General features: G+C 62.6%; 53 protein-coding genes and 1 tRNA gene (1 of these 54 running past the window's edge). 17 read left to right on the top strand and 37 right to left on the bottom strand.

What is annotated here, in order from left to right:
* The 4 genes in view from ACH6CV_RS05280 to ACH6CV_RS05265 are tightly spaced (at most 16 nt apart) and all read left to right on the top strand, a layout consistent with a single transcriptional unit that may run on beyond the window.
* Positions 1–568 carry the 3' portion of an IMP cyclohydrolase gene (locus tag ACH6CV_RS05280; RefSeq protein WP_456357125.1) on the top strand. It extends 149 nt beyond the left edge of the window, so only the last 568 of its 717 coding nucleotides appear in the window; its start codon lies beyond the left edge, outside the window; it ends in the stop codon at positions 566–568.
* Positions 550–1,713 (top strand): phosphoribosylaminoimidazolecarboxamide formyltransferase, encoded by a 1,164-nt coding sequence (locus tag ACH6CV_RS05275; RefSeq protein ID WP_456357124.1) that lies wholly within the window; start codon positions 550–552, stop codon positions 1,711–1,713. Before ACH6CV_RS05280 ends, ACH6CV_RS05275 begins: the two co-directional genes overlap by 19 nt.
* 16 nt (positions 1,714–1,729) lie before the next feature.
* Complete coding sequence (gene purD, locus ACH6CV_RS05270) at positions 1,730–2,998, top strand: phosphoribosylamine--glycine ligase (RefSeq protein WP_456357123.1); 1,269 nt, start codon at positions 1,730–1,732, stop codon at positions 2,996–2,998.
* Position 2,999: 1 nt separating this feature from the next.
* Positions 3,000–6,680: a phosphoribosylformylglycinamidine synthase gene (locus ACH6CV_RS05265; protein ID WP_456357122.1), complete on the top strand. Its 3,681-nt coding sequence runs from the start codon at positions 3,000–3,002 to the stop codon at positions 6,678–6,680.
* On the opposite strand, the gene ACH6CV_RS05260 is transcribed toward ACH6CV_RS05265, so the two are convergent.
* From ACH6CV_RS05260 to ACH6CV_RS05200, 13 genes are all read right to left on the bottom strand, one after another.
* Complete coding sequence (locus ACH6CV_RS05260) at positions 6,668–8,440, bottom strand: M3 family oligoendopeptidase (RefSeq protein ID WP_456357121.1); 1,773 nt, start codon at positions 8,438–8,440, stop codon at positions 6,668–6,670. The two genes, ACH6CV_RS05265 and ACH6CV_RS05260, sit on opposite strands and share 13 nt — an antisense overlap.
* Entirely contained in the window at positions 8,437–9,597 is a 1,161-nt protein-coding gene (locus ACH6CV_RS05255; RefSeq protein ID WP_456357120.1) for a CDP-glycerol glycerophosphotransferase family protein, read from the bottom strand. The genes ACH6CV_RS05260 and ACH6CV_RS05255 overlap by 4 nt, the downstream gene beginning before the upstream one ends.
* A complete protein-coding gene (locus tag ACH6CV_RS05250; protein ID WP_456357119.1) occupies positions 9,594–10,595 on the bottom strand; it encodes a ribose-phosphate diphosphokinase in 1,002 nt (333 codons plus the stop codon). Before ACH6CV_RS05250 ends, ACH6CV_RS05255 begins: the two co-directional genes overlap by 4 nt.
* 254 nt (positions 10,596–10,849) lie before the next feature.
* Positions 10,850–12,286, bottom strand: a complete 1,437-nt coding sequence (locus ACH6CV_RS05245; RefSeq protein WP_456357118.1) for a VanW family protein — start codon at positions 12,284–12,286, stop codon at positions 10,850–10,852.
* 175 nt (positions 12,287–12,461) lie between these two features.
* Positions 12,462–14,363 carry an ATP-dependent zinc metalloprotease FtsH gene (ftsH, locus tag ACH6CV_RS05240; protein WP_456357117.1) on the bottom strand — a complete coding sequence of 634 codons (1,902 nt, stop codon included), beginning with the start codon at positions 14,361–14,363 and terminating at the stop codon, positions 12,462–12,464.
* 64 nt (positions 14,364–14,427) lie between these two features.
* On the bottom strand, positions 14,428–14,964 hold the full coding sequence (gene hpt, locus ACH6CV_RS05235; RefSeq protein WP_456357137.1) for a hypoxanthine phosphoribosyltransferase: 537 nt from the start codon (positions 14,962–14,964) through the stop codon (positions 14,428–14,430).
* Positions 14,954–16,264: a tRNA lysidine(34) synthetase TilS gene (gene tilS, locus ACH6CV_RS05230; protein ID WP_456357116.1), complete on the bottom strand. Its 1,311-nt coding sequence runs from the start codon at positions 16,262–16,264 to the stop codon at positions 14,954–14,956. The genes hpt and tilS overlap by 11 nt, the downstream gene beginning before the upstream one ends.
* A gap of 402 nt (positions 16,265–16,666) precedes the next feature.
* The gene (locus ACH6CV_RS05225) at positions 16,667–17,158 is read right to left on the bottom strand and encodes a hypothetical protein (protein WP_456357115.1); all 492 of its coding nucleotides are present in this window, start codon (positions 17,156–17,158) and stop codon (positions 16,667–16,669) included.
* Positions 17,155–18,009, bottom strand: a complete 855-nt coding sequence (locus ACH6CV_RS05220; protein WP_456357114.1) for a metal ABC transporter permease — start codon at positions 18,007–18,009, stop codon at positions 17,155–17,157. The genes ACH6CV_RS05225 and ACH6CV_RS05220 overlap by 4 nt, the downstream gene beginning before the upstream one ends.
* A complete protein-coding gene (locus ACH6CV_RS05215) occupies positions 18,006–18,719 on the bottom strand; it encodes a metal ABC transporter ATP-binding protein (protein WP_456357113.1) in 714 nt (237 codons plus the stop codon). The genes ACH6CV_RS05220 and ACH6CV_RS05215 overlap by 4 nt, the downstream gene beginning before the upstream one ends.
* A 66-nt stretch (positions 18,720–18,785) precedes the next feature.
* Positions 18,786–19,769 carry a metal ABC transporter substrate-binding protein gene (locus ACH6CV_RS05210; RefSeq protein WP_456357112.1) on the bottom strand — a complete coding sequence of 328 codons (984 nt, stop codon included), beginning with the start codon at positions 19,767–19,769 and terminating at the stop codon, positions 18,786–18,788.
* A gap of 88 nt (positions 19,770–19,857) precedes the next feature.
* On the bottom strand, positions 19,858–20,151 hold the full coding sequence (locus ACH6CV_RS05205) for an AraC family transcriptional regulator (protein WP_456357111.1): 294 nt from the start codon (positions 20,149–20,151) through the stop codon (positions 19,858–19,860).
* 18 nt (positions 20,152–20,169) lie between these two features.
* The gene (locus ACH6CV_RS05200) at positions 20,170–20,577 is read right to left on the bottom strand and encodes a Fur family transcriptional regulator (protein ID WP_456357110.1); all 408 of its coding nucleotides are present in this window, start codon (positions 20,575–20,577) and stop codon (positions 20,170–20,172) included.
* Positions 20,578–20,831: 254 nt separating this feature from the next.
* On the opposite strand from ACH6CV_RS05200, the gene ACH6CV_RS05195 reads away from it, so the two are divergent.
* Positions 20,832–21,263, top strand: coding sequence for a DUF3842 family protein (locus ACH6CV_RS05195; RefSeq protein ID WP_456357109.1), 432 nt, complete (start codon positions 20,832–20,834; stop codon positions 21,261–21,263).
* Between the two features lie 549 nt (positions 21,264–21,812).
* On the top strand, positions 21,813–22,625 hold the full coding sequence (locus ACH6CV_RS05190; RefSeq protein ID WP_456357108.1) for a hypothetical protein: 813 nt from the start codon (positions 21,813–21,815) through the stop codon (positions 22,623–22,625).
* A gap of 25 nt (positions 22,626–22,650) precedes the next feature.
* On the opposite strand, the gene ACH6CV_RS05185 is transcribed toward ACH6CV_RS05190, so the two are convergent.
* A complete protein-coding gene (locus tag ACH6CV_RS05185; protein WP_456357107.1) occupies positions 22,651–23,799 on the bottom strand; it encodes a GGDEF domain-containing protein in 1,149 nt (382 codons plus the stop codon).
* A gap of 212 nt (positions 23,800–24,011) precedes the next feature.
* Positions 24,012–24,329, bottom strand: coding sequence for a hypothetical protein (locus ACH6CV_RS05180; RefSeq protein ID WP_456357106.1), 318 nt, complete (start codon positions 24,327–24,329; stop codon positions 24,012–24,014).
* Positions 24,330–24,433: 104 nt separating this feature from the next.
* Between ACH6CV_RS05180 and ACH6CV_RS05175 the strand changes: the two genes are divergently transcribed.
* A complete protein-coding gene (locus tag ACH6CV_RS05175; RefSeq protein WP_456357105.1) occupies positions 24,434–25,033 on the top strand; it encodes a hypothetical protein in 600 nt (199 codons plus the stop codon).
* Between the two features lie 65 nt (positions 25,034–25,098).
* Here the strand turns inward: ACH6CV_RS05175 and ACH6CV_RS05170 are convergent, their stop codons facing one another.
* The 8 genes from ACH6CV_RS05170 to ACH6CV_RS05135 form a co-directional block, all read right to left on the bottom strand.
* Positions 25,099–25,320 (bottom strand): hypothetical protein, encoded by a 222-nt coding sequence (locus tag ACH6CV_RS05170; RefSeq protein WP_456357104.1) that lies wholly within the window; start codon positions 25,318–25,320, stop codon positions 25,099–25,101.
* Positions 25,317–25,445, bottom strand: a complete 129-nt coding sequence (locus tag ACH6CV_RS05165; protein ID WP_456357103.1) for a hypothetical protein — start codon at positions 25,443–25,445, stop codon at positions 25,317–25,319. Before ACH6CV_RS05165 ends, ACH6CV_RS05170 begins: the two co-directional genes overlap by 4 nt.
* Positions 25,442–26,647, bottom strand: a complete 1,206-nt coding sequence (locus ACH6CV_RS05160; protein ID WP_456357102.1) for an AGE family epimerase/isomerase — start codon at positions 26,645–26,647, stop codon at positions 25,442–25,444. The genes ACH6CV_RS05165 and ACH6CV_RS05160 overlap by 4 nt, the downstream gene beginning before the upstream one ends.
* A gap of 44 nt (positions 26,648–26,691) precedes the next feature.
* The gene (locus ACH6CV_RS05155) at positions 26,692–27,750 is read right to left on the bottom strand and encodes a carbohydrate ABC transporter permease (protein ID WP_456357101.1); all 1,059 of its coding nucleotides are present in this window, start codon (positions 27,748–27,750) and stop codon (positions 26,692–26,694) included.
* Between the two features lie 74 nt (positions 27,751–27,824).
* Positions 27,825–27,989 (bottom strand): hypothetical protein, encoded by a 165-nt coding sequence (locus tag ACH6CV_RS05150; protein WP_456357100.1) that lies wholly within the window; start codon positions 27,987–27,989, stop codon positions 27,825–27,827.
* Between the two features lie 126 nt (positions 27,990–28,115).
* Positions 28,116–29,102: an ABC transporter substrate-binding protein gene (locus tag ACH6CV_RS05145; RefSeq protein WP_456357099.1), complete on the bottom strand. Its 987-nt coding sequence runs from the start codon at positions 29,100–29,102 to the stop codon at positions 28,116–28,118.
* A gap of 195 nt (positions 29,103–29,297) precedes the next feature.
* The gene (locus ACH6CV_RS05140; RefSeq protein ID WP_456357098.1) at positions 29,298–30,524 is read right to left on the bottom strand and encodes an ROK family protein; all 1,227 of its coding nucleotides are present in this window, start codon (positions 30,522–30,524) and stop codon (positions 29,298–29,300) included.
* A 14-nt stretch (positions 30,525–30,538) separates the two neighbouring features.
* Complete coding sequence (locus tag ACH6CV_RS05135) at positions 30,539–30,928, bottom strand: hypothetical protein (protein ID WP_456357097.1); 390 nt, start codon at positions 30,926–30,928, stop codon at positions 30,539–30,541.
* A gap of 207 nt (positions 30,929–31,135) precedes the next feature.
* Here ACH6CV_RS05135 and ACH6CV_RS05130 point away from each other — a divergent pair, with 207 nt between their 5' ends.
* The 6 genes from ACH6CV_RS05130 to ACH6CV_RS05105 all read left to right on the top strand — a co-directional run bounded on the left by ACH6CV_RS05130 (position 31,136) and on the right by ACH6CV_RS05105 (position 39,783).
* Positions 31,136–32,863: a histidine kinase gene (locus ACH6CV_RS05130; RefSeq protein WP_456357096.1), complete on the top strand. Its 1,728-nt coding sequence runs from the start codon at positions 31,136–31,138 to the stop codon at positions 32,861–32,863.
* Between the two features lie 5 nt (positions 32,864–32,868).
* Positions 32,869–33,762 carry a response regulator transcription factor gene (locus tag ACH6CV_RS05125; protein ID WP_456357136.1) on the top strand — a complete coding sequence of 298 codons (894 nt, stop codon included), beginning with the start codon at positions 32,869–32,871 and terminating at the stop codon, positions 33,760–33,762.
* 94 nt (positions 33,763–33,856) lie between these two features.
* Positions 33,857–35,131: an ABC transporter substrate-binding protein gene (locus ACH6CV_RS05120; RefSeq protein ID WP_456357095.1), complete on the top strand. Its 1,275-nt coding sequence runs from the start codon at positions 33,857–33,859 to the stop codon at positions 35,129–35,131.
* Positions 35,132–35,337: 206 nt separating this feature from the next.
* Complete coding sequence (locus ACH6CV_RS05115) at positions 35,338–36,207, top strand: carbohydrate ABC transporter permease (RefSeq protein ID WP_456357094.1); 870 nt, start codon at positions 35,338–35,340, stop codon at positions 36,205–36,207.
* Positions 36,204–37,058, top strand: coding sequence for a carbohydrate ABC transporter permease (locus ACH6CV_RS05110; RefSeq protein ID WP_456357093.1), 855 nt, complete (start codon positions 36,204–36,206; stop codon positions 37,056–37,058). Before ACH6CV_RS05115 ends, ACH6CV_RS05110 begins: the two co-directional genes overlap by 4 nt.
* A gap of 70 nt (positions 37,059–37,128) precedes the next feature.
* The gene (locus ACH6CV_RS05105; RefSeq protein WP_456357092.1) at positions 37,129–39,783 is read left to right on the top strand and encodes a family 78 glycoside hydrolase catalytic domain; all 2,655 of its coding nucleotides are present in this window, start codon (positions 37,129–37,131) and stop codon (positions 39,781–39,783) included.
* A gap of 304 nt (positions 39,784–40,087) precedes the next feature.
* On the opposite strand, the gene ACH6CV_RS05100 is transcribed toward ACH6CV_RS05105, so the two are convergent.
* The 4 genes from ACH6CV_RS05100 to ACH6CV_RS05085 all read right to left on the bottom strand — a co-directional run bounded on the left by ACH6CV_RS05100 (position 40,088) and on the right by ACH6CV_RS05085 (position 42,868).
* Positions 40,088–40,978, bottom strand: coding sequence for an LCP family protein (locus tag ACH6CV_RS05100; protein WP_456357091.1), 891 nt, complete (start codon positions 40,976–40,978; stop codon positions 40,088–40,090).
* 50 nt (positions 40,979–41,028) lie between these two features.
* A complete protein-coding gene (tsaA, locus tag ACH6CV_RS05095) occupies positions 41,029–41,700 on the bottom strand; it encodes a tRNA (N6-threonylcarbamoyladenosine(37)-N6)-methyltransferase TrmO (RefSeq protein ID WP_456357090.1) in 672 nt (223 codons plus the stop codon).
* Between the two features lie 151 nt (positions 41,701–41,851).
* Positions 41,852–41,927 (bottom strand) — tRNA-Thr (locus tag ACH6CV_RS05090).
* A gap of 116 nt (positions 41,928–42,043) precedes the next feature.
* On the bottom strand, positions 42,044–42,868 hold the full coding sequence (locus ACH6CV_RS05085; protein ID WP_456357089.1) for a hypothetical protein: 825 nt from the start codon (positions 42,866–42,868) through the stop codon (positions 42,044–42,046).
* Positions 42,869–43,032: 164 nt separating this feature from the next.
* Here ACH6CV_RS05085 and ACH6CV_RS05080 point away from each other — a divergent pair, with 164 nt between their 5' ends.
* Entirely contained in the window at positions 43,033–44,538 is a 1,506-nt protein-coding gene (locus ACH6CV_RS05080) for an IMP dehydrogenase (protein ID WP_456357088.1), read from the top strand.
* Between the two features lie 91 nt (positions 44,539–44,629).
* On the opposite strand, the gene hxlB is transcribed toward ACH6CV_RS05080, so the two are convergent.
* The 10 genes from hxlB to ACH6CV_RS05030 all read right to left on the bottom strand — a co-directional run bounded on the left by hxlB (position 44,630) and on the right by ACH6CV_RS05030 (position 53,637).
* Positions 44,630–45,202, bottom strand: a complete 573-nt coding sequence (gene hxlB / locus ACH6CV_RS05075) for a 6-phospho-3-hexuloisomerase (protein ID WP_456357087.1) — start codon at positions 45,200–45,202, stop codon at positions 44,630–44,632.
* 20 nt (positions 45,203–45,222) lie between these two features.
* On the bottom strand, positions 45,223–46,239 hold the full coding sequence (locus tag ACH6CV_RS05070) for an ABC transporter permease (RefSeq protein WP_456357086.1): 1,017 nt from the start codon (positions 46,237–46,239) through the stop codon (positions 45,223–45,225).
* A gap of 12 nt (positions 46,240–46,251) precedes the next feature.
* Positions 46,252–47,253 carry an ABC transporter permease gene (locus ACH6CV_RS05065; protein WP_456357085.1) on the bottom strand — a complete coding sequence of 334 codons (1,002 nt, stop codon included), beginning with the start codon at positions 47,251–47,253 and terminating at the stop codon, positions 46,252–46,254.
* Positions 47,243–48,778 carry a sugar ABC transporter ATP-binding protein gene (locus ACH6CV_RS05060; RefSeq protein WP_456357084.1) on the bottom strand — a complete coding sequence of 512 codons (1,536 nt, stop codon included), beginning with the start codon at positions 48,776–48,778 and terminating at the stop codon, positions 47,243–47,245. Before ACH6CV_RS05060 ends, ACH6CV_RS05065 begins: the two co-directional genes overlap by 11 nt.
* Before the next feature lie 78 nt (positions 48,779–48,856).
* Positions 48,857–49,846 carry a substrate-binding domain-containing protein gene (locus tag ACH6CV_RS05055; protein ID WP_456357083.1) on the bottom strand — a complete coding sequence of 330 codons (990 nt, stop codon included), beginning with the start codon at positions 49,844–49,846 and terminating at the stop codon, positions 48,857–48,859.
* A gap of 155 nt (positions 49,847–50,001) precedes the next feature.
* On the bottom strand, positions 50,002–50,883 hold the full coding sequence (locus tag ACH6CV_RS05050) for a response regulator transcription factor (RefSeq protein WP_456357082.1): 882 nt from the start codon (positions 50,881–50,883) through the stop codon (positions 50,002–50,004).
* Between the two features lie 4 nt (positions 50,884–50,887).
* Positions 50,888–52,627 carry a histidine kinase gene (locus ACH6CV_RS05045; RefSeq protein ID WP_456357081.1) on the bottom strand — a complete coding sequence of 580 codons (1,740 nt, stop codon included), beginning with the start codon at positions 52,625–52,627 and terminating at the stop codon, positions 50,888–50,890.
* 41 nt (positions 52,628–52,668) lie between these two features.
* A complete protein-coding gene (locus ACH6CV_RS05040; protein ID WP_456357080.1) occupies positions 52,669–52,800 on the bottom strand; it encodes a hypothetical protein in 132 nt (43 codons plus the stop codon).
* Positions 52,801–52,875: 75 nt separating this feature from the next.
* Positions 52,876–53,178: a hypothetical protein gene (locus ACH6CV_RS05035; protein WP_456357079.1), complete on the bottom strand. Its 303-nt coding sequence runs from the start codon at positions 53,176–53,178 to the stop codon at positions 52,876–52,878.
* A gap of 60 nt (positions 53,179–53,238) precedes the next feature.
* The gene (locus tag ACH6CV_RS05030) at positions 53,239–53,637 is read right to left on the bottom strand and encodes a cytochrome b5 domain-containing protein (RefSeq protein ID WP_456357078.1); all 399 of its coding nucleotides are present in this window, start codon (positions 53,635–53,637) and stop codon (positions 53,239–53,241) included.
* A gap of 200 nt (positions 53,638–53,837) precedes the next feature.
* On the opposite strand from ACH6CV_RS05030, the gene ACH6CV_RS05025 reads away from it, so the two are divergent.
* The 3 genes from ACH6CV_RS05025 to ACH6CV_RS05015 are packed head-to-tail and all read left to right on the top strand — an operon-like array spanning position 53,838 to position 56,499.
* Positions 53,838–54,665, top strand: coding sequence for an ABC transporter permease (locus tag ACH6CV_RS05025; protein WP_456357077.1), 828 nt, complete (start codon positions 53,838–53,840; stop codon positions 54,663–54,665).
* Positions 54,666–54,668: 3 nt separating this feature from the next.
* On the top strand, positions 54,669–55,451 hold the full coding sequence (locus tag ACH6CV_RS05020; protein ID WP_456357076.1) for an ABC transporter permease: 783 nt from the start codon (positions 54,669–54,671) through the stop codon (positions 55,449–55,451).
* Between the two features lie 10 nt (positions 55,452–55,461).
* Positions 55,462–56,499, top strand: a complete 1,038-nt coding sequence (locus ACH6CV_RS05015) for an ABC transporter ATP-binding protein (RefSeq protein WP_456357075.1) — start codon at positions 55,462–55,464, stop codon at positions 56,497–56,499.
* Positions 56,500–56,530: the final 31 nt, after the last annotated feature.

Genomic DNA, 56,530 nt, shown 5'->3' with positions numbered 1-56,530 from the left:
GGGCTTGCGCGCGCAGGCGTTCGACCCTGCGAAGGTCGAGGATCCGTCGCTGATTATCTACGCCCCGTTGCGCGTGCTGGGAAACCGAATCATCGTCAGCAACGGCGACCAGACCGACACGATCCGGGATTTCCTGATGCGCGGCGAGACCTTTGAGGCGGCGCTCGACAGCCGCGAATACGAGCCGGACGCGCCCAACTACACGCCCCGCATCAGCGGCCTTATGACGTTTGAAAGCGGCGGCTTCTCCTACCAACTCAGCATCGTAAAGCGCGGCGCGGGCTGCGAGCGCTTTTTCTTCCGCTATGAAGCGCCGAAGCCGGGCCTTATGCACCTGATCCACACCTATCGCCCCGGCGCTGACCCGCTAAAGCCGTTCGAGGGCGAGCCGGCGCCCCTGGAAACCGACCTCGAACCCGCGGCGTTCGCCCGCGCGCTCTGGAATGCGCTCGACCCGGACAACAAGGTGGCGCTGTTCGTGCGCGCGGTCGATCCTGTGGCCATGGCGTTCGAGGATCACATCATCAACCGCCTGGAGGAGGAAGCGTCATGCAGTCGATCGAGTTGAAATACGGCCTGAACCCCAACCAGCGGCCCGCGCGGATTTCCCTGCCCTCGGGCGAGCTGCCGGTGAAGGTGCTTTGCGGACGGCCCGGCTACATCAATTTCCTGGACGCGCTGAACGGCTGGCAGTTGGTTCGGGAACTCAAGGAGGCCACCGGGCTGCCCGCGGCCGCGTCGTTCAAGCACGTCAGCCCCGCGGGGGCGGCGGTGGGCGTTGAGCTTGCGCCCGAATTGTACAAGGGCTTCTTCCTGAAGGACGAGCCGCTGTCCCCGCTCGCCGCCGCCTACGCCCGCGCGCGGGGCGCGGACCGCATGTCGTCGTTCGGCGACTTCGTCGCGCTGTCGGATGTTTGCGACCTGTCCACCGCGCGGCTGATCGCCCGCGAGGTGTCCGACGGCGTCATCGCGCCGGGCTACGCGCCGGAGGCGCTCGAAATCCTCGCAAACAAGCGCAAGGGCGCGTACAACATCGTCGAGATCGACCCCGATTACCGGCCGCACGCCGCCGACATCCGCACGGTATTCGGCATCACCTTCGAACAGGGCCGCAACGACGCGAAGATCGACGCGACGCTGCTTCAAAACGTAGTCACGCGGGCCAAGGACATCCCCGACAGCGCGGCGCGCGACCTGATCGTGGCCATGATCGCGCTCAAGTATACCCAGTCGAACTCCGTGGTCTACGCCGAGCACGGCCAGACCATCGGCGTGGGCGCGGGGCAGCAGTCGCGCATCCACTGCACGCGGCTGGCGGGCGACAAGGCCGACCAGTTCCATTTGAGGCTGCACCCGAAGGCGCTGAACCTCCCCTTTGTGGACGGGCTGGGCCGCCCGGAGCGGGACAACTGCGTGGACGGGTACCTCTCAAATTCGCCCGAAATCTTTGAGGGCTGGCGGGCGTTCTTCCTCGAAAGGCCCGAGAGGATCGGCCCCGACGAACGGCGCGAATGGCTCGCACGCTTTAACGGCGTGTCGCTCGCCAGCGACGCGTTCTTCCCGTTCGGCGACAATGTGGAGCGCGCGCGCTTGAGCGGCGTTCACTACATCGCGCAGCCGGGCGGCTCGATCCGCGACGCCCACGTGATCGCGGCCTGTGACCGATACGGGATCGCGATGGCCTTCACGGGACTGAGGCTGTTCCATCACTGAACGAGAGGGAAATGACATGAATGTCATGATCGTGGGCGGGGGCGGGCGCGAGCATGCGCTGGCCGTCAAGATCGCGGAGAACAAACGGGTGAGGGCGCTCTACGCGCTGCCGGGCAACGCGGGCATCGCGCAGGTGGCGAAGTGCGTGCCCATCGCCGCCACCGACATAGAAGGACTCGTCCGGTTCGCAAAGGAACACCGGATCGACTTCGCGGTGGTCGCGCCCGACGACCCGCTGGCGCTGGGTGCGGTGGATCGGCTGCACGAGGCGGGCATCCGCTGCTTCGGGCCGACGAAGGCCGCCGCCATGATCGAGAGCAGCAAGATCTATGCGAAGGATTTGATGCGCCGGTACGCAGTTCCGACCGCCGCCTACCGGACATTTGACGGCGAGGCCGAGGCGATTGCCTACCTCGCGGACGTAAGCTTCCCGCGGGTGGTCAAGGCGGACGGACTGGCGCTGGGCAAGGGCGTGGTGATCGCGCGGGATTTCGGGGAAGCGCGCGAGGCCGTGCACGCCATGATGGCCGAGGGCGCGTTCGGCGAGGGCGGGCGGCGCGTGGTGATCGAGGAATGCCTCGAAGGGCCGGAGGTCACGGTGCTGGCGTTCACCGACGGGCACACACTGCGCCCGATGATCTCGTCGATGGATCACAAGCGCGCCTTCGACGGCGACCGGGGCCCCAACACCGGCGGCATGGGCGTGATCGCGCCGAGCCCCTTCTACACGCCGGAAGTCGCGCAGCGCGCCATGCGGGAGATCTTCCTGCCCACGGTAGAGGCCATGCGCAAGGAGGGCCGCCCGTTCAAGGGCTGCCTGTATTTCGGGCTGATGCTGACGGCGGACGGCCCGAAGGTGATCGAGTACAACGCCCGCTTCGGCGACCCCGAGGCGCAGGCGGTGCTGTCGCTGCTCGAAAGCGACCTGCTGGACATCCTGATCTCGGTCGAGGATGAGCGCCTGGCCGAGGCGGACGTGCGCTTCCGGGACGGGGCCAGTTGCGTGGTCGTCGTCGCCTCGGGCGGGTATCCGGGGCCGTATGAGAAGGGACTGCCCGTCTGCTTGAACGGCGCGGACGGACTCGCGCGCGCATTCCACAGCGGCACGGCGCTAAAGGGCGGCGCGCTGGTCACGAACGGCGGCCGTGTGCTGGGCATGACGGCCGCGGCGGACGACCTCGCAACCGCCGTAGAGCGCGCGACGGAAGCGGCCGCGCGCGTGCGGTTCGAGGGCGCGTTCTTCCGCCGGGACATCGGCCGGCGCGCGCTGGAGAGGAGAGAGTAGCATGGTCTACCGGGTATATGTGGAAAAGCGATCGGGGTTCGACGTGGAGGCGCAGGCGCTGGGGCGCGACTTGACCGCGTTTCTCAAGATCGAAGGGCTTGAAAACCTGCGCCTGCTGAACCGCTACGACGTCGAGGGCGTCGATGGGGCGCTGTTTGACGAAAGCGTCCGGACGATCCTTTCCGAGCCCCAGCTCGACGAGGTGTATTTTGACCTCCCACGGGACGGCGGCGCGGCCTTCGCGGTCGAGTACCTGCCGGGCCAGTTCGATCAGCGCGCCGACTCCGCCGCCCAGTGCATTGGGCTTGCGTCCCAGCGCGAAAAGCCGCTGGTGCGCACCGCGCGGGTGTACCTGCTGCGGGGCAAACTCTCGGAAGAGGCGATCGCCCAGATAAAGCAGTACGTAATCAATCCGGTGGAGAGCCGCGAGGCATCGCTCGAGCCGATGGCGACGCTCGCCATGCCCACGGAGGCTCCGGGGCGGGTGAGGGTGCTCGAGGGCTTCCGCGCGCTCGATGAGGCGGGCCGCGCCGCGCTGAGATCGGAGCTTTCGCTGGCGATGGACGCGGCGGATCTTACGTTCTGCCAGCGGTATTTCCGGGACGAGCGGCGCGACCCGACGCTGACCGAGCTGCGCGTGATCGACACCTACTGGTCCGACCACTGCCGCCACACGACCTTCCTGACCCATCTGACCGAGGTCTCGTTTGACGACCCGGACGCGGAGGCGGCGTACCGAAGCTACCTCGCCGCCCGTGTGGAGCTCGGGCGCGGGGACAGGCCGGTTACCTTGATGGACATCGCCACCATCGGCGCGCGGGTGCTCAAGGCCAGGGGCGTGCTCACCGACCTCGACGAATCCGACGAGATCAATGCCTGCACGGTCAAAATCAGCGTGGACGTGGACGGCGTGAAGCAGCCGTGGCTGCTGCTGTTCAAGAACGAGACCCACAACCACCCCACCGAGATCGAGCCGTTCGGCGGCGCGGCCACCTGCATCGGCGGCGCGATCCGCGACCCGCTGTCCGGGCGCGGCTACGTGTATCAGGCGATGCGCGTGACCGGCGCGGCCGATCCCACCGCCCCGATCGAGCGGACGATGCCGGGCAAGCTGCCGCAAAAGAAACTCACGACCACGGCGGCGGCGGGCTACGCATCCTACGGCAACCAGATCGGGCTGGCCACGGGGCTCGTGGACGAAATCTACCATCCCGGCTACGCCGCCAAGCGCATGGAGATCGGCGCGGTGGTGGGCGCGGCCCCGGCCGATCACGTGCGGCGCGAGGTACCCGCGCCGGGCGACGTGGTGGTGCTGCTCGGCGGGCGCACCGGGCGCGACGGCTGCGGCGGGGCCACCGGCTCCTCGAAGGCCCACGACGCGCGCTCGCTCGAGCAGTGCGGCGCCGAGGTGCAGAAGGGCAACGCGCCCGAGGAGCGCAAGCTGCAACGGCTGTTCCGGGACGCGCGCGCGGCCCGGCTGATTAAGCGCTGCAACGACTTCGGCGCGGGCGGCGTGTCGGTGGCGATCGGCGAGCTGGCGGACGGCCTTGTGATCGACCTTGACGCCGTGCCCAAGAAATACGAGGGGTTGGACGGCACGGAGTTGGCCATCTCGGAGTCGCAGGAGCGCATGGCGGTGGTGCTCGCGCCCAGAGACGTGTCCGCGTTCATGGCGCTGGCCGACGCCGAGAACCTGGAGGCGACCGCCGTCGCCCGCGTCACCGCGGATAAGCGCATGGTGATGACCTGGAACGGCGAGACCATTGTGGACTTGTCGCGGGCGTTCCTCAATTCCAACGGCGCGTCCCGATCGGCGCGCGCACGCGTGTCCGCGCCGGAGAAAGCCGTTTTGACGCCTGCGCAGGGCTTCGAGGCCAGGCTGTTCGATGCGGTCGCCGACCTCAACACTTGCTCGAAGCGCGGCCTCGCCGAGCGGTTTGACGCCACGGTCGGCGCGGGCACGGTGCTGATGCCCTTCGGCGGCGTCCGGCAGCGCACCCCGGCGCAAGCGATGGCGGCGCTGATTCCGGCGGCGAGCGGGCATACGCAAACCTGCTCGGTGATGGCTTGGGGCGGCAACCCCCTGGAAACAGAAAAAAGCCCCTTCCGGGGCGCATATCGGGCGGTGGTGGAGTCGATCGCAAGGCTCGTCGCCGTCGGCGGGGATTGGCGAGGCGCGCACCTGACCTTCCAGGAGTACTTTGAGAAGATGACCGGCGACGCGCGCCGCTGGGGCAAGCCGCTGGGGGCGCTGCTCGGCGCGCTCGCGGCGCAGCTGGACCTGGGGGTGGCGGCGGTGGGGGGCAAGGATTCGATGAGCGGCTCGTTCGAAGATCTGGACGTGCCGCCGACGCTGATCTCCTTCGCGGTGGGCCTCGCCGACGCGTCCCGCGTGATCTCGCCCGAATTCAAGCGCGCGCGCGCGCGGGTTCGGCTGATCGCGCCCGAATGCCGGGCGAACGGCCTGCCCGACCCCGAGGCGCTAAGGGCGGTGTTTGACCGCGCACAGGCCATGATCCGGGCGGGCGAAATCGCCTCCGCGATGGTGCCGGGCTTCGGCGGCGTTGCCGCCGCGGTGTTCAAGATGTGCCTGGGCAATGGGGTCGGCTTCAACTTCGCGCCGGGATTTGATTTGAACAGGGCCTTCGAGGCCCCGCCCGGCGCCTTCGTCGCGGAGCTTACAGACGGCGCGCCGGAAATCGGCGAGCCGCTGGGGGAAACCGTCACCGCCTATGCGCTGAACGGCATTCCGATCCCCGCGCTGGAAGCTCGGTACGACGGGACGCTCGAGGGCGTGTTCCCTTCGGGGAGCGCGGGCGGGGCGGCGGTCGAGGTGTTCAGCCATGAGGCGGCGGAGCGCGTGAAGCCCCGCGCGAAGATCGCAAAACCCCGGGTGCTGATCCCGGTGTTCCCGGGCACCAACTGCGAGTACGACTCCGCGCGCGCGTTCGAGGCGGCGGGGGCCGAAGCGCGGGTATTCGTGGTGCGCAACCTGTCGGCTGCGGCGGTGGCGGAATCGGCAAGGCAATTCGCCGGCGAGATCGGCGCAAGCCAAATCGTGTTCATCCCCGGCGGCTTCTCCGGGGGCGACGAGCCGGACGGCTCCGGCAAGTTCATCACCGCCCTCTTGCGCAACCCGCGCGTCCGGGATCGGTTGATGGAGCTGCTGGGCGCGCGGGACGGGCTGGTCGGCGGCGTGTGCAACGGCTTCCAGGCGCTGGTCAAGCTGGGGCTCGTGCCCTTCGGCGAGGTTCGTGACGCGGTCAGGTCCAGCCCGACCCTGACCTTCAACCAAATCGGGCGGCATCAGTCGCGGCTCGTCCGGGTGCGCGTGGCCTCCAACATGTCGCCCTGGCTGATGCACGAGCCGGTCGGCGCCACGCGCATGGCGCCCGTCTCCCACGGCGAGGGGCGCTTCATCATCGAGCCGGAGCTGCTGCGGTCGCTGTGCGCGAACGGCCAGATCGCGACGCAGTACTGCGACGAAGCGGGCGCGCCCTCGATGGACATCGCCATCAATCCCAACGGCTCGACGGCCGCCGTGGAAGGCATTACCTCCCCCGACGGCCGCGTGTTCGGCCGCATGGCTCACTTCGAGCGCAGCGGCCCCTGGCTCTACCGAAACGTGCCCGGTGACAAGGCAAACACCATGTTCCGCGGCGCGGTCGACTACTTCGCGTAATCCCCGAGCAACGCCTCGAACCGGCCGACCGATTCGCCGATCAGGCCGAGCGCGCCGCGCCAGAACGCGCGATCCTCGATGTCGATGCCCATACCGCGCGCCACATCGGCCGCGTCCGACAGCGTCGTGCGGCGCAGCAGCTCCTCGTAGCGCTCCGCCGCGCCGTTCGGCTCCGCGCTGAGCACACGGTAGAGGCCCTTGCCGAACAGCAGCCCGAACGCGTACGGGAAGTTGTAGAAGTGCAGGCCGGGGCCGTAGTAGTGGCCCTTGCAGGCCCACATGTAGGGGTGCATTACCTTATCGTCGAGCCCGTCTGAGTACGCGCGGCGCTGGGCGTCCAGCATCATGCGCTGAAAATCCTTCGAGGTCAGCGAGCGCTGCTTGCGCGCCTCGATCACGTCCGTCTCGAAGTAGTACCGCGACAGGATGTCCACCACCGTCTGTGTGGCCTCGGTCAGTTCCTGATCGATGAGCATCAGCTGCTCGGGCGGCGTCGCCCGCGCAAGCAGCCGCTCGGTCAGCAGCGTCTCATTGAAGATCGAGGCCGTCTCCGCCAGCGTCATCGGCGCGTCGCTGTTCAGGATGCTGTTCTTGTACAGCTGCTGGTTATGGTAGGCATGGCCGAGTTCGTGCGCCAGCGTGCTCACCGCGTTCATCGAGCCGTCGAAATTGGTCAGCACGTAGCTGATCCCCAGCGCGTACGCATCCGAGCAGAACGCGCCGCCCTGCTTGCCCGCGCGCGGGTAGGCGTCGATCCACCTTTCCTCGAACGCGCGCTCAATCAGCGCGCCCAGCCGCGGGCTGAACGCGCCCAGCGCCTCGGTCAGCAGCGCGCGCGCCTCGTCCAGCGTATAGCCCTCGCCCGCCGCGCCCAGCGGCGCGAACAGGTCGTAGAAGGGGAGCCCGCCCGCATGGCCCAGGTGCCGGGCCTTGGCGCGCAGATACCGCCGGAACATCGGCAGCGCCTCCTCGATCGCGCCCAGCATCGCGTCCAGCGCCTTGCGCGAGATGTGCGCCTGCTCGAGCGTCTCGTCGAGTACGCTTGCGTAATGCTTCATGTCCATCAGCGTCAGCGCCTCGCCCTTGATGGCGCTCAGGCAGGCCGCCATCGGCGTTTCGATCGCCTTGTAGCCGGCCATTTCGGCCTCGTAGGCCGCCTTGCGCACCTCGGCCTCGCGCGCGTAGGCCTTGAGCCGTACCTCCGAGAGCGTCAGTGTCTGCGTTTCGCCGCCCAGCCGGTATTCGACCGTATGCCCGGCGTCCAGCATGTCGCGCAGCTTCTCCCACGCGTGACCGCCGGTCAGCTGCATTTGAAGCACCGCGGGCTCGATCGCCTCGGGCAGCGTGTGGCGCGCGCGCTCCTCTAATTGGTGCAGCAGGTAGTCGTGCTCGATCAGCAGCGCGTCCGTCGCGATCACCGACGGCAAATCGTCTATCCCGCCCACGTAGCGCGCCCAGGCGCTTAAGATCTGCTCGGCGCGCACGGCGGCGCGCCGGAGGCGGTCGTACCAGCTCTGCGCCGGTTCGTTGTCGGCGTCGGCCGCCAGCGTCAGGAACACATACTGCCCCGCGCGGTTCAGCTTCGCGGCCAGTTGGGTCTCCAGGCGGATGACGGAGGTCAGCACACCCCGCTCGTCCGCGTGGTCGGCGCGCGCGAGCAGCGCTTCGAGTTCGCCCGACAACCGGTCGGCCTCGGCAAAATCGGCCTCCAGCGCCGGGTCGTCAAAGTCCAGGTAGAGTTTGGTCAAGTCCCAGTTCATATGGATGCTCCTTTACTCAATATCCACTCGGCCACGCGTTTGGCGGCTTCGCCGGTTTCGTCGATGCCGAAGAATTGTTCGATCGCGCGGGCGTTTTCCCGCGCGCCGTCCTCGTCGATGCTCAGCAGGATATCCTCCAGCTCTGCCTGCGAGCGCGCGGCGTGGAACGGCGAATCCTCCATTTTGAAGCACAGCGCGCGGTCGCGCGCCCGATATTCGTCGATGTCGGGCTGGAACAGCACGACCGGCCGGCCGGTCAGCGGGAAGTCGCAGGCGCTCGACGAGTAGTCGGTCAGCAGCAGATCGCAGATCTGAAGCAGGTCGCGCATGTCCTCGTAGCCGCTCAGGTCGAGGATGCGCGCGTCCGCGGCATAGCCACCGAGGCCGCTCACCGTCGAGTGCGCGCGCACGATCAGGCGCCAGCTAAGCCCGTCTCTTTGCTCAAGCAGGTCGAGCAGCCGCTTGAAGTCGAGCGCCTGCACGTCCTGCCGGCGCTGTGTGTGCGCCAGATGTTCGCGCATCGTGGGCGCGTACATCGCGACGCGCTCGTCTTCGCCGATGCCCACCGCGCGCCGGATCCGCGCGGCCTCCTGATCGTCCAAGTGGATCAGCGCGTCGTTGCGCGGCGAGCCGACGCGCAAAAGCTCCCCCTTGTACCCGAACATGTCCCGGAAGATGGTCTCGCCCTGATCCGAGCCCACCACGCCCAGATCCATCACATCGAGGTCGGGGATGCCGCGCTTGCCCGATTCGTGCAGCACCACCTTGAACGTGCGGTCGCCGTGCCAGGTCTGCACATAGCATTGCCCGCGGCGCTTGACTAAGTAGGGCGGCATCAGGTGATTGAGCACCCAGCAGGAGGCGGTGGCCATGTGGTAGACGGCGCGCAAGGAGTGCGCGCGCACCGGAATCACGTTTTGCGGCATGTCGGGGCGCGGCTTGTTCAAATCGGTGAACAGCCAGACCGGCCGGGCCTGCGGGTCAAGCGCGCTCATCGCCTCGCTCACCGCGCGCGGATTGTCGGAGTAGGCGTGCCCGCCGAAGCTCATGTACACCGTCTTGTGCCGATCAAGCGGCAGCAGCGCCCCCGCCGCGCGCATCATGGCGCGGTAGAGGGCGCTGCGCAGAGCGATCAGCCGTCTCTTGAGGGACTTCATCCGATCTTGGCCAGTTCGATGCCGGCGTTCACGATGTGATCGGGCAGTTGGGTGAACATGTCGTTGATCGATTGAATGTTGTAGTAGCGGATGATGGTCTCGGCAAACATGGGCGCGACCGACACCATCTGGAACTTGTCCTGACCCACGATGTTGGGGTTGAAAATGGTATCGGTGGACAGCACGGTGTCGATCGGACTCTGGTTAATCAGCTCAACGCCCTGCTTGGACACGATGTTATGGCTGAGCATCGCGCGGATCTTCTTCGCACCCTTGCCCTTGAGCGCGTGCGCCACGTTGACCAGCGTGCCGCCGGATGTGGTGAAGTCGTCCACGATCAGGCAGTCCTTGCCCTGAACGTCGCCGAGGATTTCCAGCACCTGCGCGTTTTCGGAATGATCGGTGCGCTGCTTGTCGCCGATGGCGATCGGCATATCCAGCCACGCGCCGAATTTGCGCGCCTGCTTGGCGAAGCCGGCGTCGGGCGACACCACGACGCAGTTGGAGAGGTCGTAGGACTTGCGCGCCGTCTCGCACAGCATGGGCATGGCGTACAGGTGATCCATCGGGCGCTTGAAGAAGCCCTGCACCTGCGGCGAGTGAAGATCCATTGTGATGAAGCGGTCGCAGCCGGACAGCTCCATCGACTCCGCGCACACGCGCGCGCGGATCGACACGCGCGGCTCGTCTTTCTTATCGCCCTTGGCATAGCCGAAGTAGGGCATCACCAGCGTGACCGACAGGGCGTTTGAGCGCTTGAGAGCGTCCACAAAAAACAGGATCTCCACGAACTCGTCGTTGGGGTTGGTGCCGATTGGCTGCACAAAGTACACGTTACGGTCGCGCACCGACTCGTTGATGCGCACGAACGTGTTGCCGTCCGAAAACCGGATCACCTGCGACGAGCCGAGCTTCCTGCCCATGTACCTGCACATGCGCTCCGCAAATGCGTAGCCGCCGCTGCCCGCGAACACCGCAATGTTCGAATCCTGGAACAACCGAACCCACACTCCTTCCAAATGGCCGCAGTATCGATGGTATTTTGACCCCAGAGAGATCACTTACCCCCGGGGGAGGTTTGGAGGGCCGGCGCCCTCCCTTTCTTGCCCACTGGGCGCTGTCGGGCGCGCCCCGACGGGGAATTGATTCCGGCAGCCGGATTGCGCCCGGAATTTCCCGCGGGGAATTCAGCAACCCGATGCCCGTAGTCCCAACTCACGCGAATACGGCCGCAGCCGTATTCGCGTGACCGCTATCCCTCAAAACCCCGCTCATGCACGCCGACCCAGTATTCCGGCTGCTTCTCGTAATAGGTATCGAGGTCGAACTCCTGGATGTCTACCTGCTGACCGGTCGCGCGGTCGTAGTAGATGCGCATGCCCACGCTCTTGACCATGTCCTTGCCCTCGGTCTTGAGCACCGGCTCCTCGTCCTTGTAGTACACAATCTTGCCCTTGGTGTCCGGCACGTACCGGCTCTTCTTGGGCGGCTTCTGATCCACGATCCTGTGATCCAGCTGGATCTCGTACGCATTCTGCGGCCCGTAGATGCGCACGCGCGCCTTCTCCTGGTCGACGTGGGTGTAGATGAAGATCGAGTAGGGCAGGGGGTTGGTGAAGCGCAGGTCTTTTTCCCTGCCCCGTTGCAGCGACACCACCGCGTCCATGCTGGCCTTGACGTAGGCCACGGTCATGCTATGCGACTGGCGCTCGACGATGTCCATGTTGGCCAGCAGCAGCGCGCCGTAGAGCGTGCTCGACGCCTGGCAGGTGCCGCCGCCGATGCCCGAGATGACCTCGGTGCCGTTGTACTCGGGCGCCTTGAAGAAACCCCGCTCTACCGTGCGCGGGCCCACCACCTCGTTGAACGATACGGTCTGGCCCGGCTTGACCTCGAACCCGTCAAACGCCTGCAGCGCGCGCCGGATGTTCTTGGTGCGGTCGCTGCTGCTGGCCTTGGTGGACGTGGCGTAGTCGACGATCAACTGGGTGTTCTGCAGCGTGTCCTCGGTGGTGCGCGCAGGCTTGAGCACATGCGTCTGAAGCGCGATTTCGGCCCCGCTGCCCTCGCGGATTGCCGCGTCGAGCGTCGATCGCAAATCCTCCACCGACAGCCCCAGCCCGTCCCGGGACGGCTCCACCGTCAGCTGCTCGTTCGGGCCGGGGATCACCGTCGCCTCGACCGCCGGCACGCTGAGCTCGCCCGCGATGTCCTCGAGGAACTGCGTGAACATCGCCTCGTCGTAGACGATCTCGCTGTCATAGTATTTCGGGCTGGCCTTGAGGAGCTCGGCCTGCTCGCGCTTTTCGCGCGCGGTACCGGTCTTCCCCCAGTTCCAGGCCTGCTGCAACTGCGCCTCGGCATCCTCGCTCAGGTGCGCGCCGAACTGCGAGGGCGTGAACGTCCACTGCCGGTCCCCATGGGTCAGCGTGAACGTGCTGTTCAGCCGCTCCTGCACCCGGCCCAAGACCCGCTGGGCGCCCTCGTCGTAGCTCATGCCGCCCAGGGACACCCCGCCCACATACACGCCCTCGCAGAACCTGTCGTCCGCGGGCCCGCGCGTTGCAAAGCGGATGAGCAGCACGATGGCGAACGTCACCGCCGCGATCACGGCGGCCATCTTGAAAAGGCCCAGCAGGCCCCCGCGCGTGCGCCGCTTCCGCCGGCGCGCCGCCTCAGTAGAAGACATCGCCCTGGCAATCCTCCTTGATCCCTCGCATCCGGCTGCGGCCGTATGCGAGGGGATTGGGTCACGAGGCCGGATTGGATTTTTGGCCGGGCGGACAAGCCGCCCTTGGTGGGAATCCATTTGCACCGGCAGAGTCATCTTTATTATACCACAAACGCGGCAAGCGGTGAAGGACCTATTTTGCCTCGTCTTCCTCCGCTTGCGCGCTTTTGCCGCCCATGAGCGCGAGGAACTCCGCCCGGTCGAGCTTTTCCTTTTCGAGCAGCGCCTCGGCCAGCCGGTCGAGCTCGGCGCGGTGCTCGGTCAGCAGGTGCTCGGCGCGCTTGTAGCAGCCGCTCAGCAGCGCGCGCACCTCGGCGTCCACCTCGGCGTTGACCCGCTCGGAGAAGCTGGAGCGCGACTGGGAAAAGTCGCGGCCCAAAAACACCTCGTGGTCGCCGCCCAGGAAGATCGGGCCGAGCTTGTCGCTCATGCCGTACTCGGTCACCATGTCGCGCGCGATGCCGGTGGCGCGCTTCAAGTCGCTGGTCGAGCCGGTCGATACGTCGCCCAGCGCCAGCTTTTCGGCGCAGTGGCCGCCGAGCAGGCCGGCGATGCTCGCCGTCAGCCGGCGGCTGGACGCGTGGCGCACCTCGTCGGGCAGGTACATGGTATAGCCGTCCGCGCCCTTGCCGCGCGGGATGATCGAAATCTCGTGTACCCGGTCGCACTCGGGGATGAAGTTCATGACCACCGCGTGACCGGCCTCGTGATAGGCGACGAGCTTGCGGTCGCGTTCGGTGATCTGATAGCTCTTTTTCTCGGGGCCGGCGCTCACCTTGGTGGTGGCCTCCTCGAGCACGGCCATGGTGATCTTGCCCTTGCCCGCGCGCGCGGTCAGGATCGCGGCCTCGTTGAGCACGTTTTCGAGGTCGGCGCCGGTGAAGTAGGGCGTGCGGCGCGCCAGCACCCTGAGGTCTACGTCGGGGCCCATGGGCTTGCCGCGCGCGTGCACTTTGAGGATCTCCTCGCGTCCCTTGACATCCGGGTAATTCACGGTAATCTGGCGATCGAACCGGCCCGGCCGCAGCAGCGCCGGGTCCAGGATGTCGGCGCGGTTGGTCGCCGCCATCACGATCACGCCCTCGTTGTGCTGGAAACCGTCCATCTCCACCAGCAATTGGTTGAGCGTCTGCTCGCGTTCGTCGTGGCCGCCGCCGAGTCCCGCGCCGCGCTGGCGGCCCACCGCGTCGATCTCGTCGATGAACACGATCGCGGGCGAGGATTTCTTGGCCTGGTCAAACAGGTCGCGCACGCGCGACGCACCCACGCCCACGAACATCTCGACGAAGTCGGAGCCCGATATCGTGAAGAACGGCACCCCGGCCTCGCCCGCGACCGCGCGCGCCAGCAGCGTCTTGCCGGTGCCCGGCGGGCCCACGAGCAGCACGCCCTTGGGGATGCGCGCGCCCAAGTCGGTGAAGCGCTTGGGATTTTTGAGGAACTCGACGATCTCTCGCAGTTCCTCCTTTTCCTCGTCCGCGCCCGCCACGTCCTCAAACGTGACCTTGAGCGCGGCGGGGTCGGTCAACCGCGCGCGGCTGCGACCGAAGCTCATCACGCCGCTCTTGCCGCCGCCCGCCTGGCTGCGCATCATCATAAACCAGAGCGTGCCCACCAACGCCACCGTAATCAGCAGCGGCAAAAACTCCTGCCACCAGGGCGCGCCCGCCGGCGGCTCCACCAGTATGTCGAAAGCATAGTCGGTGGACACCACTTCGCTCGCCGGTTTGCTGAGCTTCTTGGCGTAGATCACGTTCACGTCGGCATAAAACCGCTCGGCAGAGGGGATGTTGGCCTTTATGTCATAGCGCCGCCCGAACTGCTCTACCGGGATGGCGCTGTCCACAAGGCGGCCGACCAGCTGGTTGCCGGTGATTAGCACGTTGGTCAGCCTGTCTTCCTCAATCAGCTTGAGCACGCCGGTGTAATTGTAAGGCGTGACCACGTCGCGCGGCCGCGTACCGGACATCTGCACCACCATGAGCACCATCGCCACCAGCAGCGCGTACATCAGCGGGCCCTGCCATCTGCGCATTGTGTTTCGATTCAAATCGCAATTCCTTTCCCGGCGCTCATGCGCGCGCATTTCATTGCATGGGTTATTGGTAAACCTCCGGCTTAAGAACGCCGATCATCGGAAGTTCCCGGTAGCGTTCGGCGTAGTCCAGCCCGTAGCCCACCACGAATTCGTCGGGCACCTCGAAGCCGCAATAATCGACGTCCACGTGGGCTCGGCGGCGGCTGGGCTTGTCGAGCAGCACGCAGATCGAGATCGATTTGGCCCCGCGCGAGTTCAGGTTGTCCTTGAGGAAGCTCAGCGACATGCCGCTGTCGACGATGTCCTCGACGATGATTACGCGCCGACCGGTGATGTCGCGGTCGAGGTCTTTGAGGATGCGCACCACGCCGGTCGACTGGGTGGCTCTGCCGTAGCTCGATATGGCCATGAAGTCCATCTCGACCGGCACGCTGATCGAGCGCGCCAAGTCGGCCAGGAACACGACCGCGCCCTTGAGGATGCCCACCAGCACCACGCCCTCGTCCGCGAAATCGCGGCTGATGGCCTCGCCCAGCGCGGCCACGCGCGCCTGAATCTGCTCCTCGCTGAACAGTATCTTGCATAGATCATCGGTCAAGCGGTGCGTTCCCATCGTTCAAATCCTCCCTCGTCCATGTCAGGCGGCATGCGCCCTCCGTATCCTTTGAAATCGCCACGCCCTGGGCGATCGCCGCTCCGGGCAGCCAGAGTACCTCGTTGCCTCGCGCGACGACGGCCATCCAGTCGCGCAGCGGGCGGTCGATCTTCCGGTCGATCATCACGTCCGACAACAGCCGCCCGCCCGGCGCGCCCAGCATCCTCATCCGATCGCCGGGCCTGCGTGTGCGCAGCACCGCGCCCGTAAGCGCCGCCGCGTCCAGCACCTGCGAAAGCGGATCGTCACGCACGGGAACCGGTTCGGCGGGCCGCATCGACAGATGTCCGATGCCGGGCAGCCGAGCGCCGTCCGCAAGCGCCGCCGCCGCCGGCGGCCGGGCGTCCGGCCTGATGAAATAGAGCCACTCGCCCGCGCGTTCGGCCGTAAACCCCGTAAGCGACAGCGCGCCGCGCGCCTGCCCATAAAGCGCCATCAGCCGCTCAACGCCCTCAAAATCCGCGCCGCTGAGCCGCCAAAGTACGCGCCGCAAGATCGCCGGATGCGCGTCTTGCACGAACAGCCGCGACCCGAAGGGCAATGGCTGCACTCCCCGCATAATCAGGGCGTGTGCTTCGCGGATCATGTAATCGTCCTCGTCGGCCGCAATCGCCGCAAACCGCGAAAGCGCCGCGGCCGCGCCGGGGTAGACCGCTTCAAGCGCCGGCAGCACGCGGTGCCGCACGGCGTTGCGCGCCGTGTCGCACGCGGCGTTGGTCGCGTCCTCGCAAAAATCCTGCCGGCGCGCTGCCAGAAAATCCAGAATCTCGCGACGGCTGACCTCGAGCAGCGGCTTCGCCCACATCCCGACCCGCGCGCGCATGCCGGCCGCGCCGTGCACGCCGCCGCCGCGGCCCAGGTGCATCACAACGGTTTCGGCCTGGTCGCCCAGGTGGTGTGCGGTGGCGATCGCGGTCGCCCTGTCCGCTTCCATCGTTCGAAGCAAAAACGCCCGCCGCGCCGCACGCGCCGCGGTCTCCAGGCCCTCTTGGCGCTCGGCAGCCAACGCGGGCACGTCCTCGCGCGCACAGATCAGCTTAACGCCGATCCGCTTACACAGCGCGCGGACGAAGCGCTCGTCGCGTTCGGCGTCCTCGCCCCGGATCATGTGGTTCAGGTGCGCCGCGGTCAGTTGCCAATCGCCGCGTTCGGCAAGCGCAAGCAGCAGCGCCACCGAATCCGCGCCGCCGGAAAGGGCGACGATCACCCGCTCGCCTGTCTCCAGCACTGGCAAAACCCGCATAGCGACCTCCATTGCGTCCCCGATTTTATCATGATACGCGAATTTACGGGCCAATGCAAGGAAGTTCGTGTGAACAATGGACGTGCAAAAAGAACAGCCGCGCAGCGGGCGTCTGCACGGCTTGCCGTCCGATGGATGCGGGCATGGTTGAGGCAGGAATAACGCCGATTTCACCGCCACGCAAGCGCCCTTTATCGCGCGGGGCTTTGTGCGCCGGGAGGACTCGCCGTTTGGACAATTGGAGCCCTTGGTTCCACAGGCTTTGCGGCGAAGATGTGCGGGATTGTCGGTCAGAAGCTGTCCGACGCAGGCCGCCGCCATGCCGGTCTCACGTCGTAAAAGCGGACGAGCAGCCGGGCCGGCGTACGCTTGCCGCCCGATTCGCGAACGGCTCCGGATGATTCACGCCGGGTCTATTTCATCCGCAACGACGTGGAAATACGGCGTACCGTCCTCTTCGTAGCGTTCAAAGATTCCGGAGATTTCAAACCATGCCCCGGGAGCCGGGTGGGATGCGTCCTGACTGGACAGCACATATTCGACGCCCTGCGCGCAACAGGAGGAGGCATCGGTAACGACAATGTAGTGATAAGTCGTATCGGTTTCATCGAGATAGCTTTCATCGGCGATACCCTTGAGCCTGATGCGCCGGCCCACATAGTCGTCGGGCGCGCCAAGAATGTTGACCAAGTAGGCATATGCCGACGTTTTGCCCATCTTGGTCAGGTCAATATCGATGGAGGGCTCCGCCACCGCAGGCGCCTCGACGACTTCGGGTATCATCGCAGCGCCTTCGGGTGGCGTTGTCGGCGCAGCAGGCGGGGTATCCTGTCGTCCGCAGCCGGAAAGCAGGAGCGCCGTCATCAGCATGACCCATGCAATTGCCTTTTTCACCCTCTCGCCCTCCCAATCTTTCCGATGATGCTGAAAATGAGAAACGCCAGAATATCCACGGCGACGATCGTCGAGCCGACCGGGGTAGAAGCGACGACGGAGAAAAGAATGCCGACCGCCGCACACACCACCGACAGGAGCGTCGAACACAGGATCACGCCCTTATAGCTTTTGCAGACGCGCATGGCGGACAGCGCGGGAAAGACGATCAACGCGGAGGTCAACAGCGACCCCACCAGCTTCATCGCCAGCACGATGATGACGGCGGTGACCACGGCCACCACCGTATCGTAGAGGCCGGCGCGCGTGCCGGTGGCCGAGGCGAAATCCGCGTCGAATGTGATCGCGAAGATCTTGTTATACAGCAGCGCGAACACGCCCACAACCACCGCCGACATGATGACGGTCAGCCAGACTTCAAAGGCGGTCAGCGTGAGGATGGAGGTGGAGCCAAACAGCGTCGTACAGACATCGCCCGACAGGTTTGCCGCAGCCGAGAACACACTGAGCGCCAGATACCCCAGCGCCAGCGCTCCGACCGATATCATCGCCAGCGCCGCGTCGCCGCGTACCTGGCGCTTTTCGTTTCGGCGCAGCAACAGGATGGCGCTCAGGATGGTGATCGGCATCACGACGACCATATCGCCGGCCACGCTGAGGATCGCGGCGGCCGCCGTCGCGCCGAAGGCTACGTGGGAGAGTCCGTCGCCGATGAAGGACAGCCGCTTGAGCACCAGCGTGACCCCCAGGATCGACGCGGACAGCGCGATCAGCACGCCGGTCAGCAGCGCGTACCGCACGAAGGGGAAGGTAAAGTAAAAGGTCAGCGTTTCAAAGAAATTGCCATTCATCCTTGCGCGCCCCCTTCCGCGCCGAGGAACAATCGACCGACGTCGCTTTCGAGATAGTCCGTCGCCGTGCCGAAGAAGCGCGGGCGATTGGAGAGGTGCAGGATGTGGCTGGCTTCGCGCGCCGCCGCTGTGACGTCGTGGGAGATCATGATGACGGTGACCGCGTCGCTGTTGAGCTGCCGAATGAGCGCATACATCTGTGCCGATGCGGCGGGGTCGAGGCCCGAAACCGGCTCGTCCAGCAGCAGCAGTTTCCGCGTGGCGCAAAGCGCCCGCGCCAGGAGCACGCGCTGTTGCTGACCGCCGGAAAGTTCTCGGTAACAGCGTTTTTTCAACGGCCCGATGCCCAACTCTTCCATGTTGCGCAAGGCCAGCGCGCGCTCCTCGCGGTTGTAAAACGGCCTCATGCCTGCGCGGTTCAGGCAGCCGGAGACGACGACCTCCTCCACGCAAGCCGGAAAGTCGCGCTGGACGTGGGTTTGCTGCGGCATGTAGCCGACCTCGTTTTGCTTAAGACCGTTTGAAAAACGGATGCTGCCGGAGATCGGCGCGTTCAGGCCCAGCAGTGCCTTGACCAGCGTGCTCTTGCCCGCGCCGTTTTCCCCGACGATGCACAGGTAGTCGCCCCGCGACACGCCGAAGCTGATGCCTTCGGAGACCACCTTACCGTCGTAACCCAGTGCCAGATCTTTGCAGATTAGTTGTTCCATGTCCATCCCTCTATCTTGTTGCGGGACGCCATATCGCCGGAGCGCACGGCGTCCCTGCCCGTGGAATCAGTTCAGCGCGTCTTTCAACGCCGCGAGATTTTCTTCCATGAATCCCAGATAGGAGGCGCCCGCGGCCACATCCTTTGCCGTCACGGACTGAATGGAGTTCATCGTGACGATCTTCTGATCCTTGCTTTGCGAGTTGGCGACCACCGTTTGCGCGATGGCATGGTTCGTGCCCTCGATGGTCAGCACGACGGGCAGCTCCAGTTCATCCACCTTGCCGGACAGGAAGGCGACGGTCTCGAAACTGACCTCGGTCTCGGCGGAGCAGCCGACGAAGGCGGCGTAGTAGCCCAGCTTATAGTCGTCTGTCAAATAGCGGAAGGGGAAGCGGTCGGCGAACAGCAGCGTTTTGCGCTGGGCGGCATCGACCACCGCCTGATAGCGCGCGTCCATCTCGGCGAGCATTCCGGCGTAGGCGTCGGCGTTGGCCTTGTAGGCGTCGGCGGTGTCGGGCTTGATTTCGCAGAGCGCATCGCAGATGGCGGTCACCAGCGTCTTGGCGTTTTTCAGCGACAGCCATACGTGCTCGTCGTATTCGGCTTCGCCGTGGTCGTGACCGTCGCCATGCTCATGGCCGTGATCGTGTTCCTCCGCCTGCATGCCCTCCACATGTTCTTCTTCCTTGGCCTCCACGCTCGCCAGCAGGGAAATGGCCTTCAGGTTCGGATTGTGGGCGGTTTCCAGCACTTCTTCGACCCACTTGTCGGACTCGCCGCCGACATAGATAAACAGGTCGCAGATAGAAATCGCGGCGATGTCTTGAGCCGTGGGTTGGTAGTTGTGCAGATCGACGCCATTGTCCAGCAGCAGCGTGAGCCGCACCTCATCAGCCTTGTCGCCCAGAATCTGGCGTGCCCAGTCATACTGCGGGAAGGTCGTGCAAACGATGCTCAGCGGCTTGGCTTTTTCCGCGGCGAAACCGGGAACGGAGGAAAGGGAAAGCGCCAACAGGCAGACGCACAGGCGCGTCATTATCTTTTTCATGAATATTCACCTCATATCGAATTTGGGGGACATGAAACAAGGTACTCGCCGAACAAGGCCAATACCAGGTTCAAGGTGAATATTCAAATCAATTCAGCAGTTTTACCTTCAAAGAAACGAGGGTGGTCGGGCGGGCATGGGGAGCCGACGCCGGCCGCCCAAATTGCGCAGCCAGCATTTCGGGCAGGAGCAGTCCTAAGAAGATAAGCAGCCCCACCAGCGAACGGAGCAGGTTTCCGCATGCGGCCATCGCGTCACAAACGAGGCAGTGGTTGCCCGTGCAGTCATGCTCGATATGTGTGGACAAGAAAACACCGGCCAAAAGCAGGGCCGCGACAGTCACGCCGCAGATGAATATGGCGGTCAATTTCTTCGCGCGCATGGCCGTCCCTCCTTCCCCCTACTTCAAGCCGCACTTGGCGCATCCGCCGATCAAGACCGTGCCGGACATATCAAGCGACAGATTCCCATTTTCCCGCAAGAGCCTCGCGATGGCGTGAGAAACGCCCGAATCCAGATGCGTCAGCGCGTTGCACTGCTTGCATTGCAAATGCAGATGGGAAGCGCAAGCCGCTTTGTCGCGGTACCGGTAGGCGCTGCGGCGCTTGTCGGCCAGAAAGCGGCGCTGTACCGCCCCATCGGCCTCGAGGTCGGAAACCGTGCGGTAGATCGTACTGCGCGAGGGCGCCATCATCCCCGCTTGCGCATGGAGCGCCTCCGCGATCTCGTCTATGGTAAAAGACCGGTCGGGATGCGATTCAAAGAAAGCGATCAGCATATTCCGCTGCTGCGTTCGATATCCGGTCATCACAAAACCGCCTTTCGGGACTCAATCGCATAATCTGAAACTCATTCCTAATTATACCGCCGATTTTTTGATTTGTCAAGCGGCATTGTGCGCGCCCGGAATGATCCGGCGCTGCGTGGGCACCGTTGTGCGGGCTTGGTTTCCGCGCGGCTATCCGCTTTGACCGGGCGGTGGAATTCCAACAGAACCTCTGCTATACTGTGTCTGTTGCGACGGGGAATGGGGGGTATCAAGTGCCCAATCAAGGTAATTTGATGAAAAAGATCGTCATAATCGACGGGCAGGGCGGGAAAATAGGTTCCTTGTTGACAGGCCGATTGAAAAAGGAATCGGGGCGGTATGAATTGTACGCCCTCGGCACAAACAGCATAGCCACGGCCGCCATGCTGAAAGCCGGCGCGGACTTTGGCGCGACCGGGGAGAATCCCGTCATTGTGAACTGCCGCGACGCCGATATGATCGTCGGGCCGATTGACATTGTCGCGGCGGATTCGCTTTTCGGGGAAATAACCCCGGCCATGGCTGTCGCGGTGGGGCAAAGCCGCGCTCAAAAGGTGCTTTTGCCGATTGACCGTTGCGACCATTACGTCGTCGGCGTACAGGATTTGCCAATTCCCGAATTGGTAGAAGCAGCCGCGAGGCATATCGTGAGCGTTTTGGAGAATGCGTCTTGGACAGGCGTGTGAGTATCGTCTCGGGGAGAGACCATTGATGAGTGGGCAGTTCCGAAGACGGGGCGGGACAGCCGGGGTCAAGGCTGGGAGAAGCCGACAAAGCCAAGGGCTTGTGGCGGGATGGAAGGGATTTCGGGCGGCATGACGGCTAGGACCAAGTATGGTTAGGGCAGTGTTCGCCCGCCTTTCTACATCGTAAATTCCGGCAGTGCCGCTTTTCTTGTTTCCGACATAGGATAGATTGGATCAAACACAGGGGGATAATCCCATGCCAGAAAGCAGATGCCCCGGGAGGCTGTATAAACTCAAGGCCAGAGCCTGCCTCCCGCTTATGATCTTGCCCTATACGAAAGCCGGCAGGACGCGCGTCTATTGTTGCGGGGTGCCCGAGGTGATCCTGGACAACCAATGCTGCGGCGACATCGCCGACGGCGGTTGCAACTACATTATCCGTCAACACTTGTGCGTCGACATCCCGGTTCGGATCAATGCCTCCGCTTTCGCGGGCGATCCTTACATAATCTGCTCGGATTATGATAAAACCAACGGAGGGGAACAATCATGAGTTGTTGTCCGAAAGCGGCCAGTAGCGCATGCGCATCCACAATTGATTACACGAACGTCCCGGGAGACAAAATCCTCCCGTTTGAATTCGCGCTGGACCCGAGCTCGATTCTGTACCCGACTCCCGGACAAAACCAGCGGTTTATCTATACCATTACAGCTCACGGGATGAATACCAGTGACTATGCAGATTTGAGCCACTTTCTGCTGGTCGTCTGTTCGGATATCACGGAGGAAATGCTTCGGAACGTAACCGTCACGATCAACGGTGTGCCGCAGAATGTCGTCATAGGCACGAACGTCGAAATCATGCCTCCGGATCATCCGGACAACCAAACCGGCTGCCCTGGACTGAAATTCAATTTCGGGCTGAACAAGGTCGATGGCGTCATGGTGGTCAGCTTTGAGTTGAGCGTACCCCATCCGATCGGACCGGTGACGGTCTGCGTCTACGGGGGGCAGACTACGCAAAACAGCCTGGCGATTTGCGGCCCGGTATGCGGTGAGGTGGAAACGACCTGTCCGGCCGTCGGCTATCAGCGCGCCAGCGTCTGCGTCCCTGTGACCGTCACGCCGTTCGCGAGCGTCGGGGATACCACGACGTACTGCTGTGGTGATCCCGTCATAACAAACGGCCTTTCGATCTGTCCCGGCGTAACGCGCGGAACCTGCACGTTTACCATCACGCAGGAAGTATGCATCGCTGTGCCGGTCGCCTTCGGCGCGACGGCGTCTGTGGGCGATTATGCGGTTCAGTGCCTGGGCGTCGGCGACGCAACCACATGTGCGGATTGCCAGAGCGATTCGTAAGATCGGCGAGCAATGCCAATCGGAATCATTCCCGCGTTTTTGATTCCGATTGGTATACTTCCCCATCGCATGATTCCGCCGGTTGCCTGCCCTCCAGCTTACGACGCCTTTTATAACGGTACAGCTGCCGGTCGGCTTCTGCCACAACCTGTTCAATCCCTTCGCGCGATTTGTCATAAATAGCATGGCCAAACGAGACCAACGGAATCTTGGGGTCTTGCTTGCGTAAAACGTTCATGTTCTTCAAAAACAGAGTCTCCGCATCCCGAATGGCTTTCTCATCTGTTGATTCACTCAACACACAGAACTCGTCACCCCCTATTCGGTGGCATAAACCAATCTTGGCGCATGAAACCCGTATGCCGGCGGCCACCTTCTTAAGGCACGCATCTCCATATGGATGTCCGTATTCATCGTTTTTCTGCTTGAAATCGTCTACGTCAAAAAGGATGACCGCACCATGTCCTCTAGCCTCCAGCCGTTGCAGATGGTATTCATATGCTTGCCGATTGAAGAGATTTGTCACGGCGTCGTGCTTTTCAAGCAACTCGTTATAATACGCATAATACATGACCATCGCGAGCGTTACGCTTATCCAGGCCGAGCGTACCGACGGCCATAGGATTTGCATCGTCGATCCGGCCAAGACCAAAAAGAGTATCCAGAATAAAACGAGCTTGGTTTTATTTTGGTAAACACTTATGACATGCAACGTTTTCATCAGGAGGAACACCATGCTCAAAAGGTACGAAATGATAAAAACAAAAAAATAAGGGCCGCGACAATAGCTGTTGTCTGGCGAAACGAAGAATATGAAGCCATATATCGGCGACAGTACCGTCAGAACAATGTTGATTACCGCAGGAAGAAACGCAAGAGCGCTCCATTTCGAGCCCCAATTATCATCAAACGCCATGGCAATCAGATTCGGGACAAATGGCGATAGGCCAAACCCAAGAATGCAAAAGGACACATTCAGCAAACGATAAGCCGTACCTGGTACGCCAAAATAGGATGTGCCCATCTCCGCGAGGATGACAACAGCGATCGCCAGAATCGCGCGCAAAAACGAGTTTCGCATTTTTGCGCTGAAAAGGCTGTTTTGATGTACCATACATCCCAGAATGGACATAGACATTACACCTACGGAACCCAGCGCCAAATCGTTGCCCATCACGTTGCTTCCTCAAACCCCGTCCCATAGTCACTGTTTATACGCATTGGCGCCTTTGCCGTCCATTGCATGAATTGACCAACTTTCGCAAATATCAACCAACTGCGGTAAACGGGAGACCCCCAGGCGACTTGTTCAGACCGATTCCAGTGTAGCCTCCCATCAGGGTTTTGTCAATCTTACCCGTACCATAAACGCGACGGTTTACACCCCTATAATGATGAAAGGCCGAGACGCAAGCCATAAGCACCCGTATCAGCGGTTTCGTCGAAATCCGCGTAGACGCCGGCGGTACGCCCATTCGTTGTTTTCCGGATGTGCTCCGAGCGGGAGCGCGCCCGCGCCGACTGGCTGTGCAGCGCAACTTGACCGGGGCGTTCGGTCCCTGACGGAGGGCGGCTGCCAGCGACTTGCGTTTTGCGCCGGTTGCGCTGCGGGTGATTCTCATTGGGTGTGCCCTCCTCAATTTCTTTGGTAAGCACATATTCGCTCAAAACCGCAGAAAAATCAAGATAAATATTTGTGTACAAAAAAGCCTCGATTTTTCGAAGCCTTTCCGCGGCATAGAGTCGCCGTTGGAACAAAATGACATTTGTCGGCGCCTAATTGTTATATTGTTTTGGAGGTGTATGCCATGAGGAAGGCCATCTTGGCGGTACTGATGCTGTTGTGCGCGTTGACGGCCCTCGCAGCCCCGCAGACCGATTCGCTGTCAAAGGCGGAGGTAGACATGATGCTGGATACCGGTCTTACGACGCTGGGGGAATACGCGCAAGCACTGAGCGCCCGGTATTTCACCTGGAATTACCTGGGCGCCGCGACCGGAGAGACCGAGTTTACGCTGGATGTGCCCGGCGGCGCGGTTACGCTGAACGTGTCCGAGGCGTCCGCTTACCAAGACGGCGCCGGGGGCCTCGTCGGCGCGGATCAGATCGCAAATGACGTGCTGGCACTGCCGGCGCGCCTGACCGGCTGCGTATGGGAGAACCGCGCGCTGACCCGGGTATACGCTCCGGGCGGCTTGAAGATCGGCGACAATGCGGATGCGCTGAAGGCTGCTTTTCCGCAGGCGGAAATTTCCGATATCTCCGAATACGACATCGGCTTTGAGCAACGCGCCCGCCTCCGCTACGCCACGCCCGATGATTGGAAGGAATACTACCTCGTCGATTGCTATCTGGCCGACGGCCGCATTGCGCTGATCCGCTACTCGCACTGGACTGATCCGGAGTGATCCCGCGCGCAACGGAAGGGTGGGCGGCCTATTCGCGCGAGGCCGCCTTCTTAATGAGGTCGGCGTCATTCGTAAAGGGATTTCCCGTCCGGCGAAACCCAGAGGTTGGATGACGCAATCCGATAATCTTCACCCCAAACGTTGAGCGGAATCGTCTGCTCCTTGCGGTGCGCCTGGCTGTCAAAGCGCATACCGCTTCCCAGGCGGAAGGTGTAGTCGTAGCCAAGTACGCAGAAGGCTTCGGCCGTGTTCCTCAGTCCCTCAAATGCGCCTCTGCACACCTTCACCCAGTGACGCGCTCGTAGAGCGGCATGTTCATATAGAACTCGAACAGCATAGGCCTGTGCGGCTTCTGCCCGCGCGCGGCCTTGAGGATTTGGCCAAAGTCCGTCACGCTTTCCCGTGCGTTCACTCCCTCGCGAGGAGCTCGTCGATTAGCACGTCGCAGGTCATCAGCATGCGAGGCAGGTGCAGCGGGCCCTTGAAATAGTTGCCCTTCACGATGGGCAGTTGCCTGGTGTTGTCCTTGTGCAGGTATCCAAGCCACTCCGGCCCCTCATCGTCTTTGAAATACCGGAAAGCATAGTCTGTGATCGTTTCGAACCATTCGGCCCATTTTTCGTCGCCCGTCGCCGCGTAGGCCATCAGCGTCGCGATGACCGCCTCGCATTGCGGCCACCAGAGCTTCATGTCATGCTCGTACTGTTCCGGCGGGTAGCCCAACCGGTCCACGAAGTACACAAGGCCGCCGTTCTCTTTGTCCCACCCGAGGTCCAACGACCACTCCAGGATGGAAACGGCCTTACGGGTCAGGGCCGCGTCGCCAAAATACCGCGCCTCGTTCAGCAGGAACCAAGCCGCCTCGATGGAGTGACCGGGGTTGACCACGCGCCCTATCGGGATGTCCAGCAATGGTTGACCGCCCCGTCCCACGGTTTCGAACAGGCACCGGTGCTCTTCGCTGTAGAAGTATCCGGTGACGTCCTGGATGTACTCCTTCACGCACGCGTCGTAGCACGCGGCATTTTCGGCATCGCACCGCCGCATGACATTGGATACGTTGAGCATAATCATCGGCCCGGCAAGCGCGCGGGTCTCAATGGTCGCGGGCTCATATTTCGGGTACACCCGGTGCGGGTCGGCGGCGGGGTCCTTATAAATCTTCAGTACAACGCCATACATGTCGCGCGCCTTTTGAAGCGCCGCACCGTCGCCGGTCAACAGCGCGTACTCGGCAAAGCCCATGATGTAGAAAGCCTCCGAGAAGAAGTACCGCCGCTTGCGCGCGGGCCTTCCATCGTTGGTGACCAGGAAGAACATGCGCCCGTCCGTGTCGATGCAGTGTTCGTCCAGAAACGTCTTACAGCTTTCGGCAGCTTTCAGCCAGTCTTCCCGAGCGCCATACTGAGCGCAAAGGCGGCTAAGCGTCCACATGAAGCGCCCCTGGGCCCAGACGCTCTTGAGTGAGGAGCAACGCTCCCCATTTCGGGCCAGGTAGGTGTATATGCCTCCATAAACCTGGTCCCAACCGTGCTCCAACCAGAACGGAGCGCTGTCTTCCAGGAGTTCCGCGCGAAATTTCCGCTGATAGGCCGCCAACCGTTTCTTGTCCAAGGGATACACTCCTTTTCTCGTTGGAACGCTCGCGTCTTTCCGCCCTATCCCTTCACGGCGCCCATCGCGAGGCCCTGCACGAAATCCCGCTGCAGTGCGAACGCCAATACGGCCACCGGCACCAGCATCACCGCCGAAGCAGCCGCCATCGGCCCCCAATCAAGTCCCCGGTCCGTGATAAACCCGGCGATGACCACCGGCAGCGTCTTGGTCCTCTTGATGGTCAGGATCACCGCGAATAGGAACTCGTTCCAAGTGGCCACGAACGTCAGGATCGCCGAGGCGATCAGCCCGGGCTTTGTGATCGGCATGATGATGCTCCAATATCTCCGGTAAAAGCCCGCGCCGTCCAGCATGCCGCTTTCCTCCAGTGAGAAGGGGAGCTGTTCGAAAAAGCCCATCATCAGCCATATGACCATGGGAAGGTTGAAGCTGGTGTTCATGACGATCAGCGCAAAGCGGGTGTCCATCAGCTTCAGCGCCCGCATGACCATGTAGATCGGGATGGCGGTCGCGATAGCCGGGTACATCTTCTGCACCAGGAACCACAGCCCGAAGAGGTTCTTTGCCTTGCGCCCGATGGGCCCGCGAGCCAGCGCGTAGGCCGCCATACTGCCGACGACGATACACAACAGCGTGGTAACGGCGGCGATGATCAGGGAGGACATGAACGAGGAACCCAGCTGGCTTTTGGCGAACACATCCCGGTAGCTGTCCCAGGTGAACTGGGTGGGCACCAGCACGGGCGGGTTAGCCAGATAGTCGCGCTCCAGCTTGAACGAGCTGGTCGCCAGCCAGTACAGCGGGAACAGCACAGTCAACATGCTCAGCGCCACCGACATCACTGCGAACACCAGCGTATTCCAGGCGCTGGTAGAGAGCATCGGGTCGGTAAAGATGCGCGCGTAGTTGTCCCAGCCGATGAACAGCGGCACCGCCTTGGGCAGGTTCATTTTGAAGCGAAAGAAGCTCAGGTACACCGAGTAGAGGAGCGGCATCAGCGCCGTGATCGCGAGGAATATACACGCGGGCGCAAGAAAGGACCAGGCTGCCCGCCTGTCGCTGCGCTTGCTGGCGTTGAGGGATCTTGAGCCGGCTTTCATGGGGCAGCACCTCCAAGATTGCGTTGCACGGGGGCCAATGCCCGATTGACCCCCGCGACAATCCTCGCCTTGTGCTAATGGTTGTAGTTCTTGACGCCTTCCTCAATGGGATTCATGGTCAACGCCTGCTCAAGGCCGGCCTTCATGTTGGCGATTGCGGTCTCCTCATCGGTCTGGCCGGCAAGGTAGCCGTTGACGGCGGTGCCGATGGCGGTGTCCGCCTCAACGGATGCGGCCACGCGCCACCAGATCAGCGCGGTGTCCAGCGCGGTGCGCAGCGGGTACAGCCCGGCTTCTTTGATGGCGTCCTGCTCCCAGAAGGCCTTGCGGGGCGAGAAGATGTAGAACTGCTCGTAGAACGCCTGCTAGTTCTCCGGAGAGGTGTACATCTTGATGAACTCCCAGCCCAGGTCCTTCTTCTCGGAGGCGGCGTTGATCGCCACATCCCATGCGCTCAGGTTGGTGATGCCGTTCTTCTCGTAGGGGAAGGTGCCCAGCGCCCACTTGCCGACGATCTTGCTCTGCGCGGGGTCGTCGCCCTTCAGGGTGATGCCCAGCGTCGGCCAGGCATCACACACGGCGGCCTTGCCGTCCAGGAAGGCCGCGATGGCTTCTTCAAGGCCCCAGGAGAGTACGGCGGGGTCGGCGCAGGCGATCTGGCGTTTGCTGCTCCTGAGCGCCTCGCGGGCCTCGGGCGAATCGATGGTGATGTTCCAGTCCTCGTCCGCCCAGGCGCCGCCCATCGACCAAAGGATCGAGTCCCAGATTCCGCCATACTGCTCGCGGACGCCGGGGGTGGCCAGACCGTAGAAACCGTTGGCGGAATCGTTGAGCTTCTCAAGCAGCGCGCAGTACTCGTCCCAGGTCTTGGGCAGGCCCTCGGGGATCAGGTCGGTGCGGTAGGCCACCACCTGCGGGGTGTTGGCGTTGGGGATGCCGATCGTCGTACCCTGCCACTGTCCGGCCTGGCTGAACACGTTCTCGATGAATGCGGTGGTGTCGCAATTGTCCTTCTGGATGTATGCGTCGAGCGGCTCAAGGTACGGGGCGAACTCGCCGTCCCACTGACAGGCGACGTCGATTACGTCGTAAGAACCGGTGCCGCTGGTCAGATCCAGCAGCGCCTTGTCGTGCAGCGTGATGTAGGGGTAGTCCACGACTTCCAGTTTCGCGCCCGTCGCAGCTTCAAACTCGTCCGCGATGGACCGGGCAGCCTCGGCGTACACGCTGGACATGAAGAGCGCCGTCAGCGTCTGGCCCTCGTAGGGCTTCGCGCCAGACGCCATTGCCGTCGAGGTTCCGGCGAGCAGGCAAACGACCAAGACCAGGGCAATCCACACCGTCTTTTTCATAAGGCTTCCTCCCCTATTGAATTTTGCGGTGTTCCGCAAATCAGATTTTTGTGGGCGTTGCCCGGCGGCATATCCGGCAGCGCGGAGCATGCGCAATGCGCGAGACTTCCGGAGCGTGCTGGACGATCAGCGGGACGACCGGGATTCGGTCACAAGCTTCGCAATGGATGGCAGCCGGCGTTCGCTTCACCGGATTCATGCCATCAACACCTCCCTCCGGTTGGCCTTTTGACAGAGGTCGTCAAAGTACTTCTCACGAGCCGCATGCAGCAGTCCATGAATCCCGGCATGTTGGGATACGGACGCCAGGGAGATTTCGGGCGCGATAAGGGAACATCGGCCAAGCAGCCGATCCATTTCTTCCAGCATCGTAGGGCCGAACGGCAGGTAATCCCCACCAAAGACCACCGTTTCCACATCCAGGAGGCTGGCGAAGTTGAATGCCACCATCGCAATTGCCTCGCAGACCTCGCGCACAATGCGTGTCACCAGAGCATCCCGCTTCCGGTACGCATCCACCACATCCGAAAACCGGATCCGCTCCGGCGGTGGAAATCCGGGAGCGCCTTCGGCCGAAACGGCCTCCCGTACGCGTCGGATGAGCCCTTTGGTGCAGATGTCCTCCTCAATACCGACGGAGCGCGCGATGTGGTCTGTGTCCACATAGTTGTAGATCTCACCCGCTGCGAAGTGGCGCCCGGCGTAGAGCTGCCCGTCCAGAATCAGCCCGGCGCCAAACCCCAGCCCGCAGCTTATGTAGAGCATATTGTCCATGCGCGGATCGCCAGACAGCATTCGCTCACCCAGCGCGGCGGCGTTGATGTCGTTGATGGCCATGCTGTCCACCTGAAAGCGCTCGCGCATCGCTTCGCACAGGTTGATCGAGGCCCAGGGTGCGCCAGCGTATTTCGGGTTGCAGCCCAAGGGGTTGCCGTCGCTGTCGTATACGCCGGGGGACGCAAACGAGATAAAGACCAGATCCTGCCGTGTCAGGCTGCGTCGGTCGAGAAGCTGCCAGACGCCCTGGTTGACCGTTTCGATGTACGTTTCCATGCGCGTATCGGCCGGCGAGGGAATGCTCAGGGTTTCCATGATCTCGTTGTTCAAATCTCCCAACGCGAAGACCAATTCCGTGCGGTTCAGGTCGATCGCAATGATGTATCGGTGGTGAAAGTTGATGCGCAGCATTTTGGGTCGGCGGCCGCCGCCCTCCCCGCTCGCACCCTCACCGACCTCCTCTACAAGACCGGAGGCAAAAAACGGCGACAGGTTTTCGGAGATCGCGGGCTTGCTGATGCCCAAAAGCCTCGACAGCGAGGCCCTGGAAGTGGTCCCCTGCTGAAAGATCGCCCGCAGAATTGCCCGTTGGTTGTGCCCTCTGACGTCCGGACTTCCCGATATTTCCACAAATGACTGCGACATGACATAACTCCTAGTTAGTAATCCTTCTTAACTTTTACGCGCATATCATAACAAGAAATTTCGAGTTTGTCAACGGTTTGAATAATACATGGTTTATATTTTCCCGCTTTTGTCAATGACGCGAGGGTCTGTGTTAGAATACCGGACAGATGGGTAAGGCGTGACTGGCCGGGAATTGGCCGTTCGAGGGTTTGACAAGGAGCCTGCGCCGCCATGGGGGTCAGCGAAGGGTCTCCCTGCGAGGGGAATTGCCCCTGCGGGAAACTCCCTACCGAGCATCTCAAAGCAGCAGGAGGGTTCCCCATGTCCGGAATACGCAGGAAATTCGACGAAGGCTTAAGGAGGCCGTTCACCATGTGCGATTCTTCCGGGCGGAAGGCCGGGAACGCCATGTTCGCCTTCATTGGCTACGTCTGTGGGCCAATCGCCCCGACGCTCGCCGCTCAGCTTTTTGTCCGATTCCCTGCTGACGACCCGATAGTTTAGCCGATGTTTGCGTGGGCTTGACATTGGTTCATTGAAGCCGCATAATGAATGTAAATTCTAGGGTCACCTCGGGCATGCCGAGTGAATCCAAGATTTTGGAGAGCGACAGGCGGGCTTTTGCTGCGATGCGCATTCATGTCAAGCTGCTGATTTTGAGCTTTGCGCTGGTCGTAGCGCTGGTGGCGCTAACCGGTGTGATTTTCTATCGCTACAACGAGCGCGCCGCGCTGCAAAAGACCGCCAACGAGCTGTATACCGTGGCGGAAAAGCTGTCGCTGCAGGTGGAATCCCGTATCCAGCAGATCGACGTGGCGCTTTTATTCATACTGTCCGAACCGGACTTTCTATCCGCGCTGTCCACCTATACCATGCCGGGTCGGAGCGCCGAGCGCAACCGGCTGATCCTGGCAGACAGCGCCTCTGCGATCAACCGTCTGTTCAAGAGCTACGCGGTGGACAAGCACTTTCACCAGATCGTGCTCTTCGACGAGGTCGGCGACTACTTCTCCAGCAACTTCCGCGCCGCGACGCCGAGCCCGGTACGCGTGGCCGAGGTGATCGAGGGCATTTCCTGGATCGGTGACGCGGCGAAGCTCCAAGGGAAGCTGTTCCTGGTCGCGCCCTACCGCAATCCCTGGAGCGCGACGACGCAGCGGGTGTACGGCGCGGCCCGGGCGCTCAGGACGGTTTCGGGCGTCACCTGCTACATCGAGGTGCAGCGCGCGCAGGCGGAGCTGGACGAACTGCTGACGCTGGGCGGCTTCGAAGGGGTCGGCGTTGAGCTGATGGACGGCGGCGGCGTTTTCTACACGCCGGAGCAAGGGCGGCAGGGCGCGCCGGTGGGAGCCATCGTGGTCACCAGCGAAATGAACCGCTATGGGCTATACGCAAGGCTTACACTGGACTCTGCCGTGGTGCGGGCGGACCTCGCGCCCGGGGCGCTGCAGATTGTGCTGATCTGCCTGGTTGCGCTGATGGGTTCCTTCTTCTACATTTACTTCGCCACCCGCCGACTCATGCGCCCGCTGCGCACGCTGCAGGAGGCGATGGACCAGACCGCGCTGGATAACCTGGACGGACGGACCGCACCCCACAGCGTGGACGAGCTCAAGTCGCTCAACGAGGCGTACAACCGCCTGTGCGAGCGGCTGGGCGGCGCGGTGGACGACAAGATGCGCGCCCAGCGGTTGGAGTTGGAGGCGCGGCTGGACGCGCTTCAGGCGCAGATCGACCCCCATTTCTTGTACAATACCCTCAATGTCATCATGAACCGGGCAATGCAGACCGGCGACGAGGAGATCCTGACAATCTGCGCGGGCATCGCACATATGCTGCGCTACTCTACCGATACTGAGCGGCGGCTGGCGACGCTGGGCGAGGAGAAGGCGCACCTCGAGGCGTACCTTGCGCTGATGCAACAGCGGTTTCGTCACAGGCTCCATTACGTGGTGGACATTCCGGAGGATATGCTGGCCTTGCGCCTGCCGAAGATGACGCTGCAACCGCTGGCCGAGAACGCCATCCGGCACGGTTTCGCCCGCAAGGGGGGACGGATGGACGTGGAGGTGCGCGCGCGGGCAGACCGTGGAGCCTGGCGTGTTGAAGTGACGGACAACGGAGAGGGCTTCGGGGAAGAAGTCATGCAAGACCTGCAGCGGAAATTGAGCGCGGTGCGATCCGGTTCCTTCCGCCCCGGCGCGGAAGGGCTGTCCATCGGCGGCATGGGCCTGATTAACACATACGCCCGGCTACACTACCACTTCGGCTGCGCATGCCGTATGACCATATCCAACGAAGAATCGGGCGCGCGGGTGGAGATCCTGGTGCCGCCGAGAGAGGAGGGACGCGCTTGATCCGCGTGCTTTTGGTGGAGGACGAACCGGCATCGGCGGACTACCTTACCTCGGTCGTCCGGCGGATGCCCGACGTGGAACTGGTCGGTACCGCCGAGAACGGTGAGGAGGCGCTGACCGTGATGCGCAAGGACCGTGTGGATATCGTCGTCACCGATATCGCGATGCCGGTCATGGACGGCCTTGAACTGGCCGAGGCGGTGCGCGCCGCGTGGCCGCTGGTCCCGGTGGTCATCGTCAGCGGATACGAGCGGTTCGAGTACGCGAAGACCGCGCTGCGCTTCGGCGTTTCCGATTACCTCCTGAAGCCGGTGAAACCCGCCGAATTGCGCGACTGCCTGACGCGCCTTTCGCTGCGATTGGAGTTTTCGCGCAGGGCACAATCGGCGCTCGGCGCGGCGGCGCCAACCCGGGATGAGACGACGGCGCTCGACGCCGAGGCAGGGTGCGCCGTTCGAGACGCGCTCAGCCCGGCGGAGCTGCGCGAGAGGCTCGACAGGCTGATCGAGGAGCATGCCGCCCGCGCCCGCGCCGGGCATAGCGACCACGCCCGGGCGGATTTTGAGGCGCTGACCGGCTACATCGGGCGAAAGCTCGGCGAAAAGCTGACGCTGAAAGGCGTGTGCCGCGCCCTGGGCATGTCGCAGGCCACCGTTAGCCGCCTGTTCCGCAGCTACGCCCGCTGTTCCTTCGTGGAATACCTGACCGACCGACGCGTCGAGCGCGCGAAGGCGCTCATCGAGCGGGAACCCTCCCGCCGCATGAAGGAGATCGCCCGCGAGGCTGGATTTCCCGACCCATTGTACTTCAGCCGCGTGTTCCGCGCTGAAACCGGCTTGACGCCCACAGAATTCGCCAAGGCCTGTCGGCCGGGGGAAGGAACCGCCAAGCCCGATTGATTTGTCCATACCCCTGACTGGATTGTCCATTGACAGGCCGTCGCCCTTCGTGCTACCATCGCATTACATAATATGCGGAAAGGTGGCTTATTGAGTGAAGAAACTGTACATTCTGCTGATGACTCTGATCCTGATTGTTGCGTCTGCGAGCATTCCTGCATCTGCCGAAGGCACGACGCTGACGTTGCTGATCGACAATACCTCGCCCACGGTCGGCATCGAAGCGATTGCCGCGCTGGCGAAGGAGAAGCTGGGCATCGACCTCGAGATCGAAGTCCGCCCCGGCGGCGCCGAGGGTGAGAACGTCGTCCGCACCCGCCTGGCCGCCGGTGAGATGGCCGATCTGTGCTACTTCAACTCCGGCTCCCTCCTGTCCTCGCTCAACCCGGCCCAGAACTTTGTGGACCTGACCGACATGCCCTTCATGTCCACCTTCTCCGATTCCTATAAGGTGACCGTCACGGTGGACGGCAAGGTCTACGGCGTGCCTTCCGGCTCGTCGTTCGTGGGCGCTTGGCTGTACAACAAAGCCGTATATCGGGAATTGGGCCTTGAAGTGCCCCATACCTGGGCGGACCTGATGGCCAACTGCGAGAAGATCAAGGCTGCGGACAAGACCGCCGTCATCGCCTCCTTCGGCGACGATTGGTCCAGCCAGTTGATCCTGCTGGCCGATTTCTACAACGTCCAGAAGCAAAACCCCAACTTCGCGCAGGATTTCAACAACAACAAGGCCAAGTATGCCGCCGATCCGGCTGCCTTCAAGGCCTTCCAGAAGATGGCGGAAGTGTACCAGAAGGGATTCATGAACGCCGACTACAACACCAACACCTATGATTACGCGCTGCAGATGCTCGTGGAGGGCTCGGGCGTGCACTACCCGATGTTGACCAACGCCATCACCAACATCGAAAAGAACTTCGGCCGCGAGGCCGCCGATAACATCGGCGTGTTCGGCCAGCCCGGCGACAATGCGGACGACCACGGCCTGACCGTCTGGCTGCCCAACTCCATCTACGTGTATAAGAACGGCGCCAACGTCGAAACCGCGCTCAAGTGGATCGAGCTCTTCGTTTCGCCCGAGGGCCTGGCCACCTACGCCGCCGCGACCCAGGCGGAAGGCCCCTATGTGGTGTCCGGCGTCCATATGCCCGAGAACGCCTATGAAGGCGTCAAGGACATGATGCCTTACTTCGAAGCGGGCAAGACCGCGCCGGCGCTCGAGTTCATCACCTCCGTCAAGGGCCCTAACTCGCCGCAGATCTGCATCGAGTGCATGGGCGGCCTGCGCACCCCCGAAGAATGTGCGGCAGAGTACGACGCGGACGTAGAGAAGCAGGCCAAGCAGTTGGGCCTGGCGGGCTGGTAATCGGCGATCGTGAATAAAAGGAATCCGCTCCACGGATCATTCGCAGGATTTGAGCGGCGATCAGAGAGGGCCAAAAGCCCTCTCTGATCCCTAATCGGGCCTGCCCATTCGCGCACAGGCCGGTTCATTCCTGGAAAGGTTCCCGGCGGCCCGGCGCATTTTCAGGCGCCGGCATGGCCGGCGCGCTTCTTACGGAGGTGTAAGCCTTGCCCAAAGCGATCAGGCGCATGTACTCCGGCTGGTTTCTATTGCCCGCCGGCATCATATTCTTCGTATTGTTCCTGCTGCCCACGATCATGTCCTTCTTCTTCAGCATGACCACGTGGACGCTGTCCGCGTGGACGTTCACCGGGTTTGATAACCTGAAAATGTTCTTCAGGGAGATTTCCCTGCGCATCGGCTTCAAAAACACCCTGATCTACGCGTCGCTGACCTGCGGCCTCAAGGTGGTCTTGGGGCTGATCTTCGGCGCGGTTTTAAGTTCCAGCTTCCTCCGCAGCCGCAACGCGCTGCGTTCAATCCTGTTTTTCCCCAATCTGATCTCAACTTTGGCGGTGGGCATCACGTTCCGTTCGCTGATGCACCCGACCCGCGGCCTGATCAACGCCGCCTTGGCCGCCATCGGCGTCAGCGGGCCGGACTGGCTCGGTAATGTGAACCTGGCGCTGTACTCGGTGATCTTGGTTGATGTGTGGAAGGGGGTGGGCATTGCGACCGTGATCTACATCGCGGGCATCCTGTCCATCCCGGAGCAATATTATGAAGCGATCTCCATCGACGGCGGTTCAACCTGGGACAAATTCCTGCACATCACTCTTCCGCTGTGCCGCCCGGCCATGAACTCGGTCATCATCCTGGCGTTCATCGGCGGTCTGCGCACGTTCGACCTGATCTGGGTGACCACGAAGGGCGGCCCGGGCTTCGCCACGGACCTGCTGGCGTCGATCATCTACAAGCAGTACTCCGCCGGGTACTACGGCCTGGCCACGCTGGGGAACGTGCTGATGTTCGTCCTGATTTCCCTGCTGGCGTTCCCGCTCTACCACTTCATCACAAGGCAGGAGGTGGACTTATGAGCGACAAGACCAGGGCCAGGCGGCGCTACGACGCGAAGCGCTCGCTGGCGGGCGCGCTGGCCATCCTGTTCGCCGCCATTGTCTACTGCGTGCCGTTCTACTTCGTGATCCTGAACTCCTTCAAGACGCGGCAGGAAGCGTCGCTGATGAACGTCCGCTGGCCCGGCACCTTCTCGGCCGTCGAGAACTACAAAAAGGTGCTGGACACCAACAACGGCATCGTGATCCGGGCATTTGGCAACTCCATCGCGATCACGCTGTTCTCGATCCTTTTGATGGTCGTCGTTTGCTCAATGGCGGGGTATGTGCTGCAGCGCAAGCGGGATAAAATCGGCGTCTTCGCCAACTTTGTCGTGCTCACGGGCCTGATGATCCCGCCGGCGATCGTGCCGACGATCTGGGTCATGCAGACCATCGGCATCTACAAGTCGATCGAGGGCATGGTGCTGATCGAGGTGGCGCTGAACCTGTCCTTCGCCTGCATCCTGTACCGGGGCTTCATGGCGTCGATCCCCAGGGAATTGGACGAGGCCGCCGTCATCGACGGTTGCGGGCCGTTTCGGATGTTCTGGCAGGTGATCCTGCCGCTGCTCCAACCGGTCACCGCGACGGTGATCGTGCTCTCGGCGGTCAATATCTTCAACGACTTCGTGAACCCGCTGTACTTCCTGCCGGGCACCAAGAACGCCACCGTGCAGCAGACGCTGTACAACTTCAACGGCCAGTACGGCAGCGACTGGAACCTGTTGTTCGCGGACGTGATGCTGATAACCATCCCGCCGCTCATGCTGTTCATCTTCTTCAACAAGAAGATCGTCTCCGGCATGGTGGCCGGGGCGATCAAGGCATGACCTGAAAGGCCGCTTCCCGGCGCCAAAAAACCCCGTAAGCCTTTGCGAATACGCGAAAAGGAGTAAATTTATGATCGTTTCCAAGCTGCGCTGCGATTACATGGAGAACCCGGTCGGCTTTGACTTCGACCGCCCCTCGCTTTCCTGGCTGACCAAGGCGGAAGGGACCGACAAGCGCCAGAGCGCCTACCGGCTGCAGGTATGCCTGTCGCCGGAATTTCCCTCGCCCCTCTTCGACAGCGGGAAGGTGGAATCCGACCAAAGCGTGGGCCTCAGACTGGAGGCGGCGCTTTCGCCCTATACGCGCTATTTCTGGCGTGTGCAGGTGTGGGACGAGCAAGATGCCGAAAGCGGCTGGAGTGAGCCCGCATTCTTTGAAACCGCCCGGTACGGCGCGCCCTGGGCGGGCGAGTGGATCGGGATGGCGGGGGACGGCTTCCCGCAACTGCGCCGTGCGTTCAGGCTTGATAAACCCGTGCGCCGCGCCCGCGCCTATGCCTGCGGCGTCGGCTTGTACTGCCTGTTCCTCAACGGGCGGCGGGTGGGCGAGGACGTGCTGGCGCCGCACATCAACGCCTACGATCAGTGGCTGCAGTACCAGACCTACGACATCACCGATCTGCTGGCAAAGGGCGAGAACGCGCTGGGCGCGTTTCTGGGCAACGGCTACTACAAGGGCCGCGTCAACTGGCCGGGCATCCCCATCCGCACCCAACTCTACGGCGACAGGCTGGGCCTGATCTGTGAAGTGGTGGTGGAATACGAGGACGGCGCCCGCGAGATCATCGCCAGCGACGAGCGCTGGAAGGTTGCGGAAAGCCCGTTTCTGCGCAGCGAGATCTACGACGGCGAGTACTTCGACGCCCGCAGGATCCAAGCGGGCTGGAACGCGCCCGGCTTCGACGACGCCGCCTGGGCGCACGCCGTCCGGATCGAGCCGCCCAAGGGGGCGCTCGAGGCCCGGCGCAGCGTGCCGCTGAAGGTGATGGAAACCCGTCCTTGCGAAAAGGTCATCGTGACGCCCGCGGGCGAGACGGTGCTGGACTTCGGCCAGAACATGACCGGCTGGGTGCGCTTTCGGACAAACGCGCCCGCGGGCACCGAGATCCTGCTGCAGGCGGGCGAGTATCTGGACAAGCACGGCAACTTCTACCGCGACAACATGCGCACCGCGCTGGCCGAGCAGCGTTACATTTGCCGGGGTGGCGGCGAGGAGTACGCGCCCTACATGTCGTTCATGGGCTTTCGCTACATCCGGCTGACCGGCTGGGCGGGCGAGGTGACCCCCGGGGACTTCACCGCCGAGGTCGTCCACTCCCAGATGGAGCGCACCGGCTGGTTCGAGTGTTCCCATGAAAAGGTCAACCGGCTGTTCCTGAACGCGCTGTGGGGGCAGAAGGGCAACTTCGTGGACGTGCCCACCGACTGCCCGCAGCGGGACGAGCGCATGGGCTGGACCGGCGACGCACAGGTGTTTTGCGCCACCGCCTGCATGAACATGGAGGCCGACGCCTTTTACCGCAAGTACCTCTATGACCTCAAGAAGGAGCAGTCCAAACATGGTTACGTGCCGGTGGTGATCCCATTCTTCATCTATGGCTCAGGGCGCTGGGACTTCCCGACCGCCGCCTGGGGCGACGCGGCCACCATCATCCCCTGGGATTTGTATCTGTACTACGGCGACAAGGCGACGCTCGAAAACCAGTTTGACAGCATGAAGGCCTGGGTGGACTACATGGCTTCCCAGGACACCCTGGGCGTCGACCGCTACTATGGCTTCCACCTGGGGGATTGGCTGGCCCAGGACACCGCCGACCCCTTCAGCCTGTTCGGCGCGACGCCGACCGACCTGATCGCCACCGCCTACTACGCCCATTCCGCGCGCTTGGTGGCCAAGGCCGCCCGCGTGCTGGGCAAGGCGGAGGAGGCGGAGCGGTACGAGGCGCTGTACCGGCGCGTGCGAAACGCTTTCCGCAAGGAGTACATGACCGGCGGCGGGCGCGTGCTGTCCGAGACCCAGACCGCCCAGGCGATTGCGCTGTACTTCGGGCTGTGCGACGATTCCGAGCGGGCTGTGATCGCGCGGCACCTTGCCGAGCGCATCCGCGCGGACAAAAACCTATTGACCACCGGCTTTGTGGGTACGCCCTACCTGTGCCCGGCGCTCAGCGAGAATGGCCTGAACGAGTACGCCTACCATCTGCTTTTGTCCACCGGTCGGCCCAGCTGGCTCTACGCCGTGGACCGGGGCGCGACCACCATCTGGGAGCGCTGGAATGGCATCGACGAGAACGGCGACTTCGGCCCGGTCAGCATGAACTCGTTCAACCACTACGCCTACGGCGCCATCGCCGAGTGGATGTACCGATACGCGGCGGGCATCAATCCGGTGGAGGACGCGCCGGGGTTCAAGCGGGCGAAAATCGCGCCGCTGCCGAACGACCAGCTGTCCTTCGCCCGGGCGTCCATCCGCACGCCCCACGGCATTTTGTCCTCCGGATGGCGGTACGAGGGCGGCCTGCTCACCGTCGAGGTGGAGGTGCCCTTTAACGCCCAAGCCGAGATCCTGCTGCCCTACGCGGAGAACACATCGGTCACCGAGAACGGCGTCCCGGTGCGGGGCACCGCCTTCACCCGCGGCAGCGGCACCTGGACGTATGTTTACAAGCCCCGGCAAGATGCGCTTTGCCGCCGCATCCCCAAGGACACGCTGCCTCCATTCTGATGCTGATGTGCCGTTACCCGTGGGCATTCTGCTCGCAGGCTTAATTGGCGGGAGAATCCACTGACAGCCAAGGCGCCTCCGCATATATTTCACCGTCAAGGACAGGGGCGTTTCCTGATTGCGAAACGCCCTTGTCCTCTTATCATTCACAAGGCAGGGGGGGGCGCTCGCCGGTCGCCCGGCAGCGTCTTTAGACGCGGTGGCAAGGCCTATGCAAAAAGCGCCACCTCAGCGGACACCTTTTCGTTGCCCCGGCAGATAATGTGGATGCGGGCGAATCGCCGATCGACGGCGCCATCGACGTTCATCCGTACACGAATTCCCGGAACAGCGCGCGGTTGCGCTCAAGGTCGGCGCGGATCGACCAGATGCCGTCCTGCGCGCCGCTTTCGTAGGTGCCCTCGGCCGGTACGCGGAATTGGGCGATGCCGGAACCTGAGAGCATCACCTTTGCGCCCATGGCCGACAACTCCAGCGCGTTCATATTCGTGTCGATCGCCTTCAGCGCGGCGCGGCCGAGCGAAACGAGCTCGACCGGATTGCGGACGGCGCGCGCCTTGTCCATCAGCGCCTGGATGATCCTGCGCTGGCGGCCGGCGCGCATATAGTCGGAGTCGATCTTGCGGATGCGGCTGTAACGCAGCGCCTGCAAGCCGTCGAGCCGTGTGCGCTCGCCGTAATCTTCGAGATGATGCCCCTTCTTGCGGTTGATCGCCCGCATCTCTTCACGCGTGACGCTGACCTCGATCCCGCCCACGGCGTCGATCAATTCGGCAAACCCGGCAAAATCGACCGCGGCGTAGCGTCGGATGTTCAGCCCCAGCGCGCGGTTGACCGTATCCATCGCAAGCCGCGGCCCGCCGAACGCGTAGGCCGCGTTGATCTTATGAAGGCCGTGCCCCTCGATGTCCACCAGCGTGTCGCGCATGATCGAGGTCAGCTTGACCGATCCGCCGTTTGAAACCGAGGCGATCATCATGCTGTCGGTACGGCTGACGCCCCCGCTCGACAGATCGACCCCCAGCAGCAGCACATGCGTCCAGCCGCCGGGCAACCCGTTTGACCGCCCGGTCACGGCATCCCACATGTCGGTCAGCACGCCGCCGCCCAGCACGGTAAGCAGCAGCCACGCGGCCCCCAGGAGCATGACCAGCCGAACCGCACAGCCTGTGCAGCCCGGGCGTCGCCTTCTCATTTTCGGCCTCGACGGTTCGTAAAACATGCGGTTATTATATCACAAACCGGTTAAGATACAACCACCTCGTGTACGGTCAGCGTGCCGCCTTCCACGGTGAAGCGTATGTCGTAGCCGGCGAACGGAACGCCGTAGCGGCGGGTCGGATCTTGCTGATAGGATGGACGCGGGTCTTGGGCGAGCGCGGCCAGCAGCGCCGCGTGATACCGTTTGGGAATCAGCGACAAAAGCGGCTCGGGAAAGTCGACCGCGAGCGGCTCGCGCGACGTCTGCTCGGCAAAACCGGCGCAAGCGTCCGGGTGGCTGTCGGATAACGGCAGGTAGGGCTTGATGTCGTAGATCGAGGTGCCGTCGAGCATATCGATGCCCGACACATGCAGCACGGGGCCAAGCGTCGGGTCGAGCTCGACGCCCTCGAGCCTCACCGACGACAGCCCGATGGGGTTGGGCCGAAACGGCGAGCGCGTGGCGAACACGCCCATGCGCCGGTTGCCGCCGAGCCGCGGCGGGCGCACCGTGGCCGACCAACCCGGGCGAAGCGCCTCGGAGAATTGCCAGATCAGCCAGATGTGCGAGAAGCCCTCGAGCCCCCGCACGGCATCCGGGTTGCGGTACGGCGGCTCAAACACGACCCGCCCTTGCAGCCCCGGCACCACGCCGCTCTGGCGTGGCACGCCGAACTTGGTCGGGAAATCGGTGTGGATGTGGGCGATGATGTGCATACGCCGTCCACCCCCCTCGGCTGGTTAATGAAATATGGGCTGTGCCGATGTGCCATATGCCCCAGCACATTTGATACGCGAAGTGCATTTCACTTGCCCCTCAGGGGCAAATTTCGTTACAAAAAATCGGGTCACTGACCCGATTATGGCATGGAGCTGATGACCGGATTCGAACCGGTGACCTCGTCCTTACCAAGGACGCGCTCTACCGACTGAGCTACATCAGCGCGCGGCACGCAAGTGATATAGTACATCATCCGGCAGAGAAAATCAAGGAGTTTACAGAAACATTTCATTTTGACGTGTCACAGGTTCGGGCGGCCTGTGGCCGCCCGTCCCGTCCCTATACTTCCAGCTCCTGCAACCGCTGCTCGAGCAGGCCGATGCGCTCTGAAATAGAGGCGCAGAACGCCGACACCTGGTTCTCGCGCGCCTCACCCGGCTGGCCGAGGAACTCCTTGAGCGCGTCGATCAGTTCCTGTGCCGCCCCGCCCAACTGGCGAATCGTGTGCTGCTTGTCGTCGAGCGCCATCCGGTACAGGTCAAGGCGCACGTTGAGGTTAGACCGCCCAGGCGCGTGTGCTTCGCGCGACGCGAGCATCAGCTTCGTCAACGCCTCACACGCGCGGATCAGCTCGGGATCCTCCTTCTGGCGCGCGGCCTCGCCGAGGCCGCGGCAGGCGTTTTCGAGCGTCATGCGCGGACGGTGGTTGACCTCGGGCGGGTACACGTCCAGCCCCTCGCCGCGCAGCCGTTCGACCGTCTCGCTCACCAGCTCCGGGCGCGCCTTGATTACCGAACGGTATTTGTTTTGAAAGCGCAGCATCAGGCTGTGGTCGCCCCCGGCCATTTTTTGCAGGCACGAACGGACCGAATGTCCCTTGGCGCGCGCGCGCAGCACCTGATCCATCAATTTGGTCACCTCTTCCTCCGTGAAGGGAACAAAGCGCGCGGGCCGTTCCTCCGCGCCGGAGCGTTTTTGCACCTGCGCGTAGTAGTAATTGCGGATGGAGTTGGGGCGACGGCCGGTCTCGCTCGCGATGCGCTCAAACACCGCCTTCAGCGGCAAACCCTGCTGCTGCGCCTCGTCGGCGGCTTCCCAAAGCAAGTTTGACTCGCGGTCCGACCATCCGGAACGCCTGCCCGCCTGCGCGATGGTTTCAACCATATCAAAATCCCTCCCGATCGCATGCTGATGGTACAGAGTATGCACGAAGGGGCTACACAATATACTTATTTTGAAATTTTCCCGCGTTACGCCGCGCGCGTTGACTTGCCCCGCGATCTCCGGTATACTGGTTGGAACATCAAGCACACTAGGAGGATAGGGCCATGGCTTACTACTATGAGCATCCTTCCCACACCTTCAGCGAATACCTGCTGGTGCCCGGCTATTCGTCGGCCGAGTGCCTGCCGGCCAACGTATCGCTCAAGACTCCGGTCGTAAAGTTCAGGCGCGGCGAAGCCTGTCCCCTCGAGATGAAGACGCCGCTGGTATCGGCCATCATGCAGTCGGTGTCCGACGACAGAATGGCCGTGGCGCTGGCGCGCGAGGGCGGCATTTCCTTCATCTTCTGTTCGCAGCCGATCGACGACCAGGCCGAGATGGTGCGCCGCGCCAAGGCCTACAAGGCCGGGTTCGTCAAGAGCGACTCCAACGTCCGCCCCGATCAGACGCTCGGGGACATCCTGGACCTCAAGGCGCGAACCGGCCACTCCACGGTCGCCGTCACCGACGACGGCACGCCCTCGGGCAGTTTCCTGGGCATCGTGACCAGCCGCGACTACCGCGTCAGCCGCATGCCCCGCGATGTAAAGGTCGAGACCTTCATGACCCCGCTTCACAAGATCGTATACGCGCGCGAGGGCGTCACGCTGAGCGAGGCCAACGACATCATCTGGGATCACAAGATCAACGCGCTGCCCATCGTCGACGACGCGCAGCGGCTGGTGGCGTTCGTGTTCCGCAAAGACTACGACCAGCATAAGGAGAACCCCAACGAACTGCTCGACGCCTCCAAGCGTTACGTGGTGGGCGCGGGCCTCAACACGCGCGACTACGCCGAGCGAATCCCGGCGCTGCTGGAAGCCGGCGCGGACGTGCTGTGCATCGACTCTTCCGAGGGTTTCAGCGAGTGGCAGGCGCGCACGCTGCGCTACGTGCGGGACAACTACGGCGACGCGGTCAAGATCGGAGCGGGCAATGTGGTGGACGCGGACGGTTTCCGCTTCCTGGCGGACGCGGGCGCGGATTTCGTCAAGGTGGGCATCGGCGGCGGCGCGATCTGCATCACGCGCGAGACCAAGGGCATCGGGCGCGGCCAGGCGACCGCGGTGATCGAGGTGGCCAAGGCGCGCGACGAATACTTCAAAGAAACCGGCGTCTACGTTCCGATCTGCGCCGACGGCGGCATCGTGCAGGACTACCACGTGACGCTGGCTCTGGCGATGGGCTGCGACTTCTGTATGCTCGGGCGCTACTTTGCGCGCTTCGACGAGAGCCCGTCGAGCAAGGTACTGGTCAACGGCAGCTACATGAAGGAATACTGGGGCGAGGGCAGCGCCCGCGCCCGCAACTGGCAGCGCTACGACCTGGGCGGCGACAAGAAGTTGAGCTTCGAGGAGGGCGTCGATTCTTACGTGCCCTACGCCGGCAGCCTGCGCGACAACATCGCGCTCACGCTCGCAAAGGTCAAGTCCACGATGTGCAACTGCGGCGCGCTCACGATTGAGGAACTCCAGCAAAAGGCGCGCCTGACGCTGGTCTCCTCGGTCAGCATTGTGGAGGGCGGCGCGCACGACGTGGTGCTCAAGGATCAGCGGTCGTTGATGGAATAGAATAGGGCGCCGACAGAGGCTGTGGCGCCATATCCCTTATGATTAAGTTGTACGCGCGAAACTGGACTGAACGGGCCGGTCGCAATGCGGTTTACTCCACGTTGCGGTGACGGCCCTCCATTTCGTCGTGCGACAGGTTGAGCGCTTCCTCCAGGAGCATCACGATGATGTCGTACAGCAAAAAGCAGTGCTGCTCAAAGAGGTTCCCCATGGGCTGGATCGACGGGGCGCACCGCTCGTCGGTCCCATTGAACACCGCCGCCGGTACGAAGAGCACGATGTCGGCGAGCGCGGGGGTCTTCTGGCGGGGGGAACCGGTGATAACCGCAATGGTCGCGCCTGACCGCTTCGCCTGCTCCACGACGTAGTGGATGTGGCCGATCTGGCCGGAGCCGTTGACCGCGATGAACAGGTCGCCCGCGTGCATACCGGGCGTGGTGTCGTCCCAAATCCAATGGACTTGCTTGCCGAGGTGCATCAGCCGCATCGCGAAGCCGCGCGCGGCGATGCCCTCGCGCCCAACGCCCATCACAAAGATGCGATCCGCACGCTTGAGGACGTCCATGAACCGGGAAAGTTCTTGGATGTCCTGGCGCTCAAAGGCGGACCGGTGCTCGGAAAGAACGGTCTCATACAGGGCGGTATAGCGCTCTTGAATGTTCATATGGCGTGCCTCCGTTCGTGTTATGGTTGTGCCTTGGCCGGAGCCTTCTTTAGCCGCACGCGCGCGGCCTGCCGGTCGGAGATGTAGTTGAGCCCCATGACGATGATCAGGATCGACCCCCAGATCAGCTTCTTGGCGTAGGGCGAGAAGCGCCAGATCGTGAATGCGCTGGAGAGCAGCTGCATCAGCGCGATGGCGAGCACGACGCCCGCCACCTTGCCGCGCCCGCCGTCGGGGTGGATGCCGCCGATGACGCACACGAGCATCGCCTGCAGCAGATAGGTGTCGCCGTAGCCCACCTTCGCGGAGTTGACGCGGCTGATGATGATCAGCCCCGCGATGCCCGCGAGGATGCCCGAGAGTAGGAATACCGAGATCGCCATGCGCTCGTTGTCAATCGCCGAAAAGCGAGCGGCCGTCGCGTTGCCGCCGTACAGATAGAGTTTGCGCCCGTAGGCGGTGCGGCCGAGCAGCAGCGACAGGATCAGCGCGCAGGCGACGAGCATCACAAAGATCACCGGAACGCCGGAGAGCTCCGCCGTGCCGAATTTTGCGAACGCCTCGGGCAGCCCGGTCAAGCCCGCGCCACCGGTCATCGCCATGCCGATGCCGCTGTACAGCATCATCGTACCCAGCGTCGCAATCAGGGGCGTCGCCGATAGCTTCGCGATGAGCAAGCCGTTGAACAACCCGAAAAGCGCCGAGCTGAGCATCGCCACAGTGACCGCCGCCGCAATCGCGGCAGGCGTGGACAAGCCCGGGAACCAGCGCCCGGTCAGAATCATCGCGGCGAAGATGCCGGAGGTGTTGGCGTTCGCGACAATCGACAGGTCGATGCCGCCGATCATGAACGACAGCATCATGCCCAGTGCCACGAAGCCGAACTCGGGAATCTGGTAGGACATGGAGCGCAGGTTCCGGCCGGAAAACATCGCCTGCCCCAGCGAAAATGCGAACGCGGCCACGACCAGTAGGGTGACGCTCAGCAGAATGTACAGGTTCCGATCGGCGCGCACCGCTTTTTTGAGTCTCTGCATATTGTTCCCCCCTCAGTCGACGAAGATCAGATTCCGGCGGTTCTTTACGCGCGCCTGGTACGATGTGATTGCGACCGAAACCACGAGCAGTGTCCCGATGAACAAATCATTCCAAGAGGACGAGAGACCCAGGAAGATCAATGTGGAATTGAGCAGATAGATCACCGAACTGCCGAGCAGCACGCCCAGCACCTTGCCCTGTCCGCCGGTGGCCTTCGTGCCGCCGATGACCGCGCCCGCGATGATCATCAATTCGCCGCCGACCAGCTTGTTCGGGTACACGGCGTTGACCTGCGATATGTAGACGATGCCCATGATGCCGGCCAGTAGGCCGATGTAGCCGTAGGCGAACAGCCGGATTTTCAAGGGACTGAAACCCGCGCGCACAGCGGATTCCTCGGAATTGCCAAGCGCGAGCACGCCCCGGCCGATCATCGTGCGGTTGATGATGAACCAGGTAAGCGCCACCACGATGGCGACCGGGATCACCGACACCGTAAGCCCCATGACGCCGGTGTTCGTCGATACCTTGAACAGCGTGCCGGAGCCGAAGGCGGACAGGCTTTTCGGAATGACACCCGCGCCGTAGGTCTTTGCGCTTATGAAGGTGGTCATTGCGCCGTGGTAGAAGTTTTGGGTGCCGAGCGTGATGATGAACGCCGGCAGCTTTGTCCAGTGGACCAACAGCGCATTGACCATGCCGAGCACGAGGCCCATTACGCCCGACAGCGCAAACGCAAACCACAGGTTGTCGATGCCGTTCAGGATCATGATGTGCGCGGTCACGTAGCTTCCGAAGAGCGCCGTCGCCATGAACGACACGTCGATGCCGCCCGACAGCATGACGACCAGCAGCCCCATCGCGACGATCAGCGTGGACGAGGATGAGCGGATGGTGTCAAACAGCGTCTCCGCGCTCAAAAAGGCGGGGTTGACCACCGCCACGACCGCGCAGTATATCGCGATGATCGCGAGCAGAATCCCCTCCGAACCGTTGACAATCTTACGCCTCATGCCGCCCGTCCCCTCTTCCCTCGCGCGTCGCGCCGCCGACCAGCTCGGCGATTTGCCGCTCGACGCCGGGTTTGCCCAGTTCTTCCTCGTCCAGCAGCGCCGCCGCGCGATGTCCAGCCATGATCATGACGCGGTTGGCGTTGGCCAGCAACTCCTCGATCTCGTCGGTGATCAGAATGATGGCCATGCCTTCTGCGGCGAACGACTGAATGATTTCGTAGATTTCCGCCTTGGAACCGATGTCGACGCCCATGGTCGGCGAGTCCATGATGAACAGCTTGGGCTTGGTGCCGATCCACTTTGCCACGACGCCCTTTTGCTGGTTGCCGCCGGAGAGCGAGCCGATCAATGTTTCGACGGACGGCGTGCGCACGCGCAGCCGCTTCACGCCATCTTCGGCGAGCGCCTCCTCGCACGTCCGGTCAAGCAGGCCGCCGGGCGATATATCGTCCACCAACGCCGAGGAAAGGTTTTCACGGATGCTGCGCTCGCGGAACATACCCTGCGTGGCTCTGTCCTCCGGCAACAGCGCGATGCCGATCTTCTTCGCGTGCTTGGGCGAGCGGATATCTGCCGGCTTGCCCTCAAAAAGCACCTCGCCCTTCGACGGCGGGTTCAGCCCGAACAGCGAGAGCGCCAACTCCGTACGGCCCGAGCCCAGCAATCCGGTCACGCCCAGGATGTCGCCTTTGCGGATTTTGAAGCTGATGTCCTCGTAATGCCCGGGTTTTGTGAGGCCGCGCAGCTCCATCAGCACCGCGTCGTCACGGATCGATCGCCGGTAGCGCGGGTACTCGACGTCCCGACCGGTCATTTGGTAGGCGAGTGTCTTGCGGTCAAGCTCCGACGAGGCGAAATCGCCCACCTTGTTCCCGTCGCGGAATATAGTGATCTTATCCGCCACCGCGAACACCTCGTCCAGCTTGTGGCTGATGAAGACGATGGCCAACCCCTTTTGCTTCAATTCCCGGGCAACGTTTAAGAGGTTGTCGACCTCCTGCTTGGTGAGCGCGGTCGTCGGCTCGTCCATGAACAGGATCTTCGCGTTTTGCGCGAGCGCACGGCAGATGGCCGTCAGTTGGCGGTTGGCCATCGGCGTCTCACGAATGGTGGCGTTCAGGTCGAGCGTCACGCCAATGCGCCGGGTTTGCTCTTTGGCGATTTTGTAAACCTCGGACCAGTTGACGGTCTTTCGGCCCAACTGCCGCAGATGGCTGATGGCGATGTTTTCGGCGACCGTCATGTGGTCGAACAGCGACAGATCCTGATAGATGACCTGCACGCCTTCGTTCATCGCCTGGTTCGGCGTCAGTCGGGCGTACACGTGACCGTTCAGCGCAATGGTGCCAGCGTCGGGCGCATAGACGCCGGAGACCGTCTTGACAAATGTGGATTTTCCGGAGCCGTTTTCCCCGGCAAGGCAGTGAATCTCGCCGCTGTTGATCACAAGGCTCACGTCGTTCAGCGCCTGGACGCCGACGAAGGCCTTGAAAATGTGCTCGGCGCGCAGCATGGTTTCGGGCATGGCGATTCCTCCATTTTATGGAGGGGCTGTAGCGCCCTTTTCCAGCGCTGCAGCCCCTCCATGCACCGGTCGTCCGGATTAGAAGTTGAAGTCGTCGATGTTCTCGGCGGTGAAGATCAGCGGCGCGTTGCCGTAGGCGATCTTGCCGTCGACCTGGATATCTTCATAGCCGGTGATCTTGAGGCTGTCGCCGGTCTTGACGCCCTGACCGGACGCCATCAGGTAGGCCGCGTAGCAGGTGGCATAGCCGGCATCGGCGGGGCGCCAAGCCTGGCCGTGCTTCATGGAGCCGTCCTTGATGTAGCTCGCCGACATCGAGGGAATCGCCAGGGAGATGACGGCGATGTCCTCGCGGCCCTTGTCCTTGATCGCCTGCGCGATGCCGCCGCCGTGCGCGGAGCAGTCGAAGATGGCGGTCAGGTCGGGATTGGCCTTGAGCAGCTCAACGGTCTTGTCGTAAGCGGTCTCGATGCTGTTGCGATCTTCAAACGGCTCGGCGGAGATGTTGACGAGCTCGGGGGCGTTCTCGGCCAGATACTCGACCGCGCCGTTGTACCAAGCCATGTGGGTGTCCATCGTCAGACCGCCGACGAAGCCGGCATACTTGCCCTTTCCGCCGGTCGCTTCCAGGACGGCCTTGCCCATCGTCGCGCCGAATTCCTTGTTGACAAAGGCTTCGACGTCCAGATCCACACTGTCGGCGATGCCAGGCGCTTCATGCGTGACAACGACGATACCGGCTTCCTGCGCCTTCTTGATCGTGGGGATCAGCGCCTGCGGGTCATTGGGCACGACGCAGATGGCGTCGACGCCCTGGGAGATCAGGTCTTCCATGATCGCAATCTGCAGCGCCGGATCGCCGCTTTCGGGGGTGAGCACGTAGGCGTTGATGCCCGTCTCGGCGGCGAGCTGCTCGATGCCGATCGTCATGTCGTCGAACCAGGGATCGCTCTGCTTGACGATCATCGCGACCGTGTACTCGGAGATGTCCTTCTGCTCGGCAACGGTGCCGACGGCCATGCCTATGACGAACATGAGTGCCACGGCAAGGGAGATGAGTTTCTTCATAGCCCAATACCTCCTTGATTTCGGTGCAATGCGCTTCGCATTTACATCCTGTCACCAACATTGTACCGCGAAGCGTCCCGGTTTGAAATGCACAGATTCCAGCAAAAATGTGGACAAATCAACGATATATCCGGATGGTTTTCAGGTATCCCGACTCATTCGTGATCATCCATCGTCGAGCGCGCATGTCTGACCCGGTATTCCCTCGGCGAGAGGCCGACGACCCTGCGAAATATCCTGCTGAAATAGTGTTGGTCGTTGAAACCCACGCGGAACGCGATTTCGTAGAATTTCAGACCCGTGTCCTCCATTAGCTTGCGCGCAATGTCGATGCGCAGCCGGGTCAGGTAATCGCTGACCGTCATGCCGTATTCGCGCCTGAACGCGTTCCCGAGGTAATTGGCTGAGTAATTCATGGCCTGCGCAATGCCGTTGACCGTCAGCGCGCTGTCGGCGTAATTTTCTTCGAGACAACTGCGAACGCGGCGGGCAATCCGCTTTTCCTTTTCGTCGGAGTCGATTGGCCCCTCCCCGGGAACCCCTTCGAGCAGGCTTTCCAGCCGCGCCGGATCGAGCGGCTCGCGCGCGTTCAGCATTTCGTTGATGACGTCGCGTTGCGTTTTCACAAACCGGCGCAGTTCCTCGCGTTCGCGTTGTTCGCGCCTTCGGGCGTCCAACTTTTCGCTCAGCCGCACGGCGATCGCCGCCACATCCTTGGGGGACACAGGTTTCAGGATATAATCCTTCGCGCCGTAGCTCATGGCCCGCTGCGCGTAGTCGAATTCCTCAAATCCGGAAATGACCACGGTCTCCGGCACCATGCCGCGCGAGGAAAGCGCCTCCATCAGCTGAAGTCCATCCATGTCGGGCATCGCGATGTCCAGCAGCATCGCGTCGAACGGCTTTCCCATGAGAAGGTCCAGCGCCTCACGCCCGTCATTTGCGGTGGCGACCTCGAAAAGCCGCGTGCGCTCGACCGCGCGGCTCATGCCCTGGGCAATCAGCGGCTCATCGTCGACGATCAGCATCCGATACATAGGCTCATCCCCCCTCCTCGGACATCGCGCGGATGCGCAGCGTCGCGCGCGTCCATCCGTCCACGCGTGCAAAGCTCAAGCCGTAGCCTTCGCCAAAACTGAGCCGGATTCGGTCGTGTACGTTGGAGATGCCGATGCCAAAGTTCGCATCCTGCGCGCCCCGATCGATCAGAAACGCATTCATCGCCGCCGCGCCTTCCTCGGTGAGCGCCTCACCGTCATCCTCCACGACCAGCCACACATTTTCCCCATCCCGCGCGGCGCTGATCCGGATGCTGCAGGTGCGGTCTCGATGCTTCTGCATCGCGTGGATGATGGAGTTCTCAACCAACGGCTGCAGCACGAGCTTGGGCGTCAACAGTGAAAGCAGTTCCTCCGGCGCATCGTAGGCGACGATGATTTTATCCTTGTAGCGCGCTTTTTGTATGTCGATGTACAGCTTGACGTGCAATAACTCGTCCTTGAGCGGGATGTAATCCCTGCCCTTGCTGATGCTGATGCGGAAGAATGTGGAAAGCTCCTGCGTGATCTCAATCGCGCGTTCATCCTCGCCCGCGTCGATCAGCCAGATAATGGTCGACAGGGTGTTATACAGAAAGTGGGGGTTGATCTGGAATTCCAGCGCGCGCAGCTGCGCCTCCTTCTTCATGCGTTGCTCCTCGTAATACTGCGCGATGGCCGTCTCGAGCTGGGTGATGATGCTGTCGTAGCCCCTGTTGAGGATGGCGATTTCGTTGCGAGGCTCATCCCCGTTTGAAATGCCGATCGATCCCTTGTCGCGTCGCATGCGGCCGATCAGGTTGCGGATCGGCTTGGTAAACGCGCCCGACATGATCGCGCCGAGCGTCAGCGCCAGCAGGATGCTCGCAAGCGACAGCATGAGGAGCAGCGTGAGCACCGGCCTGAACATACCGCTGTAATAGCTCATTGGCGTGCGTTCCATTAGCGTGTATCCGTAGCGCGCGTTGCTGCGATGGGTGTAGACATAGCCGTCCGTATGGAAACGCCCGGCGGAAGATGCGGCGTAATCCGGGGGGAGCCCCAGCGCCCGAAAGGCGTCTTGCCCAAACGCGGACGCATCGGACGAGGAGGTGATGACGCCCTGACTGTTGACAATAAAAAAATCGGCCGGGTGGGCGCTCAGATAGTCTTCGTACAGCGCGGCGAATTTCGATTCGGGGTAGTTGACGATCAGCCGCGCGATGGGCCGCGCGCCGCCGTCGCCCAGCACAAGTCGCTCGTAGGGAACGACGCGCTCGCCGTTTCGCACCGCGGGTTCCGCCCAGCGGTCGTATATCTTGAAGATCGATGGATCGATGGGCGCAAGGCCCGCGTTTTCTATGATGCGCGCATTGGGATAGTCACTGTTTGCGTAGCGCATGGCGCTGCCGTCCTCAAAGACCAGCATCACCGAATGGGCCTTCTCCATGGCCTGCAAGCGGATCAGCCTGCGCGACGCGTACAGCGCCTGCTCGGGATCGGCGCGGTCGCCTTCGCAAAAGGACACGATGCTGTCATCGTACGCGGCGAGCAGCACCTGCTTATGGATATCGGCCATGATCCGACCCATGCGATCGTCCAAAAACTCCAGATAGGTCGCGCTCTCACGCACGCCATTGTCCTCGAGCGACTGAGAAAAAAGCCGAAGCGACGCCGCGCCGATGGCCAGCATGGGGATGACCGACACCAACACAAACAGCAGTGTCAACTGCGCGCGCATTGAGTACTTCAGCCGGTTGAACATGGTCGCCACCCCTTTTCATGCGCCTTTATTATCCCCTCGCGTCACGCAATTGTCAACATCGCAAGGTTTCGCGATCGCAGGGCAAGCCCGCCGCGCGCAACATCGTCGGCCACGTCTTCGGTCCGGCTGAGGCGGTATTTCTTGGCATGCCGAATGCGCGCGAACCGCTCCATCCGGTTGCGCCTTCCAAAAAAAGGCTGCCGCGCGGGGAAATCCCCCGCCGCGACAGCTCCTTGACAGTCTACACGTTATTGCGCACCGACATTTTGAACGACCGTGGGGGCGGGTCCGGGCGCTGTGGAGAAAAACCTGTTTGAAACGGCGCCCATGATCGCCATAAACACGGTCATGATCGCGAACGTGATGGCAAAACCCAGACATCCCAGCTTGGACAGGCGAATGGTCTCCGACAGCGGCCCGTCCGGATCGATCTGCATCCCAAAGATGATCACCCGCTTGTAAACGTACTGCTTCTTGGGCTTCTCGGACTCGATTTTCGCGAACCCGTTCCTTCCGAGCGGGTAGTAATCGTCCAATGGGTTCTTGGACATGCGATCGCTCCCCTGCGTTCGATCTCATTCAGTCGGGTGACCCAATCCGCGCACGCTCGGTTACTTGAGCTTCCCGACCACGGTCAGCTTCTCCAGCACTTTTTCGCCGTGCGGCGAGTTCTTGATCGCGTCGGTCAGGTCCTTGCCGGCGACGTTGCCGTTGTGCTGGCCGCCCGCCCAGGCGCTTACGTCGGTCACCTCGTAGATGGTGCCGTTGACCGCCACGTAGGCCTTGCGGCCGTCCGTGCCGTCATAGGCGGCCAGTTCCTCGGCCGTCAGCTCGAGCGCCGGCGCTTCGCCGGGCGCGGCGGCGGGTTCGGGTGCGGCGGCGGGGTCCGGCGTGGCCGTCGCCTCGGGGGCGGCGGTCGGCGTGGGGGCGGGTGCTGCGCTTACGCAGCCGGCCAGCGCGAGCGCGGCGGTCAACAGCATGGCCGCGACGAGCATTCCTTTGAACTTCATGATAAATCCTCCTCATTGAACAAATGACGGTTCTATTTCTTGATCGGATGGACGCGGACGCGCCTCATCTGTCATACTTGATACCCATGTATGCGATTCAACAATCATTTTGCTTGACTTTTTTTCAGAAATCGGCTATATTACGAACATTATCCTATTTACTTTGAAATTTATTCGCCGTTTTGCGAGGCAGGAGCGCCATGAAGAGAAACAACGCCTACATGCTGATGGTGCCGGGCACGCTGTTCATTGTGATATGCTGCCTGTTTCCGGTGGTGCGCATCGTGTCACAAACCTTCGCGGACGGCGAGGCGCTGACCTTTTCGAAGTACCTGGGCGAGTTTCAAAACGCCTTCTTTCAGGACACCTTCGCGCGCACGCTGCGGCTGTCGCTGCTCAACACGCTGATCTGCATCGCAATCGGGCTGCCGGTCTCCTATTACATCGCGCGCCTCTCCCCGCGCTGGAAGAACATCGCGCTGTCGGCCGCCACCTTCCCGCTGCTGACCAGCGCGGTGGTGCGCTCGTTCTGCTGGATGATTATCTTGGGCAAGCGCGGCACGGTGAACGACCTTATGCTGACGCTGGGCCTGATTCAAAAGCCGCTGTCCCTTTTGTACACGGAATTCTCGATGATGCTGGGCTACGCGCAGCTGTTTATGCCGCTGATGCTGCTCTCGCTCGTGGGCGTGATGGAGCAGATCGACGACGATTGCATCCTGGCCGCCAGGACGCTCGGCGCGCCGCCGATCGCGGCCTTTTTGAAGGTGGTGCTGCCGCTCTGCGTCAGCGGGCTGATTACCGGGGGCCTATTGGTGTTCACCGGCACGGTCACCGCCTATACCACGCCGCAGTTGCTCGGCGGCAACAAGACCAAGGTGCTGTCGACGCTCCTGTACCAATACACCTCCACGCTCGGCGACTGGGACAGCGCGTCGGTGGTGGCGACAATCATGATCGCGATGACGCTGCTGGTCTCGCTGACCATGAACGCCGTCGCAAAGCGGCTCAACAGGCGGGGGGTGTAGCCGATGAAACGCAGCAAGTTTCTGCTCGTCCTGACGATCTTGGTCTACTTGTTCCTGCTTGGGCCGATGGTGGTCATGGTGGGCGCATCGTTCACCACGGCCAAGGCGCTCAAATTTCCGCCCGAGGGCTTCACGCTCGCTTGGTACGCGAACAGCCTGTCGCTGTCCAGCTTCATGGACGGCTTCAAGGTCAGCTTCGGCGTATCGCTGCTGGGCACGGTGATCGCCATGCTGATCGGCGTGCCGGCCGCCTACGCGATGAACCGCTACCAGTACCCGGGCAAGCAACTGCTCGGCAACATCTTCATCTCCCCCACGATCATCCCGGCGATCGTGCTGGGCTTTGCGCTGCTGAAGTCGTTCGTGCCGCGCGTGGGCGGCTCGATCTACGCGGGGCTGCTCATTGGCTACGCGCTGATCGCCCTCCCCTACGTGATCCGCACCACCTCGTCGGCGCTCAGCAACTTCGACTTCGCGATCGAGGAGGCCGCCATGTCGCTCGGGGCCAACTGGGCGAAGGCGTTCCTGCTATCGGTGATGCCCAACATCCGCTCGGGGCTGATGTCGGCGTTCATCCTGGCGTTCATCAACGCGTTCAACGATGTGTCGATCGGCGTTTTCGTATCGGGACCGGGCGTACTGACGCTGCCGATGGCCATGCTCGGCTACGCCGAGACCCGCATGGACCCCACGATCGCCGCGATGGCGGTCATGCTGATGCTGATGACGATGGCGCTCATGTTCATCGCGGAAAAAATGCTGGGCGTGAAACTGAGGAATCGGTGAGAGGTGTACTATGGCGTTTCTGACATTGCGCGACGTGAGCGCGGGCTATGGCAAGAACCGGATATTGAACAACTTCAACCTGGATGTCGAAGAGGGGCAGCTGGTGTCGCTGCTGGGCCCGTCGGGCTGCGGCAAGACCACCACGCTCAGGCTGGTCGCCGGGTTCATCGAGGCTATGGCGGGCCAGTTCCTGCTGAACGGGCGCGACTACACGAAGGTGCCGGTGCACAAGCGCAATTTCGGTTACGTGTTCCAGAGCTACGCGCTGTTCCCTCACCTCTCCATCTACGACAACGTGGCGTTCGGGCTGAGAATGCGCAAAACGCCCGCCGCCGAGGCCGAAACACGCATCAAGCAAGCGCTGAATTCGGTGGCGCTGGCAGGCTTCGAATCGCGGCTGCCGGGCGAACTGAGCGGCGGGCAGCGCCAGCGGGTGGCGCTGGCGCGCGCGCTGGTAATCAACCCCGCGCTGCTGCTGCTCGACGAGCCGCTGAGTAACCTCGACGCCAAGCTGCGCGTGCAGATGCGGGTCGAAATTTTGCGGCTGCAAAAGGAGCTGGGCATCACCACGCTGTACGTCACCCACGACCAGGAGGAGTGCTTCTCGATCTCCGACCGGGTCGCCATCATGAACGGCGGCGTAATCGAGCAGCTGGACAGCCCCGTGGGCATCTACAACCACCCGGCCACGGCGTTTGTGGCGCGGTTCGTCGGGTTTGAGAACTTCGTGGCGCTCACCTGGTCGGACGGGGCTTACCGGAGCGCCGATGGCGTGGCCTTTCGCACCGATCACATGGGGCCGGCCGAGGTGCAGTGCGCCTGCCGCCCCGACGACATCCGCCTGCTGAGCGCGGGCGAGGATCTGCCGGGCCGCTACGTGGACGGCACGGCGGGGGTGTGCACCTTCCTCGGCAAGCAGCTGCAATACCTGGTCGGAACCCGCTGCGGCAGCTTCCTCGTCAACACCGAGGTGGGCGACCACCACGAGCCGGGCGAGCGGGTGCGCCTGCAATTCCCCGAGGACAAATGCGTTTGTTTGGGCTCGTAGCCCATGCAATATATTTCATCGACGGAGGGCA

Source organism: Anaerozeibacter quisquiliarum (genome assembly GCF_051162045.1).
Classification (GTDB): Bacteria; Bacillota; Clostridia; order Christensenellales; family Aristaeellaceae; genus Anaerozeibacter; species Anaerozeibacter quisquiliarum.
The sequence above is the reverse complement of the archived record's forward strand: the minus strand, read 5'-3'. Positions and strand labels throughout refer to the sequence as shown.

Bases quoted from the DNA above. Each gene is read 5' to 3' on its own strand.
- ACH6CV_RS05105 (WP_456357092.1), top strand. From the start codon at position 37,129: ATGATCGTTTCCAAGCTGCGCTGCGATTACATGGAGAACCCGGTCGGC.
- ACH6CV_RS05045 (WP_456357081.1), bottom strand. From the start codon at position 52,627: ATGTTCAACCGGCTGAAGTACTCAATGCGCGCGCAGTTGACACTGCTG.
- ACH6CV_RS05055 (WP_456357083.1), bottom strand. From the start codon at position 49,846: ATGAAGAAACTCATCTCCCTTGCCGTGGCACTCATGTTCGTCATAGGC.
- ACH6CV_RS05255 (WP_456357120.1), bottom strand. From the start codon at position 9,597: ATGAAGTCCCTCAAGAGACGGCTGATCGCTCTGCGCAGCGCCCTCTAC.
- ACH6CV_RS05015 (WP_456357075.1), top strand. From the start codon at position 55,462: ATGGCGTTTCTGACATTGCGCGACGTGAGCGCGGGCTATGGCAAGAAC.
- hxlB (WP_456357087.1), bottom strand. From the start codon at position 45,202: ATGAACATTCAAGAGCGCTATACCGCCCTGTATGAGACCGTTCTTTCC.
- ACH6CV_RS05070 (WP_456357086.1), bottom strand. From the start codon at position 46,239: ATGCAGAGACTCAAAAAAGCGGTGCGCGCCGATCGGAACCTGTACATT.
- ACH6CV_RS05145 (WP_456357099.1), bottom strand. From the start codon at position 29,102: ATGAAAAAGACGGTGTGGATTGCCCTGGTCTTGGTCGTTTGCCTGCTC.
- ACH6CV_RS05265 (WP_456357122.1), top strand. From the start codon at position 3,000: ATGGTCTACCGGGTATATGTGGAAAAGCGATCGGGGTTCGACGTGGAG.
- ACH6CV_RS05030 (WP_456357078.1), bottom strand. From the start codon at position 53,637: ATGAAGTTCAAAGGAATGCTCGTCGCGGCCATGCTGTTGACCGCCGCG.
- ACH6CV_RS05040 (WP_456357080.1), bottom strand. From the start codon at position 52,800: ATGGAGCGGTTCGCGCGCATTCGGCATGCCAAGAAATACCGCCTCAGC.
- ACH6CV_RS05140 (WP_456357098.1), bottom strand. From the start codon at position 30,524: ATGTCGCAGTCATTTGTGGAAATATCGGGAAGTCCGGACGTCAGAGGG.
- ACH6CV_RS05205 (WP_456357111.1), bottom strand. From the start codon at position 20,151: ATGCGCGCGAAGAAATTGACCGCCATATTCATCTGCGGCGTGACTGTC.
- ACH6CV_RS05110 (WP_456357093.1), top strand. From the start codon at position 36,204: ATGAGCGACAAGACCAGGGCCAGGCGGCGCTACGACGCGAAGCGCTCG.
- ACH6CV_RS05195 (WP_456357109.1), top strand. From the start codon at position 20,832: ATGAAAAAGATCGTCATAATCGACGGGCAGGGCGGGAAAATAGGTTCC.
- purD (WP_456357123.1), top strand. From the start codon at position 1,730: ATGAATGTCATGATCGTGGGCGGGGGCGGGCGCGAGCATGCGCTGGCC.
- tsaA (WP_456357090.1), bottom strand. From the start codon at position 41,700: ATGCACATCATCGCCCACATCCACACCGATTTCCCGACCAAGTTCGGC.
- ftsH (WP_456357117.1), bottom strand. From the start codon at position 14,363: ATGCGCAGATGGCAGGGCCCGCTGATGTACGCGCTGCTGGTGGCGATG.
- ACH6CV_RS05050 (WP_456357082.1), bottom strand. From the start codon at position 50,883: ATGTATCGGATGCTGATCGTCGACGATGAGCCGCTGATTGCCCAGGGC.
- ACH6CV_RS05220 (WP_456357114.1), bottom strand. From the start codon at position 18,009: ATGAATGGCAATTTCTTTGAAACGCTGACCTTTTACTTTACCTTCCCC.
- ACH6CV_RS05100 (WP_456357091.1), bottom strand. From the start codon at position 40,978: ATGAGAAGGCGACGCCCGGGCTGCACAGGCTGTGCGGTTCGGCTGGTC.
- ACH6CV_RS05215 (WP_456357113.1), bottom strand. From the start codon at position 18,719: ATGGAACAACTAATCTGCAAAGATCTGGCACTGGGTTACGACGGTAAG.
- ACH6CV_RS05060 (WP_456357084.1), bottom strand. From the start codon at position 48,778: ATGCCCGAAACCATGCTGCGCGCCGAGCACATTTTCAAGGCCTTCGTC.
- ACH6CV_RS05025 (WP_456357077.1), top strand. From the start codon at position 53,838: ATGAAGAGAAACAACGCCTACATGCTGATGGTGCCGGGCACGCTGTTC.
- ACH6CV_RS05200 (WP_456357110.1), bottom strand. From the start codon at position 20,577: ATGACCGGATATCGAACGCAGCAGCGGAATATGCTGATCGCTTTCTTT.
- ACH6CV_RS05185 (WP_456357107.1), bottom strand. From the start codon at position 23,799: ATGGGCAACGATTTGGCGCTGGGTTCCGTAGGTGTAATGTCTATGTCC.
- ACH6CV_RS05085 (WP_456357089.1), bottom strand. From the start codon at position 42,868: ATGGTTGAAACCATCGCGCAGGCGGGCAGGCGTTCCGGATGGTCGGAC.
- tilS (WP_456357116.1), bottom strand. From the start codon at position 16,264: ATGCGGGTTTTGCCAGTGCTGGAGACAGGCGAGCGGGTGATCGTCGCC.
- ACH6CV_RS05135 (WP_456357097.1), bottom strand. From the start codon at position 30,928: ATGAAGGCGAACATGGCGTTCCCGGCCTTCCGCCCGGAAGAATCGCAC.
- ACH6CV_RS05190 (WP_456357108.1), top strand. From the start codon at position 21,813: ATGAGTTGTTGTCCGAAAGCGGCCAGTAGCGCATGCGCATCCACAATT.
- ACH6CV_RS05260 (WP_456357121.1), bottom strand. From the start codon at position 8,440: ATGAACTGGGACTTGACCAAACTCTACCTGGACTTTGACGACCCGGCG.
- ACH6CV_RS05035 (WP_456357079.1), bottom strand. From the start codon at position 53,178: ATGTCCAAGAACCCATTGGACGATTACTACCCGCTCGGAAGGAACGGG.
- ACH6CV_RS05175 (WP_456357105.1), top strand. From the start codon at position 24,434: ATGAGGAAGGCCATCTTGGCGGTACTGATGCTGTTGTGCGCGTTGACG.
- ACH6CV_RS05275 (WP_456357124.1), top strand. From the start codon at position 550: ATGCAGTCGATCGAGTTGAAATACGGCCTGAACCCCAACCAGCGGCCC.
- ACH6CV_RS05155 (WP_456357101.1), bottom strand. From the start codon at position 27,750: ATGAAAGCCGGCTCAAGATCCCTCAACGCCAGCAAGCGCAGCGACAGG.
- ACH6CV_RS05020 (WP_456357076.1), top strand. From the start codon at position 54,669: ATGAAACGCAGCAAGTTTCTGCTCGTCCTGACGATCTTGGTCTACTTG.
- ACH6CV_RS05245 (WP_456357118.1), bottom strand. From the start codon at position 12,286: ATGTCTTCTACTGAGGCGGCGCGCCGGCGGAAGCGGCGCACGCGCGGG.
- ACH6CV_RS05065 (WP_456357085.1), bottom strand. From the start codon at position 47,253: ATGAGGCGTAAGATTGTCAACGGTTCGGAGGGGATTCTGCTCGCGATC.
- ACH6CV_RS05130 (WP_456357096.1), top strand. From the start codon at position 31,136: ATGCGCATTCATGTCAAGCTGCTGATTTTGAGCTTTGCGCTGGTCGTA.
- ACH6CV_RS05080 (WP_456357088.1), top strand. From the start codon at position 43,033: ATGGCTTACTACTATGAGCATCCTTCCCACACCTTCAGCGAATACCTG.
- ACH6CV_RS05210 (WP_456357112.1), bottom strand. From the start codon at position 19,769: ATGAAAAAGATAATGACGCGCCTGTGCGTCTGCCTGTTGGCGCTTTCC.